The sequence below is a fragment of the Curvibacter lanceolatus ATCC 14669 genome (genome assembly GCF_000381265.1).
GTDB classification, from domain to species: domain Bacteria; phylum Pseudomonadota; class Gammaproteobacteria; order Burkholderiales; family Burkholderiaceae_C; genus Curvibacter; species Curvibacter lanceolatus.
Window position 1 is genome coordinate 56,244 of the sequence record NZ_KB906267.1, and the last position, 57,671, is coordinate 113,914.

A 57,671-nucleotide genomic window follows, 5' to 3' on the forward strand; every position below is an offset into this window, starting at 1 on the left:
GGCGCTGAGCACCCACGACCTGGGCTGGGCCGCAAGCGACCCCACAAGCGCCCTGCGCCGCCTGCAAAGGCTGCGGGAGGCCGGCTTTCACCTGTGCCTGCAAGACGTCGGGCGGGGCTATCCAGGTGTGCTCGAACTGCCCGCGTGGCCGGTGCATGAATGGCTGCTGGCCCCCAGTCTGCTGAGCACAGACCAGGGCGATGGCCCCGCCCAGGCCTTGCTGCAGGCCATTTTGGCGGCCGCGCGGCGCCACGCCATGCCGCTGGTGGCCGAGGGCGAGGTACCCGCCAGCCTGCTCGACGCAGCCCCCCATCTGATCCGGCAAGCCCCCATCCGCCTGCCGGCCCCAGCCACCTGAAACGCTCCTGGCGCCAGGGCGTCATGGCGATTTCAAGCGGGGTTTGAGCAGAGGCCGGCAGCACTCCGGGATAATGTGGTGCCATGAACCCACTGCTCTCCAAACTGCAGCCTTACCCGTTCGAGCGGCTGAGGCAACTTTTTGCCGGCGTCACGCCCAGCCCCTACCACAGCCCGATCAGCCTGGGCATTGGCGAGCCCAAGCATCCCACGCCCGAGTTCATCAAGAGCGCCCTGGTCAACAACCTGGAGGGCCTGGCCGGCTACCCGGCCACCGCCGGTGAGCCCCGCTTGCGCGAAGCCATGGCCGCCTGGGTCAAGCGGCGTTACGACCTCGACCTGAACCCGGCCACCCAGATCCTGCCGGTGAACGGCTCGCGTGAAGCCCTGTTTGCCTTTGCCCAGACCGTGATCGACCCGCGCTGGCCCACGCCGGCGGTGGTATGCCCCAACCCGTTCTATCAGATCTACGAAGGCGCAGCCCTGCTGGCCGGGGCCGACCCCTACTTCGCCCCCAGCGACCCGGCACGCAACTTTGCGGTCGACTGGGACAGCGTGCCGGCTGACACCTGGGCCCGCACCCAGCTGCTGTTCGTGTGCTCGCCCGGCAACCCCACCGGCGCGGTGATGCCTCTGAGCGAATGGCAGAAGCTGTTCGAGCTCAGCGACCGCCATGGCTTCATCATTGCCTCGGACGAGTGCTACAGCGAGATCTACTTCCGCGACGAGCCCCCGCTGGGCGGCCTGGAAGCCGCCAAGAAGCTGGGCCGCGACGATTTCCGCAACCTGGTGGCCTTCACCAGCCTGTCCAAGCGCAGCAACGTGCCTGGTCTGCGCAGCGGCTTTGTGGCCGGCGATGCGGCCATCCTCAAGCAGTTTCTGCTCTACCGCACCTACCACGGCAGCGCCATGAGCCCGGTGGTCCAGGCCGCCAGCATCGCCGCCTGGAACGACGAGACCCATGTGGTTGAGAACCGGGTGCTGTACCGCAAGAAGTTCGCCCAGGTCACCCCCATCCTGGCCGGCGTGCTGGATGTGGCGCTGCCCGACGCCGGTTTTTACCTCTGGGCCCGGGTGCCCGAGGCGCTGGGTCTGAGCGACACCAGTTTCGCGCGCGAACTGCTGGCTCAATACAATGTGACGGTGCTGCCCGGCAGCTACCTGGCACGTGAGGTGGGCGGGGTCAACCCGGGTGCCCAGCGCATCCGCATGGCCCTGGTGGCCGATGCGGCCGAATGCGTCGAAGCGGCCCTGCGCATCGTCAACTTCGTCCAGTCACGCAGCCGCTGAACCGTGCACCCCTGGGCTGCCACTCCACCCCGCACTTCGAAAGCCAGTCCATGAGCGCCAACATGAGCATGATGGAACGCATCCTGCGGTTGATGGGTGAAAAGGGTGCATCCGACGTCTACCTGTCGGCCAATGCACCCGCCCTGATCCGCATCAACGGCACCTGCGTGCCCATCAACAACCAGCTGCTGCCCTTTGATGCGCCGCGCAGCCTGCTGGCCGAGATCCTCCCGGCCAGCAACATGGAAGAACTGCAGGAGACCGGTGAGCTGAACGTGGGTTATGCGCTCAAGGGCATCGGGCGCTTCCGCATCAGCGCCATGCACCAACGGGGCAGCGTGGCCGCCGTGATCCGCTACATCAGCCACGAGATCCCCAAACTCGCCACGCTGAACCTGCCCGACATCCTGACCGAGCTGATCATGGAAAAGCGCGGGCTGCTGCTGGTGGTGGGTGCCACGGGCTCGGGCAAAAGCACCACGCTGGCCTCGATGCTGGACAACCGCAACGAGCACAGCACCGGCCACATCCTGACCATCGAAGAGCCGATCGAGTTTCTGTTCAAGAACAAGAAATCGATCATCAACCAGCGCGAGGTGGGCACCGATACCCAGTCGCTCCAGATCGCCCTCAAGAACGCGCTGCGCCAGGCCCCTGACGTGATCCTGATCGGCGAAATCCGCGACCGTGAAACCATGTCGGCGGCACTGGCCTATTCGCAATCGGGTCACCTGGTGCTGGCCACCATGCACGCCAACAACAGCTACCAGGCCCTGAACCGCATCCTGAGCTTCTACCCCGTCGAGGTGCGTCAGACCCTGCTGGTCGACCTCAGTTCGGCGCTCAAGGCCATCATGTCGCAACGCCTGCTGCGCAGCAACCACGGGGGCCGCATCCCGGCCTGCGAAGTGCTGCGCAACACCAAGCTGATTGCCGACCTGATCGAAAAAGGCGACTTCAACGGCATCCAGGAAGCCATGGAGAAATCCATGGCCGAAGGCTCGCAGACCTTCGAGGAAGACATTGCCCGTCTGATCCATGCGGGCCTGATCGACCGCAAGGAAGGCATGGCCCATGCCGATTCGCCCACCAACCTGATGTGGCGCCTGCAAAACGACTTCGACCAGTCCGGCAAGGCCGCGGCCGAGGCCGCCAAGTCCCGGGCCGAGCCCGAGGACGAACCCTCATTCACAGAAATCGTCCTCGACGTGAAGCACTGATGTCCCGTACCCTGCACCTCACCGAACAACTGATCTCGCGCCCCTCCGTCACGCCCGACGATGCCGGCTGCCAGGCCCTGCTGCGCGAACGCCTGGAGGCCCTGGGTTTTGCCTGCGAAACCCTGGTCAGCGGGCCGGAGAACTTCCGCGTCACCAACCTGTGGGCCAAGCGCCCCGGCGCCACGCCCGACGCCCCCACCCTGGTCTTTGCCGGCCACACCGATGTGGTGCCCACCGGCCCGCTGGAGCAGTGGAAGAGCGACCCCTTCACCCCCACCCACCGCGACGGCCGCCTGTACGGCCGTGGGGCCAGCGACATGAAGACCTCGATCGCGGCCTTTGTGGTGGCCACCGAAGAGTTTCTGGCGGCCCAGCCCCAACCGAACCTGGCCCTGGCCTTGCTGATCACCAGCGACGAGGAAGGCCCCTCGGTCGACGGCACCGTGGTGGTCTGCCGCACGCTCAAGGAACGCGGCGAGAAGCTCGACTTCTGCATCGTGGGCGAACCCACTTCGGTGCAGCGCACCGGCGACATGATCAAAAACGGCCGCCGCGGCACCATGAGCGGCAAGCTCATCGTGAAGGGCGTGCAAGGCCACATCGCCTACCCGCAACTGGCGCGCAACCCCATCCACCAGGCCATGCCGGCCCTGGCCGAACTGGCCGCCATCGAATGGGACCGGGGCAATGCCTACTTTCCGCCCACCAGCTGGCAGGTCAGCAACATCCATGGCGGCACCGGCGCCACCAACGTGATCCCCGGCCAGGTGGTGATCGATTTCAACTTCCGTTTCTCCTCCGAATCCACCGCCGAAGCGCTGCAGCAGCGCCTGATCAGCGTGCTGGAGCGCCATGAACTGGAGTACGAACTGCAATGGACGCTCGGCGGCCACCCCTTCCTGACCACGCCGGGCAGCCTGGTGACGGCCATCCAGGGCGCCATCCGTGACGAGGTGGGCATCGAGACCGAGCTCTCCACCACCGGCGGCACCAGCGACGGGCGCTTCATTGCCCAGATCTGCCCCCAGGTGATCGAATTCGGCCCTCCCAACGCCACCATCCACAAGATCGACGAGCACATCGCCGTGGCCGACATCGAACCCGTGAAGAACATCTACCGCCGCACCCTTGAGAACCTGAACGCCAGCCTGATCCACGGGGCCGCCGCATGAGCATCGCCAACCCGCCCCAAGCCCAGAACACCGTGCTGGGCCTGATCGAGCAGGCCCGGCAACAGCTGGAAACCGCCGGCGTGGCCTTTGGCCACGGCACCACCAACGCCTTTGACGAAGCCGCCTGGCTGGTTCTGTGGCAACTGGGCCGGCCCCTGGACAGCCCCCTGGGCGGCGAGCCCGAGGGCGAACCCTCGGTGGCCGATCAAGTGGTGCTGCCTGAAGACGCCGCCCGCGTGCAGGCGCTGATCGAACGCCGCATCAGCAGCCGCCAGCCCGCGGCCTACCTGACCCGCGAGGCCTGGCTGCAAGGCGTGCCCTTTTATGTGGACGAGCGTGCCATCGTGCCGCGCAGCTTCATTGCCGAGCTGATCGCCGACGGCAGCATCGACCCCTGGCTGGATGCCAACACCCACCGGGTGCTCGACCTGTGCACCGGCAACGGCAGCCTGGCCGTGCTGGCCGCCATGGCCTGGCCCGAGATCGTGGTGGAAGGCGCCGACCTGTCGGCCGATGCGCTGGCCGTGGCCCGCATCAACGTGGACCGCCACGGCCTGCAGGACCGCATCACGCTCAAGACCAGCGACGGTTTGAGCGCCCTGCCCGGCCCGTATGACCTGATCCTGTGCAACCCGCCCTACGTCAACGCCCAGAGCATGTCCGAGCTGCCCGCCGAGTACCAGGCCGAGCCCGAAATGGCCCTGGCCGGCGGCAGCGACGGCATGGATTTCATCCGCCAGTTGCTGCGCGATGCCCCGGATCGGCTCAGCGAGCAAGGCGTGCTGGTGCTGGAGATCGGCAACGAGCGGGCCTACTTCGAGGCGGCCTTTCCGGACCTGCCCGTGTTCTGGCTCGAAACCAGCGCCGGCGATGACCAGGTGCTGCTGGTCACCCGCGAAGCCTTGAGCCCGGCGGACTGAGCCTGCAGGGGCCGCCCCGGCCTGGGCGGCCTAAGGGCAAAGCCGTAGCCCGTTGTCACACGGATGTGTCAAACTTTGTCACATCTGACAACAACCAGAAACGAGCAGCCCGCCTCACACGCCTGCCACCCAAGGTGCCCCAGAGGCCTAGGCTGCTGCGCCCTTGCATGGGCAAGGGCCTGGGTCTGAGGGTCATCGGGGGGGCGCGACAGGGTGGAGCCTGCCCGGCTCAAGCTCTTCGAAGGACCGGCCATGTTCCACAGCATCCGCCAGAAGTTGATCGCCACCAGCGTGCTCATTGTGAGCGCCGCCATCGTGCTGGTCAGCGCCGTCAGTTATTACTTTGCCCGCGGTTTCATCCTCGATGACCTGAATGAGCAACTGACGCGGATCAGCCAGTCCGAGGCGCGGCAACTGGGCCAGTGGGCCCTGGCGCAAAAGCAGATCGTCGAGGCCCTGGCACCTGCCGTGGACAGCGCCGACCCCAACCCGGCCTTGCAGCAGGCCCTGGTATCGGGCAAGCAAGACCTGGCCTACATCGGCAGCGCCGACAAGAAGATGGTGTCGGTGCCCAGCCGCAACCGCCCGGCCGACTACGACCCCACCTCCCGCGCCTGGTACAAGCTCGCTGCCCAGAGCGGCAAGGCCATCCTCACGCCACCCTACATCGCGGCCTCCAGCCAGAAACTGGTCGTGACCTTTGCCTTCCCGGTCAAGACCGGCGGCCAAACGCGGGCCGTGACCGGGGCTGACGTGACCGTCGAAGACGTGGTCAAGGGCCTGGGCCAGATCCACCCCACCCCCAGCGGCTTTGCCTTTCTGCTCGACAAGGAGGGCCGCATCCTGGCCCACCCCGACAAGCAGTTGATCCTCAAGCCCATGGGCGCGCTGTCCAAGGACATCACCCCCGATCTGCTGGGCCAGGCCAGCCAGGGCGAGCACGAGCCCGAGGTGGCCGGCATCGGTGGCGAGGCCTACCTGCTCAAGGCCGCCCCGGTGCCCGAGACCGACTGGGTGCTGGTGACCGCAGCCCAGCGCCGTGAAGCCCTGAGCCGGCTCGACCGCCTGCTGCTCAGCGTGGCGGGCGCCCTGGTGGTGGTCGGGGTGCTGGCCGGTCTGATGGCCATGGGCACCGTGCACGCCCTGCTGGGCGGCCTGACCCGCGTGCGCAACGCCATGCGCCAGATCGGCTCGGGCACGGGCGACCTGACGCAGCGCCTGCCCATCAAGGGGCGCGACGAGATCGACGAGATCGCCACCGCTTTCAATGACTTCGTGGGCAAGATCGAGGCGGTGATGCGCGACGTCAGCCACACCAGCGAATCCATCGCCACGGCCTCCAGCGAGATCGCCCTGGGCTCGCAGGACCTGAGCAGCCGCACCGAACAGACCGCCAGCAACCTCGAAGAAGCCTCGGCCTCGATGGAGCAGCTGACGCAACTGGTCAACCACAGCGCCCAGAACGCGGCCCATGGCCGCGATCTGGCCACCCGCTCGGTCGACATGGCCGACCGCGGCGGCCTGGTGATGGGCCAGGTGGTGGAGACCATGAGCGACATCTCGAACAGCTCACGCCGCATCTCGGACATCACCTCGGTGATCGACGGAATCGCCTTCCAGACCAACATCCTGGCCCTGAACGCGGCCGTCGAGGCCGCACGGGCCGGCGAGCAAGGGCGCGGCTTTGCCGTGGTGGCTTCCGAGGTGCGCTCGCTGGCCAGCCGCTCGGCCGAGGCCGCCAAGGAGATCAAGACCCTGATCGGGGCCAGCGTGGAGCGGGTGGAAGACGGCGGCCGCCTGGTCGGCGAGGCCGGACAGGCCATGACCGAGATCGTGCAGAGCGTGAAACAGGTCACCACCATCGTGCAGGAGATCAGCACCGGCACCACCGACCAGAGCCGCGGCATCGGCGAGATCAATGCCGCCGTGGCCCACCTCGACCAGATGACCCAACAGAACGCGGCCCTGGTCGAACAATCGGCCGCCGCGGCCGAAAGCCTGAAGGAACAGGCCGCCCACCTGGCCGCCGTGGTGGCCACCTTCAAGATCAGCCGCTGACCCCGCGGCTGCCGGGTGGGGCCCGGGCATGCGAAAATCGCCGGCTTTGCCTTCCAACACCGGCACCGGCCGGGACTTGCCATGATCACGCTCAAGAACATCGTCTTGCGACGCAGCGCCAAAGTGCTGCTCGACAAGGTTTCCGTCACCCTCAACCCGGGGGAGAAGGTAGGCCTGGTCGGTCGCAACGGGGCCGGCAAGTCCACCCTGTTTGCCTTGCTGAACGGCAGCCTGCATGAAGACGGCGGCGATTTCTACATCCCCGCCCAATGGCGCATGGCCCAGGTGGCCCAGAACATGCCCGAGACCGATGAAAGCGCGACCGATTTCGTGCTCAATGGCGATACCCGTCTGGCCGAATTGCGCACGCAGTTGCGGGCGCTGGAAGACGCCGATGCCTCTTACGACGACCACGACCACGGCATGGCCATGGCCCAGCTCTACACCGACCTGGCCGACGCGGGTGACCACGACGCCGTGCCGCGCGCCCAGTCGCTGATCCTGGGCCTGGGTTTTCAGAGCCACGAACTGGACCGGCCGGTGAACAGCTTCTCGGGCGGCTGGCGCATGCGCCTGCAGTTGGCCCGGGCACTGATGTGCCCGTCCGACCTGCTGCTGCTGGACGAACCCACCAACCACTTGGACTTGGACGCCCTGGTCTGGCTGGAGGCCTGGCTCAAGCGTTACGCGGGCACCATGATCGTGATCAGCCACGACCGCGAGTTCCTGGACGCCGTGACCAATGTCACCCTGCACATCGACAACGCCCAATTGGTGCGCTACGGCGGCAACTACAGCGCCTTCGAAACCCTGCAGGCCCAGCAGATGGAGCTGCAGGCTGCGGCCTTCTCCAAGCAGCAGGACAAGATTGCCCACCTGCAGAAGTTCATTGACCGCTTCAAAGCCAAGGCCAGCAAGGCCAAGCAGGCGCAAAGCCGGGTCAAGGCCCTGGAGCGCATGGAGAAGATCGCACCCATCCTGGCCAATGCCGAGTTCACTTTCGAGTTCAAGGAACCGACCAACCTGCCCAACCCCATGCTGGCCATCAGCGATGCGGCCTTCGGCTACCAGACCGACGAGGGCAACAAGTACATCCTCAGCGGCGTCAACCGCTCGGTGCTGGCCGGTCAACGCATCGGCATCCTGGGCGCCAACGGCCAGGGCAAATCAACCCTGGTCAAGACCATTGCCCGCGAGATGAAGCCCCTGGGCGGTACCGTGACCGAAGGCAAGGGCCTGTCCATCGGCTACTTTGCCCAGCAGGAACTGGACGTGCTGCGCAGCGGCGAGAACCCGCTGGAGCACATGATCCGCCTGGCCAAGGAGCTGGGTCCGAACGCCCGCGAATCCTCGCGCGAGCAAGACCTGCGCAACTACCTGGGCACCTTCAACTTCAGCGGCGACATGGTCAAGCAGGCCGTAGGCACCATGAGCGGCGGCGAAAAAGCCCGCCTGGTGCTGGCCATGATCGTGTGGCAGCGCCCCAACCTGCTGCTGCTGGACGAACCCACCAACCACCTGGACCTGGCCACCCGCGAGGCCCTGGCCATGGCCCTCAACGAATTTGAAGGCACCGTGATGCTGGTCAGCCACGACCGTGCCCTGCTGCGCTCGGTGTGCGACGAGTTCTGGCTGGTGGGCCGTGGCGTGGTCGGCCCCTTCGATGGCGACCTGGACGACTACCAGCGCTACCTGCTCGACGAATCCAAGCGCCTGCGCGAAGTGGCCAAGGAAACGCAACGCACCCTCGAAGCCGAAGCCCAGGCCAGCCAAGCCGCTGCCGCCGAGGCGGCGCGCGCCGCCGAAGCTGCAGCCAAAGCAGCAGCGCCGGCGCCTGCCATCGCCTCACGCGACCAGCGCAAGCTCGACGCCCAGGCGCGCCAGGCGCTGGCCGAAAAGACCCGCCCCCTCAAGAAAGAGCTGGAGCAGGTGGACCAGCGCATGGCTCAGCTTGGCCAGGACAAGACCGCCCTGGAAGAACGCCTGAGCACCCCCCTGCCCCCGGCCGAGATCGCCGAAAGCGGCAAGAAGCTGAAAGCCATCGGCGATGAGCTGGAACGGCTTGAAGAGCGCTGGCTGGCGCTGAACGAACAAATCGAAACCCTGACGCAGGCGGCCTGAGGCGCAGGTCAGGCTTCGGTCGTCGCACAATGGCGCCAGTGACCTGCCTGGAGCCCCCATGCCCGACAAAACCCTGGCCCTGACCCATGGCCAAGCCGATCTGCAGCGCGCCGTGCTGAACAGCCGGCGCCTGCTGAACAAGCGCGCGCTGTGGGCTGCAGCGGCCGCCGCCCTGCCCGTGCCGGGCCTGGATTTCGCGGTGGATGCCGCCTTGCTGTCGCGCCTGATTCCCCAGATCAGCCATGAATTCGGTCTGTCGGGCGTGCAGCTGGACCGCCTGTCACCGGACCGGCGAGAACAGGTCCAAAAAGCGGTTGCGGTGGTGGGCTCGTTGCTGATCGGGCGCTTTCTCAGTGCCGAGCTGATGCTGACACTGGCCGCCAAGGCCGGTCTGCGCCTGACCGCAGGCCAGGCCGCCCGTTATGTGCCCATTGCCGGCCAGGCCTTGTCGGCCGCCATGGGCTATGCGGCCGTGCGGGCCCTGGGTGAGCAGCACATTCGCGAATGTGTGCTGGTGCGTCAGGCGCTGCCACCCGCGCCTGAATGAGGCGCTAAGGGATCCCCGGCGCCGAGGGATCAGGGGCGGTACAGGGCGCAGAGCTTGTGACCGTCCGGGTCCCGCACATAGGCCAGGTACATCGAACCCAACTTGCCTTCGCGCAGACCCGGTGGGTCTTCGATCGAGATGCCGCCATGGGCCACGGCGGTGTCATGGAACTGCTTGAGTTGTTCGGGCGAGTTGCACTTGAAGCCCAGGGTGAAGCCGTTGGATGCGGTGGCGGGCTGGCCATCGATGGGCTCACTGAGGCCGAAGGTGCTGCCGTCGTGGCGGTAGAACAGGCGGGTCTGGCCGGTGGCGTTCACATTGCGCATCGGCTCGCCGGCGCCCAACACGCCGAGCACCGCGTCATAGAAACGCTTGGACCGTTCGATGTCGTTGCTGCCGAGCATCACGTGGTTCAACATGGGGATTTCCTTTTGGTTTTCACGGGGGTGAGGGATGCTAGCGCAGGAATGCGCCCTGGCCGGGCCCGCTGGAGTCGCCTGTGCGGCAGCTGAGTGCCAGCCCGGGGTTCACCAGCACTCAGTCCAGCGCCGCGTGCACCAGCGTGCGGGTGTAGTCGCTTTGCGGCTGCTCCAGCACCTGGGCCACGGGGCCGGATTCGACCACCTGGCCGTCCTTCATCACCAGCACCTCGTGCGCCATGGCACGGATGACGGCGATGTCGTGGGTGATCAACAGGTAGCTCAGGCCACGCTCGCGCTGCAGCTGCTGCAGCAATTGCAGCACCTGCTTCTGGATGCTCACATCGAGCGCGCTGGTGGGTTCGTCCAGCACCAGCAGGCGCGGGCCCACGATGAGAGCCCGGGCGATGGCCAGGCGCTGGCGCTGCCCGCCCGAAAATTCATGCGGGTAGCGGGCCAGCAAGCCGGGGAACTGCGCCTCGCCCAGGCCCACATCGGCCAGGGCCTGGGCCACGCGGGCACGGCGCTGGGTCTCGCTCAAGCCGGGCTCGTGCACCAGCAGGCCTTCGCCCACGATCTCCTCCACCGTGAGACGGGGCGACAGCGATGAAAACGGGTCTTGAAACACCACCTGCACCTGGCGCCGCAAGGCCCGGTGGGCCGGCGTGTTGCGCGTGCCCAGGCCTTGCCAGCCCTGCTCGCCCGCGGCGCCAAAGCGCAGCGTGCCCTGGCTGGGCAGCAGGCCCAACACGGCCTGGGCCAGGGTGGACTTGCCCGAACCCGACTCGCCCACCACGCCCAGGGTGCGGCCCTGGGGCAGGCTGAAGCGGGCCCCCTGCACGGCCACGAACTCACCGCGCCCCCACCAGCCGCGCCAACCCGGCAGGGCCACCGGGTAGACCACGCGCAGGGCCTCGGCCTGCAACTCGGTGGGGGGAGCCGGCTCGGCAGGGTTGGCCTCCACCACATCGCGGCGGGGCAGGCTGTCGAGCAGCTTGCGGGTGTAGGCGTGCTGGGGCTGGGCAAACACCTCGTTGACGGCGCCCTGCTCCACCAGCACGCCGTTTTCCATCACCGCCACCCGGTCGGCAAAGCGGCGCACCATCTGCAGGTCGTGGGTGATCAGCAGCACGGCCATGCCGGTGCGGCGCTGCAAATCGGCCAGCAGATCCAGGATCTGCGCACGCAGCGTCACATCCAACGCGGTGGTGGGCTCGTCGGCCAGCAGCAGGCGCGGCTCTGTGGCCAGCGCCATGGCGATCATGGCGCGCTGGCGTTGGCCGCCCGACAACTGGTGCGGGTAGCTGCGGGCACGTCGCTCCGGCTCGGGGATGCCAGTGTCGGCCAGGGCCTTCACCGCCAGAGGCCAGGCCTGCTGGCGGTTCAGGCCCTTCTTGAGTTGCAGCACCTCCACGATCTGCTCGCCCACCGTGAACAGCGGGTTGAGGGCGGTCATGGGCTCCTGGAAGATCATGGCGATGTCGTCGCCCCGCAGGCCTTGCAGCTCGCGCTCGGGCAGGCTCAGCAAGTCGCGCATCGGCGCGCCAGGGGCGGTGTCGCGCAGCAGCACACAACCCTGGCAGCGGGCGTGTGCGGCCAGGCGCAACAGGCTCAGCGCGGTGACCGACTTGCCCGAGCCCGACTCGCCCACCAGGGCCAGTTTCTCGCCCGCAGCCAGGTTGAAGCTGATGCCATGCACCACCTCCTTGCCGTCAAAGGCGATGCGCAGGTCCTGCACCTGCAACAGCGGTGCGTCGGTGGTCGGGGTGTTCATGCCTGGGCCTCCGCCTGACGCGGGTCGAGGGCATCACGCAGCGCGTCGCCCATGAAAGTGAGCAGCAGCAGGGTGATCACCAGCACGCCGAAGGTCGACAGCGAGATCCACCAGGCGTCGATGTTGCTTTTGCCCTGGCTCAGCAACTCCCCCAGCGAGGGCGTGCCGGGCGGCACCCCCAGGCCCAGAAAATCGAGCGAGGTGAGCGCCAGGATGGCCGCACTCATTCGAAAGGGCAAAAAGGTGACCACCGGGGTCAGGCTGTTGGGCAGGATGTGGCGCCAGATGATCTGGGTGTTCGACACCCCCAGGGCACGGGCGGCCTTCACGTAGTCGAGCTGGCGGTTGCGCAGAAATTCGGCCCGCACATAGTCCGACAGGCCCATCCAGCCGAACAGGCTGAGCAGCACCAGCAGCAGGGCCACACTGGGCGCGAACACCGCGCTGAAGATGATCAGCAGGTACAGCTCGGGCATGGAGCCCCAGATTTCGATGAAACGCTGGAAGGCCAGGTCGGTGCGCCCGCCAAAATAGCCTTGCACCGCCCCGGTCAGCACCCCCAGCAGCACCCCCGACACCGTGAGCGCCAGGGCAAACAGCACGCTGACGCGAAAGCCGTAAATCAGCTGGGCCAGCAGGTCACGCCCCCGGTCATCGGTACCCAGCCAGTTGTCGCGGCTGGGGCCGGAGGGGTTGGGCTCTTTGGCGAAGTAGTTCAGGGTTTTGGGGCCGTAGGGGTTGGGGGCAAACACCGCCCAGTTGCCGGGCTGGGCCAGTTGCTGGCGGATGAAGGGGTCGAGGTAGTCGGTGGGGGTTTCGAAGTCGCCGCCAAACACTTTCTCGGGGTAGTCGTTCCACATCGGGAAGTAGGTCTGGCCGGCATAGCGCACCACGAGCGGGCGGTCGTTGGAGATCAGCTCGGCGCCCAGGCTCATCAGCACCAGGGCTGCAAACAGCAGCAGGCTCCAGTAGCCCAGGCGGTTGCGCTTGAAGCGCAGCCAGGCGCGGCGCGAGGGGCTGAGGCTGGCGGGCACAGACACGGTGGGTGATTCAATCGAATTTGACACGGGGGTCCACCCAGACATAGGACAGATCAGAAATCAGCTTGGTCACCAGGCCGATCAGCGTGAACAGGTACAGCGTGCCCAGCACCACTGGGTAGTCGCGCCGGATCACGCTCTCATAGCTCAGCAGGCCCAGGCCGTCGAGCGAGAACAGGGTCTCGATCAGCAGCGAGCCGGTGAAGAAGGCGCCCACAAAGGCCGCCGGAAAGCCGGTGATGATGGGGATCAGCGCGTTGCGGAACACGTGCTTCCACAGCACCTGGCGCTCGCTCAGGCCCTTGGCGCGGGCAGTGACCACGTACTGCTTGCGGATCTCTTCGAGAAAGGCGTTCTTGGTCAGCATGGCCGTCACGGCAAAACTGCCCAGCACCATGGCCGTCACCGGCAGCGCGATGTGCCACAGGTAGTCGGTGATGCGCGCCGGCCAGGCCAGATCGGCCCAATTGCTGGAGGTCAGCCCGCGCAGCGGGAACCACTGCAACTGCCCGCCAAAGATCACCAGCAGCGCCACTCCCAGCACAAAGCCCGGAATCGCATAGCCCACCAGGATCAGCAAGGTGGTCACCAGGTCGAAGCGCGAGCCCGCACGCACCGCCTTGGCCACCCCCAGGGGCACGGCCACGCCGTAGCTGATGAAGAAGGTCCACAGGCCCAGGCTGGCCGACACGGGCAGCTTGTCGAGGATCAGTTGCCACACGTCCTTGTTCTGGAAAAAGCTCTTGCCCAGGTCGAAGCGGGCAAACTGGCCCAGCATCTGCACAAAGCGTTCGGCCGGCGGCTTGTCAAAGCCATACAAGGCCTTGATCTGCTCCAGCCGCTTCGGGTCCACACCCTGGCTGCCACGGTAGCTGCCACCGCCCTCGGCCCCGCGTTGGGCCCCGGCCTTGGCCTCGGCCAGGTACTGCTCGACCGGGCCCCCGGGCACGAACTGGATCACGGCGAAGGTCAGCAGCAACACCCCGAACAGGGTGGGCACCATCAGCAGCAGGCGTTTGACGATGTAGGCAAGCATGGGTGGGCTGGTGGGTGAGCGGGTGGTGACGGGGTTCAGGGCTTCTGGCCCGACGCTGGGCGGGCCCACCAGGTGTCGATCACCCACTCTTCCCCTGGGGCGTAGGGCGGCATGGTGGCCGGGCCCTGCAGGCGCCAGGCATCAAACACCAGGCGATGGGTGACGGCGGTGTACTGCGGAATCAGGTAGTGGCCGTGCATGATCACGCGGTCCAGGGCGCGGCAGGCCGAGTGCAACTCGGCCTCGCTCTTGGCGGCGGTCATGCGGGCGATCAGGGCATCGACCGCCGGGCTCTTGACGCCGGCCATGTTGCCCGAATCCTCGGTGTCGGCGGCCTTGCTGCCGAACAGGTCGGCGTACTCCTGCCCCGGGGTGTGGGTGCCGGGCACGGCCAGCGTGATCAGGTCGAAATCGAACTTCTGGATGCGCTGCAGGTACAGCGCAAAGTCGACCGAGCGGAAGTTGAGCTTGACGCCCAGCTTCTCCAGATTGCGCCCCCAGGAGGCAAACGTGGCCATCTTGCCTTCGCTGCTGTCCAGGTACTCCAGCACCAGGGGCTCGCCCTGGGCGTTGCGCAGCGCGCCGTCGCGGTAGCGCCAGCCCGCCTCGGCCAGCAGGGCCTGGGCCCGGCGCAGGTTGCCGCGCAGCGACTGGTCGCCATCGGTGCGCGGCGGCTGCGCCATGGGGCCGAACACGGTGACCGGCAACTGCGCGCGCCAGGGCTCCAGCAAGGCCAGCTCGTCGGGGCCGGGGCTGCCGGTGGCCGCGCAGGCCGTGTTGCCGAACAGGCCCGTCACGCGCTGGTAGCTGCCATAGAAGAGCTGACGGTTCATCCATTCGAAATCAAGCGCCATCCCCAAGGCCTGCCGCACCCGGATGTCGTCCAGCGGCTTGCGCCGGGTGTTGAGGAAAAAGCTCTGGAAACCCGAAGGCAGCTGGTGCTTGAACTCGCGCTTGACCAGCTCGCCCGAATCGAAGCGCTTGCCATTGACGCGGCGCGCCCAGTCGCCAGCCGAATAAAAGCGCATCAGGTCGAACTCACCGGCCTTCAAGGCCTCAAGCTTGGCGGTGTTGTCCTTGTAGATCTTGACGGTGATGCGGTCGAAGTTGTCGCTGCCGCGCTTGACGTTGAGGTTGCGCGCCCAGTACTGCGGGTCGCGCACATAGCTGATGTCCTTGCCGAAGCGCACCGGGCCGATGCGGTAGGGGCCGCTGCCGATGGGGATGTCGGTCACCACCTCGCTGAAGCGTTTGCCCGCCCCCCACTGGTGGCTGAACACCGGCAGCCCCCCCACGGTCAGGGGCAGTTCGCGGTTGGGCTTTTTGAAACGGTAGCGCACGGTGCGCTCGTCCAGCACGTCCAGGCCCGCCACGTCTTCGAGTGTGGTCTTGTAGGCGGGCGAGGTGTCCGGGCCCATCAGCATGTCGTAGCTGTATTTCACGTCGCGGGCCAGCACCGGGTCGCCGTTGTGAAAGCGGGCCTCGGGGCGCAACTGGAAGGTGGCACTCAGCCCGTCGGCCGCCACGCTCACATCGCCCGCCAGCAGGCCATAGCCCGAGCCCACCTCGTCCATCGCGCCGGTGAGCAGGCTGTCGAACATCAGCGCGCTCAAGTAGGCCGGGGCCGAGCCCTTGAGGGTGAAGGGGTTGTACTTGTCGAAGGTGGAGGCACGGCTGTTGCTGACCAGGCGCAGTTCGCCGCCTTTGGGCGCCTGCGGGTTGACGTATTCGAAATGCGCAAAGCCGGCCGGGTACTTGGGTTGGCCCCACAGGGCGTAGGCCTGGCCGGCCCCGGCCGGGAAAGCACTCAACGCCGAAGCGGCAAGCAGGAAGCAAAAGCTCAAAGCACGCATGAGACAATTCTGCCCTAGTCCGGGTGCTGCTTCAGGTAACCGGGCCTCTGCCGGCGCCACCGCCGCCAGGGGCCTGCCCAAGCGCCCCGGCCCCTGAACCCCGCCCGGCACCGCTGCCCGGGCCCCGATCTGGAGAACAAAAATGGGATTTCTCACCGGCAAGAAACTGCTGATCACCGGCGTTCTGTCCAACCGCTCGATCGCCTATGGCATTGCCAAGGCCTGCCACGCTCAGGGCGCTGAACTGGCGTTCAGCTATGTGGGCGAGCGCTTCAAGGACCGCATCACCGAATTTGCCGCCGATTTCGGCTCCAAGCTGGTGTTTGACTGCGACGTGGCCGACGACGCCCAGATCGACAAGCTGTTCACCGACCTGTCTGCCCACTGGCCCCAATTCGACGGCTTTGTGCACGCCATCGGCTTTGCCCCGCGTGAGGCGATTGCCGGCGACTTTCTCGATGGCCTGAGCCGCGAAGCCTTCCGCATCGCGCACGACATCAGCGCCTACAGCTTCCCGGCCATGGCCAAGGCCGCCCTGCCCTACCTGAACGACAAGTCGTCGGTGCTGACCCTGAGCTACCTGGGCGCCCTGCGCACGGTGCCCAACTACAACACCATGGGCCTGGCCAAGGCCAGCCTGGAAGCCTCGGTGCGCTACCTGGCCGAGTCGCTGGGCAGCCAGAACCGCGGCCTGCGCGCCAACGGCATCTCGGCCGGCCCGATCAAGACCCTGGCTGCCAGCGGCATCAAGGGCTTTGGCAAGATCCTGTCGGTGGTGGCCGAGAACTCGCCGATCCGCCGCAACGTGACCATCGACGACGTGGGCAATGTGGCCGCCTTCCTGCTGAGCGACCTGGCGGCTGGCGTGAGCGCCGAAATCACCTATGTGGACGGTGGCTTCAGCCAGGTGGTCGGCGGCATTGCCGAACCCGCCGTGGCCGGCTGAGCGCCAAAATTCAAGGCGGCCCCAGCGCCGCTCTGCCGCGCCCGGGCAGAAGCCCACCGCGCCCGTGCCCTGCCGGCACCGGTGCGGTGCCGATCGACACGGATCCCTTCGCACCGGACGCTGCCACGCCCTCTGCCTCTTTCCTCCCCCCAGCCCTCGGCCCTGCCGCTGTCTCACGCCATCCGGCCCGACGCCAGACCCTGTTGGCACTCGCCGCGCTGGGCTCCATGGCCCCGCAGGCCCGGGCCCTGAGCCCTCAGCCCACCCCAGGCCCCCTCATGAAGGCGGGCCGCTACCAGGCAGGCCAGCCGGTGGAGGGCTTTCTGGTCAGCGAAAAACTCGACGGTGTGCGAGCGCGCTGGGACGGCCAACAACTCTGGACCCGCAGCGGCCGCCGCATCCATGCACCTGCCGAATTCACCGTCGGCTGGCCCTCCCTGGCCCTGGATGGCGAGCTGTGGGCCGGCCGGGGCCAGTTTCTGCGTGCCGTGGCCGCCGTGCGCGAGGGCGCGGGCAGCGAGGCCTGGGCCGGTCTGCGCCTGATGGTGTTCGACACCCCCGACCCGGTGCGGCCCTTTGGCGGCCCGGACGGTCGCCTGGCCTTGTTGCAGGCGGCGCTGGCTGCGCCGCGCCCGCCGGCACCGACGGGGCCGACGGGGCTCCAGGCCCTCCCCCAGCACCCGGTGAGTTCGACCGCCGACCTGCAATCCTGGCTGGACGAGGTGGTGGCCGCCGGCGGTGAGGGCTTGATGCTGCACCGCTCCAGCAACCTGTACCGTTCGGGCCGCTCCAACGACCTGCTGAAGTACAAGCCCTTTCTGGACGCCGAAGCCCGCGTGGTGCAGATCCTGCCCGGCAAAGGCCAGTGGCAGGGCCTGGCCGGCGCCTTGCTGGTGCAGACCACCGACGGCCATCGCCTGCGCCTGGGCAGCGGCCTGTCGGAGGCCCAGCGGCATGAGCCGCCGCCTGTGGGCAGCTGGGTCAGTTTTCGCTACCAGGGCCTGCACCCGGGCGGCATGCCGCGCTTTGCCAGCTTTGTTCGGGTGATCCCCGACATCGACCTTTGACGTTCTGAGCGCCCCACGAAAAATGCCCCGCCTCCTGACGGAGGGCGGGGCATTTCTCATGTGCGGCAAGCCGGCCGCTCAGCCGGCCAGTCTCACCAATCTCACGCGTCCTCTTTGACGCAGTCGGCAAAGTAGCGCACGTGGCCGCTGGCGTCTTCTTCCTCGACCAGGCCGTGGATGTCGGTCTCGAAGCCGGGGCATTGGGCGTTGAACTCGCGCGAGAACTTGAGGTAGTCGACGATCTTCTTGTTGAACACTTCGCCCGGGATCAGCAGCGGGATGCCCGGCGGGTAAGGCGTGACCAGGCTGGTGGTGATGCGGCCTTCGAGGTGGTCGATCTCCACGCGCTCGGTCTTGCGCTGGGCGATGTAGGCAAAAGCGTCCGAGGGCTTCATGGCCGGGGTCAGGTCGCTGAGGTACATCTCGGTGGTCAGGCGGGCGATGTCGTACTTGGCGTACAGCTCGTGCACGTGCTGACACAGATCGCGCAGGCCCATGCGCTCGTAGCGGCGGTTCTTCTGGCAGAACTCGGGCAGGATGCGCCACATCGGCTGGTTCTTCTCGTAGTCGTCCTTGAACTGCTGCAGCGCGGTCAGCAGCGAGTTCCAGCGGCCCTTGGTGATGCCGATGGTGAACATGATGAAGAAGCTGTACAGGCCGGTCTTCTCGACGATCACGCCATGCTCGGCCAGGAACTTGGTCACGATGCTGGCCGGGATGCCGGTCTTGGCGAACTTGCCGTTCAGATCCAGGCCGGGCGTGACGATGGTCGACTTGATGGGGTCGAGCATGTTGAAGCCGTCGGCCAGCTTGCCGAAGCCATGCCACTTGGTGGACTTGGCGTCGGCCTTGATGATCCAGTCGGTGGCGCGGCCGATGCCGTCGTCCACCAGCTTGTCGGGGCCCCAGACCTTGAACCACCAGTCTTTGCCGTACTCGTCATCGACCTTGCGCATGGCGCGGCGGAAGTCGAGCGCTTCGGCAATGCTTTCTTCCACCAGTGCGGTGCCGCCGGGCGGCTCCATCATGGCGGCGGCCACGTCGCAGCTGGCGATGATGCTGTACTGAGGGCTGGTGCTGGTGTGCATCAGGTAGGCCTCATTGAACAGGTGGCGATCCAGCTTGGTGTTCTGCGAGTCCTGCACCAACACGTGGCTGGCCTGGCTGATGCCGGCCAGCAGCTTGTGAATCGACTGGGTGGCGTAGACCACGCTTTCCTTCGGACGCGCGCGCTTCTTGCCCATGGCGTGGTAGGGGCCGTAGAAGGGGTGGAAGGCCGCGTGGGGCAACCAGGCCTCGTCAAAGTGCATGTTCTCGACGTAGCCGTCGAGCATGCCCTTGATGGTCTCGGTGTTGTACAGCACGCCGTCGTAGGTCGACTGGGTGATGGTCAGGATGCGCGGCTTGACCTTCTTGGCGTCCACGCCCTTGAGCAAGGGGTTGGCCTTGATCTTGGCCTGGATCGACTCTTTGGTGAACTCGCTTTGCGGGATCGGGCCGATGATGCCGAAGTGGTTGCGCGTCGGCTTCAGGAACACGGGGATGGCCCCGGTCATGATGATCGAGTGCAGGATGGATTTGTGGCAGTTGCGGTCCACCACCACCACATCGCCGGGCGCCACGGTGTGGTGCCACACCATCTTGTTGCTGGTGCTGGTGCCGTTGGTCACAAAGAAGCAGTGGTCAGCATTGAAGATGCGGGCCGCATTGCGCTCGCTCTCGCCGATGGCGCCGTTGTGGTCCAGCAACTGGCCCAGTTCTTCCACGGCATTGCACACGTCGGCGCGCAGCATGTTCTCGCCGAAGAACTGGTGGAACATCTGGCCCACCGGGCTCTTCAGGAAAGCCACGCCACCCGAGTGGCCCGGGCAGTGCCAGGAGTAGGAGCCGTCTTCGGCGTAGTCGAGCAAGGCCTTGAAGAACGGGGGCTGCACGCCCTCCAGGTAGCTCTTGGCCTCGCGGATGATGTGGCGCGCCACGAATTCGGGGGTGTCCTCGAACATGTGGATGAAGCCATGCAGCTCGCGCAGGATGTCGTTGGGCAGGTGGCGCGAGGTCTTGGTTTCGCCGTAGATGTAGATCGGCACATCGAGGTTCTTGCGACGCACCTCGTCGATGAAGCTGCGCAGATTGACCACCGCCGGGTCCAGGTCGGGGCCTGGCGTGAACTCTTCGTCGTCGATCGACAAGATGAAGGCACTGGCCCGGCTCTGCTGCTGGGCGAACTGGCTCAGATCGCCGTAGCTGGTCACCCCCAGCACCTCGAATCCCTCGGACTCGATCGCCTGCGCCAGGGCGCGGATGCCCAGGCCCGAGGTGTTTTCAGAGCGGAAGTCCTCATCGATGATGACAATGGGGAAGCGAAATTTCATGCAGACCTCCGGGAGCGGGGATGGGGGCTAAAAAGGGTGTGGATCACGGAAACAGGCGCGAAGTGTAAGGAATATTGAGGTCGCCCTTTTGACACCCCCTGTTTTTCACCCAGAATGTGGTGCCAGCAAGACAACATCATGGCTGGCCTGGGAGAAGAAATCATGACCCCGATCACCCTGTGGTGGATTCTGGCCGGTGCCGCCGTCGTGGCCGAACTGCTGACCGGCACGCTCTACCTGTTGCTGCTGGCTGCCGGCCTGGCCACCGGGGCCCTGGCAGCCCTGATGGGCGTGAGCACCACCGGCCAGCTGCTGCTGGCCTCGGCCGTGGCGGGCGCGCTGATGGGGGCCTGGCACCTGTGGCGCCGCCAGCACCCCAAGGACCGCCCCGCCAGCCAGAACCCCGACGTGAACCTGGACGTGGGCCAGACCGTGCAGGTGGAACACTGGCAGGCCGATGGCAGCGCCACCACCCATTACCGGGGCGCACAATGGGCCGTGCAGTTGCAGGCCGGGCAAAGCGCCCGCCCCGGGCCGCAGCGCATCGTCGAGGTGCTGGGCAGCCGCCTGATCGTCGCCCCCGTCTGAAGTGCAACGCCGCCGCACTGAACCACCATTGCCCTCCACCATCGCCCTCCACCACCCCAGGGAACCCCATGGAATTCGCCCTCGTCATCGCGGTCATCGTGGCCATCTTCATTGCCCGCTCGATCAAGATCGTGCCCCAGCAACATGCCTGGGTGGTTGAACGCCTGGGGCGCTACCACAGCACCCTCACGCCCGGACCCAAGCTGCTGATCCCCTTCGTGGACAACGTGGCCTACCGCCACAGCCTGAAAGAGATCCCGCTCGATGTGCCCAGCCAGATCTGCATCACCCGCGACAACACCCAACTGCAGGTGGACGGCATCCTGTACTTCCAGGTCACCGACCCGATGCGGGCCAGCTATGGCTCGTCCAACTACATCATGGCGGTCACGCAACTGGCCCAGACCTCGCTGCGCAGCGTGATCGGCAAGCTGGAGCTGGACAAGACCTTCGAGGAGCGCAACATCATCAACGCCCAGGTGGTGGCCGCCATCGACGAGGCGGCCCTGAACTGGGGCGTGAAGGTGCTGCGCTACGAGATCAAGGACCTGACCCCGCCCAAGGAGATCCTGCATGCCATGCAGGCCCAGATCACGGCCGAACGCGAAAAGCGGGCCCTGATTGCGGCCTCGGAAGGCCGCCGGCAAGAGCAGATCAACATCGCCACCGGCGAGCGCGAGGCCTTCATTGCCCGCTCTGAGGGCGAGAAGCAGGCCGCCATCAACAAGGCCCAGGGCGAGGCGGCCTCCATCACGGCGGTGGCCGACGCCACGGCCCAGGCCATCGAACGCATCGCCACCGCGATCCGCCAGCCCGGGGGCGAACAGGCCGTGCAGCTGAAGGTGGCCGAGCGCGCCGTGGATGCCTACAGCCGCGTGGCCACCGACGCCACCACCACCCTGATCGTGCCCAGCCACATGGGCGAGCTGGCCAGCCTGATTGGCTCGGCCATGGCCCTGGTCAAACAGAACAAGGGCTGAGCCCCTCCAGATTGGGCTGGCAGCGTGTGGATGGCTGCGGCGGGTTTTCCCCGCCGGCACTGAACAAACCTGTGGACAAGCCGTGCCCTTTGGCTTGAAAGCACACGCAAGTGATTGATTTGATTGAACTTGGCTTGCACTGCCTGTTTTCAAGGCAGTGGTGTGACAGCCGCACGTTGTGGAGGGCCCGCGGCCTTGAACGAGAGCCAGAACAGCACGATGGCCACGGCTGAAAAGGTCCAGTAATCGGTCGGGGCCCACCACCACCAGTGCTTTTGCCAGGGCACGTTCTGCGGATCGAAACGGGCCAGGCCGAAATCGGGGTTGAGCACGAACCACAGAAAATCTTCCATCACCCAGAACTGCATGATGCAGGCCAGTGCCCGGGCCTGCAGGCGCCACGACCAGGTCTGCAAGAAGGCCAGCGGAAAGTGGAACATCAGCACCATGAAGGAAAAGATCCAGGCGTGGTAGCCCGTCATGGCCCGCCCGCCCCAGAAGATGTCGAGCAGCCAGTGCTGTTCGATGCGCCAGGTGGGCAAGGCCGCTGCCCAGCCCGCGCCGCCTTCGATCTGGATCTCGACCTGGGCAAAGAAGAAGGCCAGCACGGCCACCCAGGCCACGGTGAGCAGGGGGCGCTCGGCGCTGGGGCCTGTCGGCACGGCCGGGGCCCTCATGCCAGCACCCTGGCCAGCACCCGCTGCGCGGCATCGGGCCGGCCCAGCGCGCGGCTGCGTTCGCGCATGGCCGCCAACAACGCCGGCTGATCGAGCAGGCGCCGCACCCGGTACTCCAAGGTCACCCCATCAAAGGCCTTGAGGGCCACCCCCTGCTCCAGCAGGTAGTCGGCGTTGCGCTCCTCCTGGCCCGGAATGGGCGAGTTGACGATCATCGGCAGCCCCATGGCCATGCATTCAGAGGTGGTCAGCCCCCCGGGTTTGGTGATCACCAGATCGGCACAGGCCATCAAACGCTCCACGAAACCCGTGAACCCTTGCGGAAACAGCCGCCCCGGGTGCTCCAGGGCCAAGGCCTGCAGGCTGGCCAGGGCCTGTTGGTTGCGACCGGCCAGCGCCAGCAACTGAAAGCGTTGCTCCAGGCGCATCAGGCGCTGGGCAATCGTCTCCAGGCTGCCCACCCCGGCCCCGCCGCCCATCAGCAGCAAGGTGGGCTGGGCCGGGTCCAGGCCGTACTCGGCCGCACAGACCGAGCGGCTCAAGGCCTGACCGAAGGCCGGCATGATGGGGATGCCCGTGACCTCGATGTTGCGCGCCTCAATGCCTTGGGCCTGCATGCGAAATGCCACCTCGTCGTTGGCGGCAAAGTAGCCCGCCATGCCCTGGTGCACCCACAGGCGGTGCAGATCGAAGTCGGTCACCTGCACCCACACCGGGCAGGAGAGCTCGCCCAGGTGGATCTGGCGCGCCAGCATCTCGGCGGGCAGAAAGTGGGTGCAGATGATGGCGTCGGGCTGCAGGGCCCGGATCTGGCGGCGCAAGGCCCGCGCGTTCATGCGCTCCAGGGCGCGGCGCAGGCGCTCCAGCGAGCTGTCGGCCTTGGCCTCATGGGTGTGGTTGTACAAATAGCCCCAGAGCGTGGGCGCCTTGTCGACCAGCTTGACGTAGAAATCGGTGTAGACCTTGCGAAAGCCGGCCGTCACGAAGTCCATCGCATCCAGGTGCACCACCTCGGCCACCTCGGGGTGCTGCAGGGCACAGGCCCGGATCGCCTCGGCGGCCCGCACATGGCCCATGCCGGCTGACACACTCATGATCAACAGTTTCTTGGCAGGCATGGGAGTTCAGGATCGACAAACCCTGAAGCCTATTGCCAGTACATGACAGGCACATTTCGCCCGGCTGACCGGCTTCAGCCCCTGGAATACCCCAGCGCAGGCCCGGCCCCCTCCAGCCGGAATACGGCCACCAAATCGGCCAGATGTTCGGCCTGGCGCTGGAGGGCTTCGGTCGCCGCTGCCGCCTGCTCGACCAGGGCGGCGTTCTGCTGCGTCACCGAATCCATCTGGGCGATCGCCTGGTTGATCTGCTCGATGCCCAGGGTCTGCTCCTGGCTGGCTGAGGCGATGTGGGCCACGATGTCGGCCACCTGGCGCACCCCGGACTCGACCTGGGCCATGGTGCTGCCAGCCCCCTCCACCAGTTGATGGCCCTGGTCCACGTTCTCGACCGAGGCCGAGATCAGGCCCTTGATCTCCTTGGCGGCCTGGGCGCTGCGCTGGGCCAAGACACGCACCTCGCCGGCCACCACCGCAAAACCTCGCCCCTGCTCGCCCGCACGGGCCGCCTCGACCGCGGCATTGAGCGCCAGGATGTTGGTCTGGAACGCAATGCCGTCGATCACACCGATGATGTCCACGATGCGCCCCGACGAGGCATGGATCTGGCCCATGGTCTGCACCACCTGCCCCACCGCCTGCCCGCCCGCCGTGGCGCGCTCTGACGTGGCCTGCACCAACTGCTTGGCCTGGCGGGCGTTGTCGGCGTTCTGCCGCACGGTGCTGGTAATTTCCTCCATCGAAGCGGCCGTCTGCTCCAGGGCACTGGCCTGCGACTCGGTCCGTCCCGACAGGTCCAGGTTGCCCTGGGCGATTTCGCTGGAGGCATGCAGCATCGCGTGGGTGCCCTGACGCACCTGGTTCACGATGTCGCGCAGGCGTTCGTTCATGGTGCCCAGCGCGTTGAGCAACTGCCCGACCTCATCGTTGCGGTCGCTGCTGATCTGCCTGCGCAGGTCCCCCGCGGCCACCAGATGGGCCACCTCGACCGCCTGAGACAAGGGCTGGGTGATGCTGCGTGTGATCAGAACGGCCAAGGCCCCGGCCAACACCACCGCCAGCGCCCCCAGCACCAACATCTGATTGCGGCCACTGCGGTTGTTGTCCTCAATCAGGACCGCGGTCTGGTCGATGGCCCGGCGCTGTTGATCCAGCAAGGTTTGCAGACTGCCCAGGTAGTTCGCGCCAGCCGGCTGGAAATCCTGTCGAAACAGACGCTCGACCTCCTCGTCCTGCCCTGCCGTCTTGCTCGCGGTGATGGCATCCCGGGCCTTGACATAGGCGATGCGGTGGACCAGCAACTGTTTGAAGACGGCCTGCTCGTCAGCGGTTTCCAGCAGACCTTCGAGGTCTTTCTGCTGCTGCGACGACACCTTGGACGCGGCCTGGTTCTCCTCGGCAAAAAAGGTGGCCAGGGCGGGATCGGCACTTTTCACCACGGCGGTGGTTCTGCGCACACTGGTGTGGATGGTGCGGTACCAGTCCGACACCAGGCGCTCCTTGGCCAGGGGGCGCTCCATCATCTGGTGCGTCTGTGAGGCGATGTCCTGCAGGCGCCACACCCCCACGATGAGCATGACCACCATCATGAGAATGAGTGCCGCGAAAGCCAGAGCCAAACGGGCTCCAATGCGTAGCCTCTGAAACACGCTCATTTCGGTTCCTTCACAGATGGATCACCAATCGCTGGCCCGGACGCACAATCGGTCACATAAGTGACACTTTGGCCAGTATAGGGTTAACAAATGACGTCCGAAAGTCGCAAAAAGCGCATGTGAGCCCCCAATGCCCGCGCATGGCGAGGCATTTCAAGGCCCTGGCCCCGCGACGGGATAGGGCGCCGCCCCCTCGGAACCGACCCGCCACTGCCCAATGACCGCTTCGACATCGTCAATGCCCTGGATGGCCTGTTCGATCGCCCTGCCCTGCGCCTCAGAGCCCACACAGCCCAGCACGAACACCCAACGGTGCTGACCGAGAACCCAGAGGCTGGTGCCCGCAAAACGCTCGTCCTGCTGCGCGAACAAGCGCACCCTGGGGATGATCTCGGCGTCGTACAGATAGGCGTTGGGCAGGCGGCAACGGCCCGAACGGTAGCAACTGGTGCCGCGCTCTGCGCGCCAGTGGGCGGACTCGCGGGCCTGAGCCGGGGTCTCCAAGGGAATGGCCGGCACGGGGCAGCCTGCGATCCCCTCGCTGATCTGTAAAAGAGGGTCGTCGGCGTGCCGGGTCTGCTGCGCGCCCACAGGCCTAACCCCAACCCCAAGCATGGCGGCCAGGCACAGCAAGCCGCCAAGGCGTCGCCCCTCTGCGTTGAACGCGGCCCGGCGCAAAGCCAACCCCACCCGCGCCATCAGAGTCCCACCCATGTCTTCCCCTTGTCGGCCGACACGCTTGGCCTGGCCCTTGGAGCGCCCGCCAGAAGGCTAGCGGGCGTGCCGCCGCTGCGAAGGCCCCTCTTCGGGCTTGGCGCATCAAATTTGAACGCCCTGCGCGGCATCAGCCCCATTTGTGTTCGCCAATATTGAACAATGACGCAATAACATCTACTTACAATCAGAAAGCCCATCTTTGCACCGCAGACACCTGTCTGCCCATCAGGAGCCTCGCATGATCCGTCGCCCATCTCTCAATACCCTGTCCGCCAGCCTGCTGGCCCTCGCTGCCTTCGCGGCACACGCCTCCGATGCCGCCCCCCACTGGGGCTACGCGGGTCATCACGGCGCCGCACACTGGGCGGAGATGGACCCGGCATTTGAAACCTGTGCCAAGGGTTCGCGCCAGAGCCCCATCGACATCAGCAGCACGGTCAAGGAAGCCTTGCCGGCGCTCGAATTCCAGTACGGCAGCGCGGCACCGACCCTGGTGAACAACGGTCACACAGTGCAAGTGAATGTACCCGCCGGCAGCAAACTGAGCGTGGGCGACAAGAGCTATGAACTGCTGCAATTCCATTTCCACACCCCCAGCGAAGAAACCTTGAAGGGACGCCACACCGCGATGGTGGCTCACTTCGTGCACAAAAGCACCGCAGGTGAGTTGGGCGTGGTCGGTGTGCTGATCCAACCCGGCGTGCCCAACAAGGCTTTCGAGCCGGTGTTTGCCCACCTGCCGCGCCCGGGCGAGAAGATCACCGTCGAAGCGCTGGAAATCAAGCTGGCGGACATGCTGCCCACCAACCTGGGCTACTACGCCTTTGAAGGCTCGCTGACCACACCGCCTTGCTCTGAAGGGGTCAACTGGATGGTGCTCAAACAACCCATTACCTTGGCACCGGCTCAGATCAAGGCCTTCCGCCGTCTGTTCCCGGCCAATGCCCGGCCCGTGCAGCCCCTGCAGGGTCGGGTGGTGCGCGAAAGCCTCTGAACCACGGTCCCCACTCACGAGGTGACAGCATGGGGGGCAGAACCCTCCCGGCCTGACACCTCGCATGGCGCCATGAACTGAGCGCAATCCGGTACAAGACGCCGGGCCCCCTGGCACCTATTCTTGCCTCGGGCCCGCCGCACGTTGCGGGGGCCAGACCGGACCCCAAGACACCCGATGCCTACATCAGACCTGCACCAGCTTGCGGCCGCGCTGCCGCAACCTTGGCGCTCCCACATCGTCGCGCGGCTGGGCCACAGCCAGCTCAAAGTGCTGCGCATGGACGGCCAGCCCGCCGAAGACGAGACCCACCCCTACGACGAAGCCTTTGTGGTGTTGGCAGGCGAACTCCGGTTGGTGGTTGCAGGGCAAGCCCTGCGTGTGCAAGCCGGCGAGCTCTACACGGTGGCCGCCGGCATTCCCCATGCGGTGGCCGCGGGCAGTTGGGGCACCCTGCTCATCATCGACCCAGCGGCTTGAACCCACCGGACTGGGGCATCGGGACGGCAGTGGCCCTCACAGCGTCAGGACTAGGCCTGCACCAGTGCCTCGACCAGCGCGGCGGTTTCTGCCACGCAGGCCTGGGCGATCGGCTCGGGCCAGGCACTTTGCAGCACCAGCACCCTGCGCGAGGCCGGGTGGATGTGGATCTGTTGGCCAAAAATACCCAGTGCCGCAAACAGCCCGGCACCGCGCTGACCGGGCGCGGGGGGCGGATCGCCAAAGGTCCACCATTGGTAGCCATAGCCCCGGGGGGCATAGCGGGGGATCTGCCCGGGTCGCAGGTGGGGGTGGCTGATCACGTCGGTCGAGTCGGCCACCCAATCCGGTGGCAGGACGTTGTGCCCGTCGATCACGCCCTGGTTCAGCATGAACTGCCCAAAGCGCCCGACGTCGCGCAATGTGGCATTCAGACCGCTGCCGGCGAACTCCAGCCCCTCCGGCGCATCGAGTTGCCACAGCGCGTCGCACTCCATGCCCAGCGGGCCCCACAGCTTGTCCGATAGATAGTCGCTGAGCGGGCGCCCCACGGCGGCGGCCAGAATCTCGCCCACCAGGTAGGTTTCACCGGTGCTGTAGTTGAAGCGCGTGCCCGGCTCGGCCACCCGCGGCAGAGCGGCCATGAACTCCAGCACCCGCCCCTTCTGGCCGGCCGCCTGGGCGGCCAGCATGCGCCGGCGCTCGGATTGGGGGTCGAGGTAATCCTCGTTCCAGCCCACGCCGGAGCTCATCTGCAGCACCTGGCGGATGTTGACCTGCTCGTAGGCCGAGCCCGAGAGCTTGGGCACATGGTCGGTCACGGGCTGGTCCAGGCTCTGGATCAGGCCCTCGTGCAGGGCCATGCCCAGCAACACCGAAGAGATCGACTTGGCCACAGAAAACGACGGCCATCGGCTTTGGGCGTCGCGGCCCGCCGCATAGCGTTCCAGCCGCACCTGCCCATCCTGCAGCAGCAAGAGACCGGTGCAGCGGTTGCGCTGCATGAACGCGTCGATGCCCCGGGTCTGCCCTTCATGGCGGTACTGGAGCGACAGGGCAGGCCCCTGCGGCAACGGCCGCACCTCGGGGCCACGGCGGACGCGGCGCGTGGGGTAGACGCGCTCCATCTGCCGGTAGCTGGTGAGCTGGACGTCTTCGGGCCAGGTCATCATGTCTTCAAAACGGCCTATTGGCGGCGGCACACCAGGCTCGTCAGGGCTCAGGAACCCGCAATGATCGGAAGCAGTGCGCATGGGTAGGTCAGGCAGCAGATGAAGAAGGCCAGATCATCCATCGCCGCATTTGATGATTCAAGCGCAAAATAATCATTCAATTTTTGCAATTTACTCATACAAAGACCTTCAAGCATGGAAAGCCGCAAGTTGCAGCACTTTCTGGCGGTGTGCGAGCAGGGATCGATGCAGCGGGCGGCCGAGCATTGCCACCTGACCCAGTCGGCCCTGAGCCGCAGCCTGGCCGCGCTGGCCCAGGAATTGGGCGTGCCCTTGTTCGATGGCGGCAAACGCCGGCTTCAACCCAGCCGCTTCGGCCTGGCCTTGCTGGCCAAAGCCCAACGCCTGCTGGATGAGGAGCGTGAACTCAAGCGCGAACTGGCCCTGATGAACGCCGGGCTGGCTGGCGACTGCGCCATCGGCTTCAGCCCGACCCCGGCCGAGCTGGGCATGGCCCACTGCCTGGCCTGGCTGGCCGACCAGGCACCGCAGGTGCGCGCCCGCATGGCCGTCGGCAGAACCGACGCCTTGCTCGAAGACCTGCGCCGGCATGTGTTGGACCTGGCGGTGGTGGACGCCAGCGCCATCCGCGACACCGATGGCCTCAGCATGGAGTTGCTGCCCCCACTGGAGGGGGGCTTCGTGTGCCGCGCCCAGCATCCGCTGAGCGCCCTGCCCCGGCCCAGCCTGGCTGACCTGCGCCCTTATGCCGTGGCCTGCTCTCCTTTGAGCGAGGCGTTTGAACGCGAGATCAGCCAATCCCTCGGCAAATTGCAGCCCAGCAGCCATTGGCCGAGCTTGCAGGCCGACAACTACCAGGCGCTCAAAAGCGCCACCCTGGCCTCCGACATGGTGCTGCTGGTGGCCCATGCGGTGGTGCGGGCCGAGCTGGACGACGGGCGCCTGATCGCCCTGCCCCGCCACGCTCTGCCCACCCCCGTTGGCCGCTATGCCTTGGTGCGCACCACGCACCGGGTTCAACTGCCGGTGATGGCCTCTTTGTGTGACGTGCTGCGCCAGCGGCTGGCCCAGGCTTGAACCGAGGGCACTGGCCAGGCGCCGACACCCGCCTCAGGCGCAGCAACTCAAGCAACCATTAGATAGGCACGCCCAGAATTAACTTGATGACCGTTCTGTCGGTATTGGCGACAGCAGAGCCATAGGAACGCCCCACCCCCAGGTCGAAATCCCACCCACCCAGGTTGAAGTCGGCCACCACAAAGTTGCTGGTGGTGTGGGGCGATGCCACTGCCGCATTGCGATGCAAGAGGCCCAGGGTGTCGTAGCGTTCAAGACCCAGGCGCAGGTCACCTTGATCCTCGCCTGTCACCTGGTAGCTGAGTTTGTAGTCCAGCTCGGTCGACGAGGACTGCTGCGGATGGCTTCTGAAAGACCCATTGAGGTTGAAATTGACCCCTGCCAGCCAGGGCCCCTGGCGGTAGGTTTCAATGAACTTCAGCTGGGTGGAACTTTCATCGGGATCAAAGCGCTGGGCCAGGTGACCCACTTCCCAGTTGACGGCGAAATACCAAGGCGAATCGGCGGAAGGCGCACGGGGCCGCCACTTGAGCCGAACCTTGGCCCCATCGGTGACGGGGTGCCCATGTGAGATGTCCGGGGCCCCCGAACTCAGAACATACAGGCCGGCCTCCCAGTGGTTGTTGATGCCGTAACTCAGTTCAGGGGTGAGTCGCCACTGGCGAAAGGTGGGCGAGCCGGGCTGGGCCGAGGGCACCAGGTTGGTGTGCAGATCCAGGCCGAACTGGCCCGGCTCGGCAAATTCATCGAGGTAGACCTGGATCTCCTCAGGGGCCGCTTGACACAGCCCGGTGCTCACTGCAGCCGCTGTGACCAACATCCATTTCGCCAGGGGAAGCAGTTGTAGCCTCATTCGGTAAGGTGCTCCATCGAAAAGAGAACAGAAAAGATCGAACGATCCTCAAGCCGGCCATCTGCCCGCCGGGAACCAGCATGCATCAAGCGGCAAATCCCAGGGATGTGCTGGGGTTCAAAGAAGGTCGGCTTGACGGTGAACAGCACACAGGTGTGCTCCTCAAAACAGGGCTGCGGCGAGATGGCGTCGCTCCGGCGCAACGGCCACCAGCCGATCTCAACGGCCGATCTTCAAAGCCAGCTCGTGCCCAAATTTGCGGCACGGCGTCTCTACCAGGCGACAGGACAGCTCCGCCACCACGAAACTCATGGTCAAGACTGCGACCCGGGCCCAGGGACTGGTCCACCCCAAGTTGTCGAATGTGGTCAGTATCAAGAAATGAAACAGATAGAGTGAGTAGCTGATTCGACCGATCCAGCGCATCGGCGGCGACTCCAGGAATTGGCGCACCATGTTCGGCCCCGTCTGAAAGACAACCAGTTCACAGAGCACCATAAAGAGGCCCAGGCCTTGCAGGCTGTACCTGAGGGTCTCACGAAAGGCCTCCGAACGGATCACAAAAGTCGCCAGCACCAGGGCCCCTCCCAGGTAAAACAACGGCATCTTTCTCAATCGCTCCAGGGCCCCCCCTTTGGAACCAGCCAGCACCGCCAAGAGACAGCCCCAGGCGATGGAATCAATTCTCGTATCCGTCGACAGGTAGGTTCGGTAGTGATCCACATTCAACTCGAAAACCAAATAGCCCCGCCATGCGAGCGTCAGAACGATGACCACCAGCAGCACGTTCAAAAGCCTCCGGCCCGCCAACATCATCAACGCCGGATACACCATGTAGAAATGCTCCTCCACGGCCAGAGACCAGGTGATCACCAAGGGGGAGTTGGCGGCAGGCAGCGGATGAAACTCATGGTAGTTGGCGAAATACAGCAAAACCGCCAGCACGTCCGATCGGGGGATGGCCGAGCCCATCCAAAGCGCCAGGCCACAGGCTGTCAACAGCAGGAGAAGAAGCGCGGGATAAAGTCGAAACATCCGACGCACATAGAACTGCGCCATCGCCACGCCGTTGTGGGGCTCCGCCAGCATCATGCGGGTGATGATGAATCCTGAAATGAAAAAGAACAGGGTGACACCAAATCCACCCGGTACCCAAGGCGTGACAACGTGGCTGACCAGGACGATCAGGATGGCGACAGCACGAAGACCATCAAGAATTGGGATGTATTTCATTGCTTGATGGACGGCACAGGCATCCCACTTCATAAAATTGTTCTCGAATTGCAATTGTCGCAAATCATGGCGTTCAACCCGGGCGCAAGACCGCAAAAGTGCGACCTGATAGGCCACGGGGCATTGCATCGGAGCGCACGATGTCCGCGCTCAACCCCACCCGCCGCAGCCTCAGGCGCAGATGCGCAAGAACGCATTCATGAAGTGCTTGGCGACAGAAATATCCCCTCTGTCGCCCAACCGGCCTCTGCTCTAGGGCGAAGCAACACCCGATGCGAGCCCTTGCTCGGCGTCGAAATATTTGAACCCTGCCCAGCGCCACGGCAAACCCCTCCGTTTTTCCTGCTATAGTTGAGGGCTTCCGGAGAGGTGGATGAGCGGTTTAAGTCGCACGCCTGGAAAGCGTGTGTGGGTTAATCCCCACCGCGGGTTCGAATCCCGCCCTCTCCGCCAAATGCAAACCCAAGTGACTCACGTCACTTGGGTTTTTTTGTGGGCAAACATCCAACGTGCAGCTCAGCACACGGCGCCCTCATCAAGCCAACAGGGGCACAGGCGCAGATGCCTGACCGGCCGGTACCACGACCCGGCCCTCATCAACTCGCGCACTCTTGGAGCTGCATTGCCTCCCGCCCTTGCGTGGGCCCGCGCGTCTCGAGTTGGGGCAGGCCACTGGCCAGGCGGACCAGCCAGCCGGGCACCTCCTCGGCAGGCATGGCCTTGGCAAACAGGTAGCCCTGCAGCTTGTGCAGCCCGATCTCACGCACCACGTCCAGCTCTTGCGGGGTTTCTATGCCTTCGGCCGTGACCTCCAGGTCGAAATCACGGGCAATCGCCAACACATGGCTCAGCAGGCGCTGCCGCCGAGAATCCACCAGCAGGTTTCGCACAAACAACCGATCGCACTTGATGCCCCGGATGGGCAAATCGGCCAACATGGCCAGCGACGAATAGCCAGCACCGAAATCATCCATCACCACCGCGATGCCCACCCCGGCCAGCGCCCGCATGGCATCCAGCATGGGGGCGCCGCTGGCGATGATGGCGTGCTCGGTCAACTCCAGGGTGAGCTGCACGGGCTTCACTTCATGGGCATCCAGGGTCTGCGCAAGCCAGTGGTTGAAGCCGGGCTCCATCAGCGTGGTCGGAGACAGGTTCACTGACACCCTCAGGCCCAGCAGACCAGCACGGGCCCACCGTTCCATCTGCCCGATTGCCTGCTCGAGAATCAGGCGATCCACCAGCGTCGTCTTGCCCTGCAACTCGCACACCAGCAAAAAGACCTCGGGGTTGAGGCGCCCGAGCACTGGGTGCTGCAGACGCAGCAAAGCCTCAAAAGCTGGTGGCGGCCCCTTTTCCAATTGCACGATGGGTTGGAAATGCAAGACCAGCTGCTGCGCCATGAGCAACTCCGGCAAGTGATCGGCAATCAAGGCCATCTGCACATCGTGCTGCGGGTTGGCCTCGGGCGTAGCCACCCGCATCATCGACAGGCCTTGCCGCAGGCGCAACTGCAGCCCCTGATCCAGACGCAGATTGCCCATGTGCTCCAGCGCCACCACCAAGGCAAACAAGGCCACCACTCCGATCGCGCCAGCCTGGCCGCCCCCTGCCGCCGCCAGCATGGTCGGAGGAAAGGTGTTGATCAACAGGCAATGCAAGACCACGATGATCAAGCCCCCCATCAACACATCGGGCCAGCGCTGCATGACATGGCTGCGGATCAGCAAGCGCCGTTTGGCGACGCGGTGCCGAATGGACAAGCCCACGGTCAGGCACACCGCCACGCCGATGGAGGCCAGCAGCGGACCGGTCTCAACCTGCTGCAGGCTGGCGCCATAGCTCATGGCCAGTACGAAGTGCCCCGACAACATGCCCAGCGCCATGAAGGTGCCCGCCACCGCCGTGCGCCTGCGGCTCACGCCGGAACTGAGCTCCGGCAACGTCAGCCGGGCGCTGGCGATCATCAACAGCAAGGCCAGCAGACCGTCATGCAGACTCGGCGACAAGCCATCCAGGTGCGGGTACATGAAGAAGCCCCCAATGTCCAACGCCCAAACGATGCAGCCGATGATCAACGCCGCATGCGACGCACTCAGGCGCCGATTGCCTGGATCGACCGACCAAGCCGTGTGCTCGACCAGACGATTGCACACATGCACCACCAGTGTCGCGAACACGGCAAAAAACAGCACGGGCAGCAGCGAGGGGTAGTCCGCCACCCGGGGCAGCATCACCCCCGCCACCCCGTGCAAATAATCATTGACGATCATAAATTCTTCACCCCCATCGCGCTTCTCAATGGTCACCAGAGACGCCAATTAGAAGCTTCAGCGGACAAAGAAATGATTCGAGTCAATTATTTGACACTTTGTAACATTTAATGTTGCATTTTTGAAACAACCCGATCAAAACCGATGCGGCACGACAAGGGCACAGACAGCAGCGATTGAGCGCATGCGGTCTAACTCCGCAGGAGCCTGCACAGGAGTCACCCGCAGCCTGGGCCCAGGACTTCACCCGATCATCAGACCCGCACGGCAACAAGGCTTGCCTCGGCAGACGATAATCAAGGGCTGCGCGCCACCCGCCCCGCGATGCGTGCAGCTCGACCCCTACGATCTGGAACGACCCCAAGGACCCCTTCATGCCAGCTTACCGCTCCAAGACCTCCACCTCCGGCCGCAACATGGCGGGCGCTCGCTCTCTGTGGCGCGCCACCGGCATGAAGGACGACGATTTCAGCAAGCCCATCATTGCGATCGCCAACTCGTTCACCCAGTTCGTTCCGGGGCACGTGCACCTGAAGGACATGGGCCAGTTGGTGGCGCGCGAGATCGAGGCCGCCGGTGGCGTGGCCAAAGAGTTCAACACCATTGCCGTGGACGACGGCATTGCCATGGGCCATGACGGCATGCTGTATTCGCTGCCCAGCCGCGACATCATTGCCGACTCGGTGGAGTACATGGTCAACGCCCACACGGCCGATGCGCTGGTGTGCATCTCCAACTGCGACAAGATCACGCCCGGCATGCTGATGGCCGCCATGCGCCTGAACATCCCGGTGGTCTTTGTGTCGGGCGGCCCGATGGAAGCCGGCAAGGTGCGTCTGGCCAACCCGGTCACCCAGACCATCGAATTCAAGAAGCTCGATCTGATCGACGCCATGGTGATGGCCGCCGACAGCAATGTCAGCGATGCCGACGTGGCCGAGGTCGAGCGCTCGGCCTGCCCCACCTGCGGTTCGTGCTCGGGCATGTTCACCGCCAACTCGATGAACTGCCTGACCGAGGCCCTGGGCCTGAGCTTGCCGGGCAACGGCACCGTGGTGGCGACGCATGCCGACCGCGAGCAACTGTTCAAGCGTGCCGGCCACCTGATCGTGGACCTGGCCAAGCGCTATTACGAAGGCGACGACGAGACCGTACTGCCCCGCTCGGTGGGCACCAAGGCCTTTGAAAACGCCATGACGCTGGACATCGCCATGGGTGGCTCGACCAACACCATCCTGCACCTGCTGGCCATCGCGCAAGAGGCCGGCATCGACTTCACCATGACCGACATCGATCGCCTGTCGCGCGTGGTGCCCCAGTTGTGCAAGGTGGCGCCCAACACCAACAAGTACCACATTGAAGACGTGCACCGCGCCGGCGGCATCATGGCCATCCTGGGCGAACTGGCCCGTGCCGGCAAGCTGCACACCGACGTGCCCACCGTGCACAGCAAGACCTTGGGCGACGCCCTGGCCCATTGGGACATCGTCACCACCACCGACGAGGCCGTGCGTACTTTCTACATGGCAGGCCCGGCCGGCATCCCGACCCAGGTGGCCTTCAGCCAGGCCACCCGCTGGCCCAGCCTGGACACCGACCGAGCCGAAGGCTGCATCCGCTCTTACGACAACGCCTTCTCCAAGGAAGGCGGCCTGGCCGTGCTGCGCGGCAACATCGCCATCGACGGCTGCGTGGTCAAGACCGCCGGTGTCGACGACAGCCTGCTGGTCTTCGAAGGCCCGGCCCATGTGGTCGAAAGCCAGGACGAAGCGGTCGAACACATCCTCAACGACGAGGTCAAGGCCGGTGACGTGGTGATCGTGCGCTACGAAGGCCCCAAGGGTGGCCCGGGCATGCAAGAGATGCTTTACCCCACCAGCTACATCAAGTCCAAGGGCCTGGGCAAAGCCTGCGCCCTGCTGACCGACGGCCGCTTCTCGGGCGGCACCTCGGGTCTGTCGATCGGCCACTGCTCGCCCGAAGCGGCGGCTGGCGGCACCATCGGCCTGGTGCGCCATGGCGACCGCATCCGCATCGACATCCCCAACCGCACGATCAACGTGCTGGTGAGCGACGAAGAGCTGGCTGTGCGCCGTGCCGAGCAGGATGCCAAGGGCTGGAAGCCCGTCAAGCCGCGCCCCCGCAAGGTGTCGGCCGCGCTCAAGGCCTACGCCCTGCTGGCCACCTCGGCCGACAAGGGCGCGGTGCGCGATCTGTCGCTGCTCGGCGACTGAACGACAAGGCCCTGAACGCAAAAAAGCCCCGAAAAGGGGCTTTTTTCATGGAGGCCCCCGCAGGGGCCTTGGGGATCTCAGACTTGATCTGAGCTGTGGCGCTCAGGCCAGATCGAAGCGGTCAGCGTTCATGACCTTGGTCCAGGCCGCCACGAAGTCCTTCACGAACTTCTCGCGGCCGTCGTCCTGGGCGTAGACCTCGGCGTAAGCGCGCAGCACCGAGTTCGAACCAAACACCAGGTCCACCCGGGTTGCAGTCCAGCGCACAGCACCCGACTGGCGATCGCGGATCTCGTACAGGTTCTTGCCCGCCGGCTTCCAGGTGTAGGCCATGTCGGTCAGGTTGACGAAGAAGTCGTTGCTCAGGGTACCCACCCGGTCGGTGAACACGCCATGGGTGCTGCCGCCGTGGTTGGTGCCCAGCACACGCAGCCCGCCGATCAGCGACGTCATTTCCGGAGCCGTCAAGCGCATCAGTTGGGCGCGATCCAGCAGCAGTTCTTCGGCGCTGACGGTGTAGTCCTTCTTGAGCCAGTTGCGGAAGCCATCGGCCACCGGTTCCAGCACCTCGAACGATTCCGCATCGGTCTGTTCGGCCGTGGCGTCACCCCGACCCGGCGCAAACGGCACGGTGATGTCGAAGCCGGCGGCCTTGGCGCCCGCCTCCACACCCACGTTGCCGGCCAGCACGATCACGTCGGCCACGCTGACGCCGAACTTCGCGGCGATGGGCTCGAGCACCGACAGCACACGCGCCAGGCGAGCCGGCTCATTGCCTTCCCAGTCCTTTTGCGGGGCCAGGCGGATGCGGGCTCCGTTGGCGCCACCGCGCTTGTCCGAGCCACGGAAGGTGCGGGCGCTGTCCCAGGCGGTGCTGACCAGATCGGCCGTGCTCAGGCCGGCGGCGGCGATGGCAGCCTTGACGGCGGCCACGTCGTAGTCACGACGACCAGCGGACACGGGGTCTTGCCAGATCAGGTCTTCCTGCGGCACATCGGGGCCGATGTAGCGGGCCTTGGGGCCCAGATCGCGGTGGGTCAGCTTGAACCAGGCCCGGGCGAACACTTCCGAGAAATACGCCGGGTCCTTGTAGAAACGCTCGGAGATCGCGCGGTAGGCCGGGTCCATCTTCATGGCCATGTCGGCGTCGGTCATCATCACGCGGGTGTGCCCGTCAGAACCTTCCACATCCGTCGGACGGTGTTCATCCTTCAGGTTGATAGGCTCCCACTGCCAAGCCCCGGCCGGGCTCTTCTTGAGTTCCCATTCGTGATTCAAGAGCATTTCAAAGTAGCCGTTGTCCCAGCGGGTCGGGTGGGTGGTCCACGCACCCTCGATGCCACTGGTCACGGTGTCCCGCCCGATGCCGCGGCCACTGTGGTTGATCCAGCCCAGGCCCTGCTCTTCCAGGCTGGCCCCTTCGGGTGACGGGCCGAGTTTGCCGGCGTCCCCGTTGCCGTGGGTTTTACCCACCGTGTGTCCGCCAGCCGTCAAGGCCACGGTCTCTTCGTCGTCCATGGCCATGCGGGCGAACGTCACACGCACGTCGTGGGCCGTCTTCAGCGGATCGGGCTTGCCATCCACGCCTTCCGGGTTCACGTAGATCAGGCCCATCATGACCGCGGCCAAGGGGTTTTCCAGATCGCGCTCGCCCGAATAGCGGCTGTTGGGGCCGCCGCTCGGGGCCAGCCATTCCTTTTCGGAACCCCAGTAGATGTCCTTCTCAGGGGCCCAGATGTCTTCGCGACCGAAGGCGAAGCCAAAGGTCTTCAGGCCCATCGATTCATAGGCCATGTTGCCGGCCAGGATCATCAGATCGGCCCAGCTCAGGCGGTTGCCGTACTTGCGCTTGATTGGCCACAGCAGGCGGCGGGCCTTGTCCAGGTTGCCGTTGTCAGGCCAGGAGTTCAGGGGGGCAAAGCGCTGGTTGCCGGTGCCTGCGCCACCGCGGCCGTCGGCGATGCGGTAGGTGCCGGCCGAGTGCCAGGCCATGCGGATCATCAGGCCGCCATAATGGCCCCAGTCAGCCGGCCACCAGGGCTGGCTGTCGGTCATCAAGACCTTCAGATCGCGCTTGAGGGCTTCGACATCCAGTTTGCTCACTTCCTCGCGGTAGTTGAAGCCCTCGCCCAGGGGCTGAGTCTTGCTGTCGTGCTGATGCAGGATGTCCAAATTCAGGGCCTTCGGCCACCAGTCGACATTGGTCTTGCTGACCGAGGTCATTCCACCGTGCATGACCGGGCATTTGCCGGCGGTGTTCGCGTTGCTGCTTTCCATTACGAGCTCCTTTGAAAAAGATGACGATCCGGATCGACCTTGATTCGATGCGATAACCCAGGAATTCCACTCAGTGGAGGGGCGAGCTGCGTCTCATTGATCACTATCCAGCGGTCTCCATTCTGAATCAAACGGGGCGAGAAATCACAAAAATATCATTAAACAATCATTATCATCACAATAGAAAAATACGAACGACTTTCCTTTTTGATAGTTTTGTTCACCTTTTGTCCATGAATGGCGACCGCTCAGGGTCTATCGTGCCCCGCGAAAGCCCGGGCGAGTGACGCTTTGCCAAGCGCGGGCTCAGCTATCCGACGAAAGGACGCGCGCCCATCGCCGGTCCGGCCCGCGAAAGGGGCCGGCAGGCCAGGAAATGCGAGGTCGCAGGCGCGTTCTCAGGCTTTTTTGTAGCAGTCCATGGAGGCGACCAGCGGTATGTCCCGGGTGGGCAAACTGATGTGATAGCCCTGGGCGTAGTTGATGCCCATCTCACGCAAGGCCTGCAGGATCTCGTCGCTCTCGACGAACTCGGCCACGGTCAGGATGCCGATGTCCTGGCACAGGCGAGACAGGTTGTGCACCAGGGCGTAGTCGATCTTCGAGTTGAGGATGTTGCGCACAAATGCGCCGTCGATCTTCACGTACTCGAACTTCAACTCACGCAGGTAGTGGAATGAGTTGTAACCGCTGCCGAAATCATCCAGCGCAAAGGCAAAGCCGCGGCTGCGCAACTGCGTGAGAAAGGTGCGCATGTTGGTCATGTCGCCAATCGCGTCGCGCTCCAGGATCTCGAACACGATGCACTGTGGCGGGATGCCCAGCGTGTTGCACAGGTCTTCGGCATAGGCCAGCACACCACGCCCCTGGATCTCCTGGGCCGACAGGTTCAGGAACACCTTGATGTCGGGCGCACCGCCGGCCATGCGCTGGCGCTGCGCCTCCAGGGCCTTGCGGATCACGATGCGGTCCAACTCCCGGCCCATGCCGTATTTCTCGATGGTTTCGATGAACTGCCCGGCCACCACGATGTCGCCATTGGGTTCGACCATGCGGGCCAGGGTCTCGCAGGCAAACAGCTCGCCGCTGTGGCAGTCCACGATGCTGTGGAAGTACGGCACGATGCGCTCCTGGTGCAGCGCCACCCGCAGCCGCTCGGCGTAGTCGCGGGTCTGCCGACCGGCCTGGGTCTTGCCCTTGAGCGAGTCCAGCGTGCAGGCGCCGTCCTTGCCCATCTCCTTGGCCCGGTACATGGCCTGGTCGGCCCCGGCCAGGATGTCGGCCTCGTTGCCGGCGTCGCCCGGGTACACCGCGATGCCGATCGACACCGTGAGGTGAAAGTGCTTGCCATCCGGCGCGGTGAAGCTGCGCTCGCGCAGCGCCTGCCCGAGCAGATGGGCCACCGTGCTGGCCCCGCTGCGGCCGGTTTCCATCAGCAGCACTGTGAACTCGTCGCCGCCGATGCGCGCCGCGATATCGCCCTTGCGGATCTGGGTGCGCAGGATCTCGGCCACCCCGCGCAGCGCCTCGTCGCCCACCTGGTGGCCATACGAGTCGTTGATGTCCTTGAAGTCGTCCAGATCCAGCATGAGCAGCGAGAACTCGTGCCCGTGGCGCTCGGAGCGACCGAACTCGTACTCCAGCACGTTGCCGAACTGGCGCCGGTTGTACAGGCCCGTCAAGGGGTCGTGCATGGCGTAGTACTCCAGCTCGGACAGGGTGCGCGACAGCAGCTTGCTGGAGCCCACCACCATCACCATCACCGACAGGATGGAGCGCACCACGCTCTCCTCTTGCGGGGTGAGCTCGTTGCTGCCCACATAGGCCACGCCCAGCAAGCCGGCCAGGCGCGGCGTGTGCTCGGGCACCGCCACGGTGATCATGCGGATGTCATCCACCGCGGCGTCGTTCTCGGGCACGGCGATCTCGAACTCGTCGATCTCCAGCAGCGTGTCGGCCGGCAGATTCAGCCCGGCCAGCATCTGGCGCGACATCATCTCGCGCGCACTCTTCTTCATGTCCTCCGGGTACTGGCCCAGGTAGTACAGGTACAGCGACAGGCCGTGCTCTTCGGCAAAAGCGATATAGAAGAAATTGAACGGAAAAATGGCGTGAAAGTCGGCCAGGATTTCCTGCACAAAGGCCTTCCACTGGGCTACATGCTCATGCGAGAGGATGATGCGCTCCAGCACCCGGCTTTGGCGCTCGAAGAGGTCTTTCTCGATCAGCGTCGAGGCCAGTTCGGTCACCGTCTGGTTGAACTCCAGCAAGGTGGTCTTGGCGTGCTCGGCGTTGCGGCTCCACTGGCGCTGGCGCTCGCCCAGCAGCAGGGCCATGGTCTGCTCCAGGCTGCGGTAGGTGTCGATCACATGGCGCAGGCGCAGCGCCAGGTTGTGCGGCATGGCCTCGGCCGACAAGGCCTCCAATTCGGCCATGACCTCGCTCTGCACCTGCCGCACCAGCGACCCCAGGTTGCTGGCAAAGGCCCGGCTTCGCGTCTGGCTCTCCAGCAGGGAGGCCATCCGGTCCATCACCCGCAGGCGCAGGCACTCCAGGTGGTTGGTGAAGGCGGGGGCGCTCATCGGGCGAAACGCCCACCGCTTTGCAGCAGGTCGATGCCGCATTGCAAGTCGCCCAGCCAGGCCAGGAACTGCCCCACCGCGGCCCCGCGGTACACCGGCCCGTGCTGGGGCGCGATCATCTCGATGTCCAGGTGGGCAATCGTCTCCAGCCAGCAGCGGATGGCCCGGTTCGAGCCCATGTAGCGGCGATGAAAGCCCTCGATGTAGGGCAGGTGCCCGGCCAGATCATCCACAAAGGGCGTGTCCTGCTCCTGCGGCAACATGGCCGCGCCGATGTCACCCGAAAACAGCACCTTGGCCAGCGGGTCGTACACATTGATCTGCCCCTCGGAGTGCAGAAAGTGCGCCGGCACCACCTCAAGACCAAAGCCCTCGGCCACCTCGCACCGCATGCCCTCGTCGGGCACCCCCACAAAATGGGACATGTCCTTGAGCCCGTAATGCGGCAGAAAGCGCATCCAGATGCTCGACACGTAAACCGGCGCGTCCAACAACTCCAGCCAGGTCGACAGACCGCCCACGATGTCCGGGTCCTGGTGCGACAAAAACACACCCTTGATGTCGGCCGGCTGCACATAACGCAACATTTCAGCCAGCACCCGGGGCATCACGCCAAAACCACCGGGGTCCAGCAGCACCCCCTGCCCCTCATGAATCACCAAGTATTGATTGGACCTGATCCCATCTTCTTCGCCCGGTTCACTCTCATTCAACAAAATGAATTGATGTTGGTCTGATTCATGGAGCTTGATATTGCGCATAACCTTCCGAGAGCTTCAATGGGCTGAGCCGATGATCGGCGAAAGCGAAAATCATTTCGCAGTAGCCAAGCAATCCTTTTGCGTTACGTCAAAGAATCGGGATTGGATTTTTGCTCCAGGGAAAACCCGGTATTCCGCGTGGTCCCCGCGACACAAATCATGGTAATTGAAGGCCTGGAAAATGAACTTCTGCGCGCATTTTCTTCATCTGTGATTTTCAACCGTACCCCATGAGCCCGACGTGATCTCTTCCGCCTTGCAAAAATCCCTGGCCTTGCTGACCAGCCGCCGCTTCGGCACCTTCTGGGTGGCCAGCCTGCTGGCCAACATCGGCACCTGGGCGCAACAGGTCACCCAACCCTGGCTCATGCTCAGCCTGGGCGCCTCGCCCCTGATGCTGGGGCTCGATGCCTTCGCCCTCAGCGCGCCGGCCCTGCTGCTGACCCTGGTGGGCGGCGAATTGGCCGATCGGGCCGACCGGCGACGCACCATCGCCTTGTTCCAGTCGATCCAGATGCTGTGCCCCTTGCTGCTGGTCGCAGGGGTGCTGGGTGGCTGGATCCAGGCCTGGGAGGTGGTGCTGCTGTCCTTGGTGGTGGGCGTGACCGATGCCTTGTCCATGCCGTCGTTCCAATCGATTGTTCCCTCCATCGTCCAGCACGAGCAGATCCCGGCAGGCATCGCCCTCAACGCCAGCCAATTCAACCTGTCACGCATCCTCGGGCCTGCCGTCGCCGGTGCGCTCATGGCCAGCATTGGCATGGCAGGCGCCTTCGCCGTCAGCGCGGCCTCCTACCTGCCCTTCATCGGCGTGGCTCTGTGGGTGCTGCCACGGCGCTTGCAGCCGACCCTGCCTGCAGCGCCCCCCAGCGGCCAGGCCCAGGGCAGCCGCCAGAACCTGTGGCTGGGGGTGCGCGAGGTGCTGGCGCAGGCGCGGCTGCGCTCTGCCTTGCTCACAGTGTTCCTCAATGCCTTGCTGTGCGCCCCGCTGATCACCTTTTGCCCGGTGCTGGTCAAACAGGCCTTTCAGGGAGATGCCGCCCAGTTCAGCCTGAGCGCCGGCGCGCTCGGGCTGGGCGGGCTGCTCGGTGCTGCGGCCTTGCTGGGTTTCGATGCCCAGCGCGACCGGCGGCCATGGTGCACCGGCTTTGCCCTGGCCTATGCCGCCATCGTGGTGCTGGCGGCGCTCAACCCCTGGGCCGAGGCGCTGGCCCCCTTGTTCGTGCTGGCCGGGGTGGCCATGACGGCCAGCAATGCCTCGGCCAACACCTTGCTGCAATCCAGCGCGCCCGATCACCTGCGAGGCAAGACCGTCAGCCTGTTCATGCTGGCCATGCGCGGCGGCCTGTCCCTGGGCAGCCTGCTCACCGGCTTCAGCGTGCACCTGATGGGCGTGCGCAGCGCACTGGCCCTCAATGGGGTGCTGGCTTTGGTGAGCCTGTCGGCCTTGGGGCTGATCTGGCGCCGGGCAGGCCAGCCGCCTCATGGGTAAGCAACCTGCAAAGACACGGTATCAAGCCTGCCAAAAAAGTTCATTTTTGGCGACAAACGCCGATACACAAGGCATGCAAGTCACCTCCAGCACCACCAGCAGCGCCGTCACAAGCACCTCCAGCTCGGGCGGTACCGACAATGCCAGCCAGATTGCAGCGCTGCAAAAGCAGTTGCGGCAACTGACCCAGCAGCTCAAGGACGTCGCCAATTCAGAGGGTGACGCCAAGACCAAGCAAAAGCGTGCGGCCTTGCTGCAGACCCAGATTCAGGTGGTTCAGGCCCAGATATCGGCCTTGCAACAACAACAGCAACAAGAAAAAATCGACAAGGCGGCGAAGGCGCAGCAAACCCAACCCGCGGCGGCCACCAGCCCAAGCCAGCAGGCCCGGAAAAAAGACAAGGATGAGCAAAACACCCTGGGCCAACAGATTGACGTCTACGTCTGAAATAACAAGGCTTGCAAAGCACGGCCACTCGCCAGCCACCGAATAAAACGTGATTTTCCGGCGCTCCCGCATCCAAGCCCCGTCGAATCCTTGAGATTCGGGCTGGATAATCCAGGCGCTTCGTGTATCTTCCTGTGTCAGACCGACGATTGAATATCCCTGGTCTACCGGCGATGCCCATTTACGACGCGACCCTCACCCAGAATCCAGGTGCCCAGACCCCTGAGGCCCGGGCTTTGCCCACGATTTTGCTGGTGGACGACACCAAGGAGAACCTGTCCGTCATCGGCCAGATGCTGCGCCCGCTCTACCAGGTGCGGGTCGCCAATTCAGGGCGGCGCGCCTTGCTGGCCCTGCAAAACCCTCCCCGCCCCGACCTGATCCTGCTCGACGTCATGATGCCCGACATGAACGGCTACCAGGTGCTGGAGCAACTGCGGGCCGACCCGCTGTGGCGCGACATCCCGGTGATCTTTGTCACCGCCCTGAACGCCGATGACGACGAAGAGCACGGCCTGGCCCTGGGCGCGGTCGATTACGTGACCAAGCCGGTCAAGCCGGCCCTGCTGCTGGCCCGGGTGCATGCCCAGCTCGAACTCAAACAGGCGCGCGACCGGCTGACCCACCAGAACGCCTTTCTCGACGCCGAGGTGCGGCGCCGCATGGCCGAGAACGAACTGATCAAAAACCTCAGCCTGTTCGCCCTGGCCACGCTGGCCGAAAAGCGTGACAACGAAACCGGCAACCACCTGCGACGCACCCAGGCCTACATCGAGGTGCTGATGAACCAGCTGCTGGATCACCCCCGTTTCGCCCAGGCCCTGGCCACCCCCGACGTGCGTCAGCGCATCGCCAAGGCAGCGCCGCTGCACGACATCGGCAAGGTGGGCATTCCGGATGCCATCCTGCTCAAGCCCGGTCGGCTCACGCCCGACGAATTCGAGATCATGAAGACCCATGCGGCCATCGGGGCCCAGGCCCTCGAAGAAGCCATCGAACGCGCCCGCGAGCTGCAGGCCACGCCGGCTGCAGGTCGCGATGCGCCGGGTTCCCCGGACAGCCGCCCCTCGCTCGATTTCCTCGAAACCGCCCAGCAGATCGCCGCCAGCCACCATGAAAAATGGGACGGCAGCGGCTACCCCCTCGGGCTGTGCGGCGAGGCGATCCCTCTGCCGGCCCGCCTGATGGCCCTGGCCGATGTGTTCGACGCCCTGATCTCACGGCGCCCGTACAAATCCCCCTTGTCCATGGACACCACGCGGCAGATCATCACCGAGGGCCGTGGCAACCATTTCGACCCCGACATCGTCGATGCCTTCCTGGCCCGTTTTGATGAATTCAGGACCATTGCCGAACACTATGCCGATCAAGCCTGAATCCGCCGCGCTCAAGCCCCATGGGCAGCAACGCGCCGGCTGCACAGCCCTGTTGACTCTGGTCTTGCTTGGCTGCACCGCAGCCCGTGCGGCAGACATGGCCCCCCCACCGGCCCCCCCGCCCTTCCAGGAGGTGATGGCCAGGCCCGAGCTGCTGGGCCAGCTGCGCGCTGGCGGCTACGTGCTCTACATGCGCCACGGCACCACCGACAACAGCCGGGCCGACGCCGTCACCGGCCTGCGCCTGGACGACTGCAGCACCCAGCGCGTGCTCAATGACGAAGGCCGCCGCCAGGCGGTCACCCTGGGCAACACCCTGCGCCAGGCCCGCATCCCGGTGGCCGAGATCTTCCACAGCCCGCTGTGCCGCACCACCGAGACCGTGAAGCTGGCCTACCCCGACTTCAAGGGCCCGGTGCACGCCGACCCGGACCTGATGTACACCGCCAACCTGACCAGCGAGCAGAAAAAGCCGGTGCTGCAAGCCACCCGGCGCCTGGTCAGCACGCCGCCGGCGCCGGGCAGCAACCGGCTGATCGTGGCCCACGCCCCCAACATGGCCGATTTGATGGGCTATTTCGTCAAGCCCGAGGGCACGGTGGTCGTGCTGCGCCCGCTGGGTGCCAACGGCTTTGAATACCTGGCCAGCATTCCGCCGGCCCTGTGGCCCCAGTTGCTCAAGGCGGCCCCGGCGCCATGAACTGGCGCAGCAACTCCAAGCAGCTGCAGTTCCTGCTGCTGCTCTTTCTGCCTGTGGCGCTGGCCTTGCTGCTGGGCGGGGTGCTCAACCGGGTGACCGAGCAGCAACTGCAGCAGACCCGCGGCGAGTTCGACCTGGCGCAGGCGCGCGACCTGGCCTCCGCCAGCGAGGCCTCCTCGATCAGCCTGCAGGCCTTGGTGTTGCAGCAGGAGTTGACCGAGGCCCTGGGCCAGGCCCAGTCCGGGCGCATCGATGAGGCGGGCGCCTATCGGCTGCACACCCGCATCGTCGACCAGGTGGCGCAATTCGAGCAGCGTTTGGCCCGCCTGGGTCAGGCCGAGCTGGGCGGCGCGCAGGCCCAGGCCCTGCGCGCCGCCCAGGCCGAATTCGGCAACTTCAAACGATTTGTGCTCATGAGCACCGACCTGGCCTCGATCGACACCCGCCTGGCCGGCCAGCACCTGCTCACGGCCCATGAGCACTACGTGAAACTGGCCCTGCAGCTGCAGGCCATCGACGAGCAACTCACCCAGCAGGCCCAACAGCGCAACGCCGAGGCCAGCACCGCCCTGGAAGTCATCCGCAGCCGCATGCTACTGCTCAGCGCCACGGCCACCGGCTTGGTGCTGGCGCTCTGGCTGGCCGTGGCCTTTCGCCTGGCCCGACGTCTGGGCCGACTCAATGCGGCCCTGAGCTACCTCAGCGAACACGGTGACGAACCGGCAGAAACGCCCCTGTTCACCCACCTGGCGGCCAGTGCCCGGCGACACGGCCTGCTGGGCGACATGGCCCGTGCCGTGCTGGCCTACCGAGATGCCCGTTGGCAACGCCGTTCGGCCCAGGACGCACTCGATGCCGAGCGAACCCAGCTGCACGCGCTGATCCAGGGCATGCCCGACCTGGTCTGGTTGAAGGACCCGGATGGGGCCTACCAGGTGTTCAACCAGCGTTTTTTGCAACAAACCGGGCGCAGCGCCGAGGCCCTGCGGGGGCTGCGCGATCAGGACCTGTTTGCGCCTGAGGAGGCCGCGATGTACCGCAGCGGCGACGAGATCGCCATCGACACCGGCCGCTATGAGCTGCCACCCCATTGGCGACAATTTGCCGACGGCCATCGCGAACTGGTGACCGCCATCAAGACCCCCATCCGGGATGCCCAGGGCCAGCTGCTGGGCGTGCTGGGCGTGGGGCGCGACATCACCGCCTTGCACCAGACCCAGCAGGCCCTGGCCGACCGCGAGCGCCAATACGCCAGCATCGTCAGCCAGGCCCCCATCGGCATCGTGCTGGTCGATCTGGCGACCCTGGGCTTCATCAGCTTCAACGACGCGGCCAGCAAGGCCATGGGCTACGAGCGCGACGAATTCGCCCGCCTCACCATCTACGACCTGCAGGCCCACCTGAACCCCGCCCAGGTGGACGCCATCGTGCAACGCATCGTGGCCGAGAACGGTCTGGAGTTCGAGAACCAGCGCCGCAACAAGCAGGGCCAGGTGCGCGAGTTCTGGATCTCGATGCGCCCATTGCAACTCGACGGCCAAACCTGCCTCACCGGCGTCTGGATGGACGTGACCGAGCGCAAGAACGCCGAGCGTGAACTGCAGCGCCACCGCGAGCTGCTGGAACAGCGGGTGATCGAGCGCACCGCCAGCCTGGAGGAGGCCAGCCGGCGCCTGTCCGAGCAGACCCTGCAACTGCGCTCGGCCAACAGCGAGCTGCGCGGCATCTTCGACCACGCCACCGTGGGCATCGTCATCCTGCAGTCGCGCCGCGTGCTGCGCTGCAACCGCAAGGTCGAAGAGATCTTTGGCTACCCACCGGGGGCGCTGCTCAACCAGAGCACCCGGCTGTGGTACGGCAGCGATGCCGACTTCGAAGCCGCCGGCCAGCTGATCGAGCGCCGACTCGACCAACCCGGGCCCCATGTGCGCGAGCACGAGATGCGCCGGCGCGATGGCAGCCGCTTCTGGGCGCGCCTGACCGACGCCCGCATCGACATCCCCGAGTTCCCCAACGCCATCATCGGCATCATCGAAGACGTGACCGCCGAGCACCGCAACGCAGAAGAACTGCGCCGCGCGCGCGACATGGCCGAGAGTGCCAACCGGGCCAAGAGCAGCTTCCTGGCCAACATGAGCCATGAGATCCGCACCCCCATGAACGCCATCATCGGCCTGGCCCACCTGGTGCGACGCGCCCCCTTGAGCGAACGCCAGAGCCAGCAGCTCGACAAGCTGTCGGACGCCGCCATGCACCTGTTGTCCATCATCAACGACATCCTCGACTTCTCGAAGATCGAGGCCGGCAAGATGACCCTGGACCCGACCGATTTCCAGCTGGAGCGGGTGGTCTCCAATGTGTTTGCACTGGTCACCGAGAAAGCCGAGGCCAAGGGGCTGGAGCTGGTGGCCGAGATCGGCAGCCTGCCGCGCATGCTGCATGGCGACGGCGTGCGCCTGGGTCAGGTGCTGCTCAACTTTGCCAACAATGCCGTCAAGTTCACCGAACACGGCAGCGTGCGCCTGCGTGGCAGCGTGCTGCCCGAGCGGGGCGACGGCCACCTGTGGCTGCGCTTCGAGGTGCGCGACACCGGCATCGGCATCAGCGCCGACCAGCAGGCCCGCCTGTTCAACGCCTTTCAGCAGGCCGACGTGTCCACCACGCGTCTGTATGGCGGGACCGGCCTGGGCCTGGCCATCAGCCGGCGCCTGGCTGATCTGCTGGGCGGCCAGGTGGGTGTCAGCAGCCAGCCGGGCCTGGGCAGCACCTTCTGGCTGGAGGCGCCCTTTCAACCGGCCCACGACAGCCCTGTCAACGCCACCATGCCCTTGCCGGCCCGCAGCCGCGTGCTGGTGCTCGACGACATGGAAGAAGCCCGCGAAGCCCTGGCCGACCTGCTGCAAGGGCTGTCCGCCCGGGTCGATCGGGCCAGCTCGGGCGCCCTGGCGCTGGAGATGGTGGCCCAGGCCGACGCGCTGGGCGATCCCTACCTGATGGTGTTCTCCGACTGGCTCATGCCTGGGTTCAATGGCTCGCAGACCTGCGAACGCATTCAGCAACTGCCACTGCGCCAGCAGCCGGTGTGCATCCTGGTCAGCGGCAGCAGCGGCTGCCCCAGCGAGGTCAAGGACGACGGCATCTTTGCCGCCTTCATCCCCAAGCCGGTGCTGCCCGCCTTGCTGGCCGATACGATTTCGGTCACCCTGGCTCAGGGTCGCAGCTGCCCGGGTACATCGCCGCACCCGGTCCAGGCCTTGCCCCAATTTGCCCAGGGCCACCGGCTGCTGCTGGCGGAAGACAACGCCATGAACCAGGAAGTGGCCCTGGAACTGCTCAAAGACCTGGGCTTTGCCGTGGACCTGGCCTGCGACGGCCAGCAAGCCCTGGATCTGGCGCGGCGCCAGGCTTATGAACTGGTGTTGATGGATGTGCAGATGCCCGTCATGGACGGGCTGGAGGCCACGCGCCAGATCCGCCAGTTGACCGGCTGGGCGAACACCCCCATCCTGGCCATGACGGCCAATGCCTTTGCCGAAGACCGCGCCGTGGCCCTGGCCGCGGGCATGAACGACCACATCCCCAAACCGGTGGACCCGACCCTGCTGGCTCGGACCCTGGCCAAATGGCTGCCCCAGGCCCTGCAGGCACAAGCCGAAGACAAGGCGGGCACGCAGGCCACACGCACCAGCGCGTCAGCAACGCCGGCCAGCGTGGAAGCCCAACTGCGCCAGCGCCTGCACCTGGTCGAAGGCCTGCAACTGGAGGCCGGCCTGCGCTCGATGCGCGGTGACCTGCAGCGCCTGCGCAATTTTCTGCTGCGCTTTGCCGCCGAGCATGGCCAGGACCTGCTGAGGCTGCACGACGAACTGCAACAGGGCAACCACGAAGCCGCACAGCGCAGGCTGCACACGCTCAAAGGGCTGGGGGGCATGCTCGGCCTGGAACGGGTCCAGCGCCTGGCCCAGGCGGCCGAGCAACAGCTCAAGCACCACCCCGCGCCCGCCCCGGCAAGCGAAGCGGCCGACACCCAGGCTGTGCTGCACGCGCTGCAACAGGCGCTGGAGGAGAGCTGCCAATCGATCATCCAGCGCCTGGGCCCGGACGGGCACGCCAGCGCGCCTGCCGCCCCCCCACCAATGCCAGCCGATGCTGATGCGGGTGCGGGCTCGCTGGCCCACCTGGCCGAGCCCTTGGCCCGTTGGCGCCGGCAACTGGCCCGTGATGACCTCGATGCCGCCGACACCTTCGAGGCCCTGCGCCCCGCCCTGCAGCAGGCAGATCCCAGCCTGACACGCCAGTTGGCCCAGGCCATGGATGCCTTCGATCTGGCCGAAGCCCTGGCCCTGCTGGAGCGCCACCCGAGCGCACCAGCACCAGCACCAGCACCAGCACCAGCACCAGCACCAGCACCAGGCTGACGCCCTGGCCCCCGGCCTCAACCCAAGGCCAGCACCCGCTGCACGCGCACCAGCATGTCATCCGGGTCAAAGGGCTTGGTGGCGTAATCGTCCGCCCCCGCCTCCAGCCCGCGCAGACGGTCGGCCTCCTGCCCCTTGGCGGTCAGCATCAGGATGTATGTCGAGGCCAGCGCCGGGTTGGCACGCACCTGCTGGCACACCTCGTAGCCGCTGAGCTCGGGCATCATCACATCCAGCAGCACCAGGCGTGGCCGGTGCGCCTCGATCATCGCCAGCGCCTCGCGCCCATCGCCCGCGCTCAACAAGTGGATGCCCTGGTCCTCCAGGTCGACCAGGCTCTCCTCCAGCAGCATGCGGATATGAGGCTCATCATCCACAATCAGTACAGTGGTTTCCATCGTGTTCCTTGTTCAAGTCGCGGCCCCGTGGCTGGGCCATTCCACCCCCACCCGAAACCAGAAACGGCTGCCCTGACCGCGCACGCTGTCCACGCCCAGTTCGCCCCCCATGCGTTCGACCAGGTACTTGCAGACGGTCAGGCCCAGGCCCACCCCTTCGTGGCGGCGCCCACGCTCGCCATCGCCTTGCTCGAAGCTGGCAAAAATGCGGGCCATGTGCTCCGTTGAGATGCCTTCGCCCTGATCCTGGACGCTGAACTCCAGTTGCGCCGTGCCTGCCCTGCCCCCTTGCAAGGTGGCCGCCACGGTGATCTGCCCCTGGGTGGAAAACTTGACGGCATTGCCCAGAAGGTGGCGCAGCACCTGACGCAAACGGCTCACCTCGCCCAAGGCGCCGGCTTCCAGCCCGTGATCGATCCGGGTCTGCAGCAGCAAGCCCTTGGCCTGCGCCGCTGGCCGCTCGGCAGCGGTGACGGCCTGCAGCAGATCCAGCACGCTGAAGGCACTCAGGCGGCGCGGCCCATCGTCGTCACCGCGCGAAATCTCCAGGATGTCGTTGAGCATGCCGTGCAGGTGGCGGCCAGAATTCTGGATGCTGCGCGCAAACTCCAGGGTCTCATCGTCCCGCAGGCGCAGGGCCAGCAGGTCTGAAAAGCCCAGGATCGCACTCATCGGCGTGCGCAGTTCATGGCCCATGTTGCGCAGGAAAGCGTTCTTGGAGCGGTTGGCACTCTCGGCCCGGTCCAGCGCGCCGCGCAGCTGATCGGTCAGCAGTGCGTTTTCCAGCACCACGGCGCCATGGGCGGCCAGGGTGGCCAGCAGTTTGAGGTGGTTGGCCTGGAACACCACGGGCTGGCGGCAGCCCACCAGCAGCGCGCCCAGCTCGGCGCGCGGGGTGACCATGGGGGCCACCATCAGACTGCCCATGGCCGGTGCCTCTGGAGAGGCGTCGCCCGCGTTGACGATGTCAGCCTGGCGGATGGCACAGGCGCGCTGCGCCACCGCACCGCCCCAGGGCGCCGCAGCGGGCGTGTAAAGCCCTTGCTCGGGGCCCAGGCCCTGCGCCAGCAGGCTGGCGTCGGTGCTCAGCAGCAGTACCTCGAGCGGCAGGGTAGGGATCAGGCGCGCCGCCTCGTGGCGCAGCGCCTGCAGCACCTCGCGGGCGGGCATGTTGTGGTTGATGACTTCATGCACCCGGAACAACAGGTTGATCTCGCGGTACTTGGCCAGTGCCTCGTCCACCAGCAGGCGACGCTCCTCCTCCTGCATCCACAGGCCGGTCAGCACGTCTGCGAGAGATTGCGCATGCCCGGGAGCCGCCAGCCACAAGCGTTCGGGCAGCAGGCATTCCAGTGGCACGCGGGGCCAGTCGGCCTGCGGGGGGGGGCCGCCAGCCGCACCGGCAACCTGCTCGCCCGGCTCGTCCAACACGCACCAGCTGCTCTGCAGCGAGCGGGCCACGCGGTCCATGGCCTGCCCCAGGGACGCGCGGTTCAGGGCCCGGCGGGTCGCACGCGCGGTCATGGGGCAGGCCGGGCCAGCCCAGCGCCGGTCACCACCAGGTACACCCGCTCGCCTTCACGGGCGGTCTGCATGGACGACGCCACGTGCAGGGGGTCTTCGGCCGGCGAGAACACCACCATCATCTCCGGCAGGGCCGCCGCCCGATCGCCGCGCTGCATCTCAGGGTCCAGCACCTCGACCTGGTAGCCCTTGGCACGCAGCATCTGGGTCACGGCCACCACCGGCGCGTCGCGATCATCCACCAGCAGCATGCGCTTGGTGGATTCACGCCGACGCAACAGGCCATCGATCTCGGGCAGCAGCACCTCCATGTTGATCGGTTTGGACAGGTAGCTGTCGGCCCCCACGGCACGGCCGCGGGCCCGGTCGTCCACGATGCTCAGAATGACGATGGGAATCTTGTTGGCCTCGGGGGTGGAGCGCAGCACGGCCGCCACCTCGAAGCCGCTCATGCCGGGCATCATCACGTCGAGCAGGATCAGATCGGGCGGCGACTGCTTCACCTGCTGAATGGCCTGAACACCATCAGCGGCCTCGCGCACCAGATAGCCCACGGCCTCCAGCTCCAGCCGCAGCAAGGCGCGGATGTTGGTCTCGTCGTCCACCACCAGAATGGTTCGCGGGTGTCCGCTCAAAGCTGTCAGGGCCACAGCAGGCGCGGTGTCGGTGCCCACCACGGCACCCTCGGCCACGGCCTGTTCGGGCAGGGGCAGCGCAAAGCAGAAGGTGCTGCCCTGGCCGACCTGGCTCTCCACCCAGATCTCGCCACGGTGGTGTTCGATCACCTGCTTGCAGATGGCCAGGCCCAGGCCGGTGCCGCGCGGCTTGTCGGTCAGCGTGTTGCCCACCTGGCGGAAGCGTTCGAACAGCTGCTGCTGATCGAACTCGCTGATGCCGCAGCCTTGATCGGCCACCGCCACCGTGAGGCGACCGCCCTCCAGCCGCGCCCAGCAATGCACCTCACCCTGTTCGGTGAACTTGGCGGCATTGGACAGCAGGTTGATGATCACCTGCAGCAGGCGGTCTGGATCGCCCCGCAGCAAGGGCAAGGGGTGCTGAACCTCCAGCTTCAGGGGCAGCTCGCGCGGCTGGTAGATGGCGGCGGTGGCGTCCACCGCACGCTGCAGCAAGGCCCCCATGTCCACCGGTTCATCGCGCCACTCGATCTTGCCGGCTTCGATCTTGGTCAGGTCGAGCACATCGTTGATCAGGTTGGTCAGCCGTTCGCCCTCGGACACGATGATGTCGAGCTGCGACTGGATCTTCTCCACCACCGAGATCGTCTTCGTGTCCTGTGGGTTCAGCGCCGGCAGCACGCTGCGCTGGAACTGCTTGCGGATCACCTTGGCAAAGCCCAGCACCGAGGTGAGTGGGGTGCGCAGCTCGTGCGACACGTTGGCGATGAAATCGGTCTTCATGCGCGACACCTCCACCTCATGGGTGATGTCGCGAAAGGTGATGACCAGACCTTGCGAGCCCGCCTGGGGCCCAGCGCTGTCCTTGCCCAGCACCGTGGCCACGACCCGCGCCACCCGGCTGTCCAGCACGGCCACCTCGGCCGTCAGCGACAGCGCCACGCGCTGCCCGTCCAGGGCTTTGGCCACAAAGTCACCCACCTCGTCGCCCAACACCGCACGCACAGGCATGCCCGGCAAGGGTTGGCCACCGCCCGCCTCCTCATCTAGCCGGTACAAGGCCAGCAAGGCCGGGTTGAGCTGGGTGATGCGGCCCTGGCCATCGGTCACCAGCAAGCCATCGCCCATGTTGTCGAGCACGGCCGTCACCTTGCGCAACATGGCTTGCATGGCCTCGGCGCGCTGGCGTGCCATCGCGATGCGGGCCGAGGCCACCAGAAACGCCAAGCCACCCAGCAGCAGCAACAAGGTCAGCAGGCCCACGACCGTGGCCAGGGCGGTCGGGTCGGTGAACCCGGTCGCCTCAGTGCCCGCGCCCGCGCCGGGCAAAAAATACGCCCCCGCCATGGCCGTGTAGTGCATCGCCGAAATGGCCAGCCCCAGCACCCCACCGCCCACCAGCGAGCCCAGAAATGGATGGCGCCCCAGGCGCGTACCGAGCAGGCGCTGGCGCAGCCACAGCGCCCCGATGGCCAGCAACACCGCCGCCACGATCGACAACAGGAACAGCCGGCTGTCATAACGCAACGCCCCGTCCAGACGCATGGCGGCCATGCCCAGGTAGTGCATCAGGCCCACCCCGGCGCCCATCACGGTGCCGGCCAGCAACAAGGTGGCCAGGCCGGCTCGGTCACGCGCAGCGAAATGTAAGGCCACCGCAGCCGCGGCCACCCCGGGCAGCACCGACAGTGCCGTCAACCAGGGCTCGTACTGGATGCCGCAATCGATGCGCAAGGCGGTCATGCCGATGAAGTGCATGGCCCAAGTGCCCAGGCCCAGCATCAGGGCCCCCAAGGCAATCCAGCGCGGGCGGTGGGTCTTGTGGTTGGCCATTTCCAGCGCGCAGCTGGCCGCAAAGACGGCCAGCAGCACCGAAACCAGCACCTGGGTGGGCTGGTAGTGCATGTCGTAAGCCCCCAAGGCCTCGTCGGACGAGTGAATGAAGACCAGGGGCAAGGCAGTGGACAGGTTCATGAGATGCCTTCGGTAGGAAGCAGAACGGGGGCACCGAGTCCCACACGGGAAGACGGCGCGGCAGACGATGCCTGAGGGTCCAGCGGCAACTGCAGCACAAAGCAGGCGCCACCCTGCTCGCGGTTGTGCGCCGTCAGCTGGCCTGCGTGCCGATGCACGATGCCCCAGCTGATGGACAGGCCCAGGCCCATGCCCTGGCCCACCGCCTGGGTGGTGAAGAAGGGGTCGAAAATGCGGCCCAGGTGCTCGGCGGCAATGCCGGGCCCGCTGTCCTCGAAGCGCAGCTCGACGCGCGACTCGTCCAGCCGGCGCGTGGCGATGCGGATGCAGCCACGGCCCTGCATGGCCTGCACCGCATTGGTCAGCAAGTTCATGAACACCTGGTGCATCTGCGGGGCGATGCACTTGACCAGCGGCAGTTCGGGCGCCAGATCCAGCTGCACCTCGCAACCCGGCGGGCGCTGGCCAGCCATCAAACGCAAGGTGGCGTGCAGGCCTTCGTGCAGATCGACCCAGGCCCAATCCTCTCGGCCGAAACGCGAAAAGTTCTTCAGGTCGGCCACGATGCGGCTCACGCGGTCCAGGCCTTCGCGGCTTTCGTCCAGCACCTGCACCAGGTCCTCGCGCAGATAGGGCAGGTCTTTGTCCTGGCACAGGCGCTGGTAATCGGCCACGGCGGCCCCGGCGGGCCCGGCCCCGGCCTGCCGGCACACGGCATCACCGGCCTGCACCACGGCCATCACATCCTCGAAATAGGTCTTGAGCGTGCCCAGGTTGGAGCGCACAAAACTGATGGGGTTGTTGATCTCATGCGCCACACCGGCGGCGAACTGCCCCAGCGAAGCCATTTTTTCGGACTGCAGCAGCTGCAATTGCGCCTGCTCCAGCCGCTGGTTGAGCTCGCGCTGATGCGCCAGGGCCTCGGACAGGCTTTGCGTGCGCTGCTGCACGGCCACTTCCAGGCTGTCGTTGCGCAGTTGCAGCTCGTCGCGGCCCTGCTTGAGCTCCAATTGGGTGCGCACTCTGGCCAGCAGGATCGGCGATCGAAGGGGCTTGGTCAGGTAATCCACCGCACCCAGGGTGAGCCCGACGCGCTCGTCGTTCTCCTCGGTCATGGCGGTCACGAAGATCACCGGAATCTCGCAGGTGGCAGGCTGGGCGCGCAGGCGGCGCAGCACTTCGTAGCCATCCATGTCGGGCATCATGATGTCAAGCAGGATCAGGTCGGGCCTGGGGTCGGCCGCGGCCAGCGCCAAGGCCTGGGCACCGGAATCGGCCTCCAGCAAGTGGTAATCCGGGCTCAGCAGGCCCCGCAACAGGATCAGATTGACGCGCTGATCGTCCACCAGCAAAACCACCGGGGCGGCAGGTCGAGTCGCAGGCTCACAGGGGATCGAGGTCATCAAGGTCTCCGTGGGCTGGCAGCCCAGGGCCAGCAAATGCGCAGGGTCGTTTGAAGCGCCTCACACCCCATTGGCGTGGCATCCTCAAATGATCAGATCAAATGAATACGCTCATCAAAGAACGCATTTCACGGCCCCGTTTATACCTCGGAAATACTTTTTTACCACATTAAAACCGCATAAATAATTTTGAAATATCATTTATGCGGATTCAAAGGCGCCCCCCTGGATCAGGCGCGCTTGGCTCGTCGCGGCCCCGACGCGGGCTTGCTCTTGCCTTTGCCCTTCACCGGGGCGGGCTTCTGGCTGGCCTGATCCAGCCACAGCAAGGTGTCCACATGCGTTACAAAGCGGCGCAGGTAGTCAGGCGACAGGCCCCGCATCAGGTCGAGCGAGCGCAGCAGCAAGGCATGCGAATTGAGCGGGCCGGCGTTCTCAGGCTTGCGCCCCAACGCTTCGGTGACGCGGGTTTCGGCCCGCAGGCGGGACCAGCCTTCGCGAAACCGGGTCACGCTCTTCATCTCAGGCCGGCCCGCCGGGCTGCGCACGGGGGCGGACGCGGCCTCCTCGCCATCGAGCACCGGTGCGGGCGCGCTGGCTTCACGCAGCAGGCGGTTCAACTCGGCCAGCATCGCCGCGGCTGCGGGGTGCGCCGGGGCATGGCCGGCGTCGGGCGCGCTTGCCGCCGTCAGGGACGGGGCCCGGGCCTGCTCGAAACGGTCCAGCGCCTGGCCCAGGCGCAGCTGCAAGCGGGCCTGCAAGGGCCCATAGTGGGCCGCGGCCTGTTGTGCCAGGCGCTCCAGATAGGCCAGCCCGATCGGGTCGGCCTCGGCCGCCCCGGCCTCGCGCAAGCCCTGCAAGCGGGCCAGGGCTTGAGCCAGTTCGTCTGCAGGTGCCGGAGCGGGAACCATGGGCACACTCACGAGCGATTGTGGCGAGCGTCCGCCGTCGGGGCCGACTTGGGCACCGGTGCCATCTCGACGCGCCGGTTCAGCACCCGGCCCGCCTCGCTGGCGTTCGAGGCCACCGGCTGCTCGGCACCGAACGCGGCGGCAAAGGTCAGCGACGAGGGCATGCCCTCCTCCACCAGCGCGCGGGTGACGGTCAGGGCGCGCTGGGCCGACAGCTCCAGGTTGTCGGCAAAGCGGCGGTTGCCTTCCTGGATCGGGCGGTCATCGGTGAAGCCGCTGACCATCAGCATCTCATCGCGCTCGGCCAGGTACACCTTGAGCGGCTGCACCAGGCTCTTGAGCAGGGCCCGGCCTTCGGGGCGCAGCTGGTCCGAGTTGAACGGAAACAGCACGCTGCCGCTGATGCCGATGCGCCCGTTGTTCAGCGTCACCCGGCCCGAGGCCAGGGGGCCAGCCAGGGCTTTTTCGAGCGTCATGCGGCGCTGCTCCTCGACCTGGCGCTTTTGCA

Annotated in this window: 46 protein-coding genes and 1 tRNA gene (2 of these 47 cut by a window edge); 22 read left to right on the top strand and 25 right to left on the bottom strand. The window is 65.8% G+C overall.

The genetic code is table 11. From position 1 onward, the window contains the following. From F624_RS32730 to F624_RS0122400, 8 genes are all read left to right on the top strand, one after another. Positions 1-358, top strand: the 3' end of a protein-coding gene (locus tag F624_RS32730; RefSeq protein WP_019576598.1) for a diguanylate cyclase domain-containing protein. Its footprint begins 1,856 nt before the window's first position; only the last 358 of its 2,214 coding nucleotides appear in the window; its start codon lies beyond the left edge, outside the window; it ends in the stop codon at positions 356-358. Positions 359-441: 83 nt separating this feature from the next. After that, on the top strand, positions 442-1,647 hold the full coding sequence (gene dapC, locus F624_RS0122370; protein ID WP_019576599.1) for a succinyldiaminopimelate transaminase: 1,206 nt from the start codon (positions 442-444) through the stop codon (positions 1,645-1,647). 62 nt (positions 1,648-1,709) lie between these two features. After that, the gene (locus F624_RS0122375) at positions 1,710-2,867 is read left to right on the top strand and encodes a PilT/PilU family type 4a pilus ATPase (protein ID WP_031255869.1); all 1,158 of its coding nucleotides are present in this window, start codon (positions 1,710-1,712) and stop codon (positions 2,865-2,867) included. Beyond that, positions 2,867-4,039, top strand: a complete 1,173-nt coding sequence (dapE, locus tag F624_RS0122380) for a succinyl-diaminopimelate desuccinylase (protein WP_019576601.1) — start codon at positions 2,867-2,869, stop codon at positions 4,037-4,039. Before F624_RS0122375 ends, dapE begins: the two co-directional genes overlap by 1 nt. Continuing rightward, positions 4,036-4,959 carry a 50S ribosomal protein L3 N(5)-glutamine methyltransferase gene (prmB, locus tag F624_RS0122385; protein WP_019576602.1) on the top strand — a complete coding sequence of 308 codons (924 nt, stop codon included), beginning with the start codon at positions 4,036-4,038 and terminating at the stop codon, positions 4,957-4,959. The genes dapE and prmB overlap by 4 nt, the downstream gene beginning before the upstream one ends. Before the next feature lie 252 nt (positions 4,960-5,211). After that, on the top strand, positions 5,212-7,017 hold the full coding sequence (locus tag F624_RS0122390) for a methyl-accepting chemotaxis protein (protein ID WP_019576603.1): 1,806 nt from the start codon (positions 5,212-5,214) through the stop codon (positions 7,015-7,017). A gap of 81 nt (positions 7,018-7,098) precedes the next feature. Then, complete coding sequence (locus F624_RS0122395; protein ID WP_019576604.1) at positions 7,099-9,138, top strand: ABC-F family ATP-binding cassette domain-containing protein; 2,040 nt, start codon at positions 7,099-7,101, stop codon at positions 9,136-9,138. Between the two features lie 58 nt (positions 9,139-9,196). Next, positions 9,197-9,685: a hypothetical protein gene (locus tag F624_RS0122400; protein ID WP_019576605.1), complete on the top strand. Its 489-nt coding sequence runs from the start codon at positions 9,197-9,199 to the stop codon at positions 9,683-9,685. Between the two features lie 29 nt (positions 9,686-9,714). Here F624_RS0122400 and F624_RS0122405 read toward each other — a convergent pair whose 3' ends face one another. From F624_RS0122405 to F624_RS0122425, 5 genes are all read right to left on the bottom strand, one after another. Then, positions 9,715-10,104 carry a VOC family protein gene (locus tag F624_RS0122405; RefSeq protein WP_019576606.1) on the bottom strand — a complete coding sequence of 130 codons (390 nt, stop codon included), beginning with the start codon at positions 10,102-10,104 and terminating at the stop codon, positions 9,715-9,717. A gap of 118 nt (positions 10,105-10,222) precedes the next feature. Continuing rightward, positions 10,223-11,878 (bottom strand): ABC transporter ATP-binding protein, encoded by a 1,656-nt coding sequence (locus F624_RS0122410; protein ID WP_019576607.1) that lies wholly within the window; start codon positions 11,876-11,878, stop codon positions 10,223-10,225. Further along, entirely contained in the window at positions 11,875-12,963 is a 1,089-nt protein-coding gene (locus tag F624_RS0122415; protein WP_211224171.1) for an ABC transporter permease, read from the bottom strand. The genes F624_RS0122410 and F624_RS0122415 overlap by 4 nt, the downstream gene beginning before the upstream one ends. Further along, positions 12,929-13,954, bottom strand: coding sequence for a microcin C ABC transporter permease YejB (locus F624_RS0122420; RefSeq protein ID WP_031255874.1), 1,026 nt, complete (start codon positions 13,952-13,954; stop codon positions 12,929-12,931). The genes F624_RS0122415 and F624_RS0122420 overlap by 35 nt, the downstream gene beginning before the upstream one ends. A 35-nt stretch (positions 13,955-13,989) precedes the next feature. Beyond that, a complete protein-coding gene (locus F624_RS0122425) occupies positions 13,990-15,807 on the bottom strand; it encodes an extracellular solute-binding protein (protein WP_019576610.1) in 1,818 nt (605 codons plus the stop codon). Between the two features lie 142 nt (positions 15,808-15,949). Here F624_RS0122425 and fabI point away from each other — a divergent pair, with 142 nt between their 5' ends. Beyond that, on the top strand, positions 15,950-16,753 hold the full coding sequence (fabI, locus tag F624_RS0122430; protein ID WP_019576611.1) for an enoyl-ACP reductase FabI: 804 nt from the start codon (positions 15,950-15,952) through the stop codon (positions 16,751-16,753). Positions 16,754-16,956: 203 nt separating this feature from the next. Continuing rightward, the gene (locus tag F624_RS0122435; protein WP_019576612.1) at positions 16,957-17,820 is read left to right on the top strand and encodes a DNA ligase; all 864 of its coding nucleotides are present in this window, start codon (positions 16,957-16,959) and stop codon (positions 17,818-17,820) included. Between the two features lie 101 nt (positions 17,821-17,921). On the opposite strand, the gene F624_RS0122440 is transcribed toward F624_RS0122435, so the two are convergent. Continuing rightward, positions 17,922-20,192, bottom strand: a complete 2,271-nt coding sequence (locus F624_RS0122440) for an arginine/lysine/ornithine decarboxylase (protein WP_019576613.1) — start codon at positions 20,190-20,192, stop codon at positions 17,922-17,924. A 162-nt stretch (positions 20,193-20,354) separates the two neighbouring features. Here F624_RS0122440 and F624_RS0122445 point away from each other — a divergent pair, with 162 nt between their 5' ends. After that, on the top strand, positions 20,355-20,780 hold the full coding sequence (locus F624_RS0122445) for an NfeD family protein (protein ID WP_031255879.1): 426 nt from the start codon (positions 20,355-20,357) through the stop codon (positions 20,778-20,780). 68 nt (positions 20,781-20,848) lie between these two features. Further along, positions 20,849-21,760: an SPFH domain-containing protein gene (locus F624_RS0122450; protein WP_019576615.1), complete on the top strand. Its 912-nt coding sequence runs from the start codon at positions 20,849-20,851 to the stop codon at positions 21,758-21,760. A 149-nt stretch (positions 21,761-21,909) separates the two neighbouring features. Here F624_RS0122450 and F624_RS0122455 read toward each other — a convergent pair whose 3' ends face one another. The 4 genes from F624_RS0122455 to F624_RS0122470 form a co-directional block, all read right to left on the bottom strand. Next, on the bottom strand, positions 21,910-22,437 hold the full coding sequence (locus F624_RS0122455) for a hypothetical protein (RefSeq protein ID WP_019576616.1): 528 nt from the start codon (positions 22,435-22,437) through the stop codon (positions 21,910-21,912). Continuing rightward, a complete protein-coding gene (locus tag F624_RS0122460; protein ID WP_019576617.1) occupies positions 22,434-23,555 on the bottom strand; it encodes an MGDG synthase family glycosyltransferase in 1,122 nt (373 codons plus the stop codon). Before F624_RS0122460 ends, F624_RS0122455 begins: the two co-directional genes overlap by 4 nt. Before the next feature lie 74 nt (positions 23,556-23,629). Continuing rightward, on the bottom strand, positions 23,630-25,210 hold the full coding sequence (locus tag F624_RS0122465) for a methyl-accepting chemotaxis protein (protein ID WP_031255881.1): 1,581 nt from the start codon (positions 25,208-25,210) through the stop codon (positions 23,630-23,632). Between the two features lie 153 nt (positions 25,211-25,363). Then, positions 25,364-25,924: a BON domain-containing protein gene (locus F624_RS0122470; protein WP_157443567.1), complete on the bottom strand. Its 561-nt coding sequence runs from the start codon at positions 25,922-25,924 to the stop codon at positions 25,364-25,366. 241 nt (positions 25,925-26,165) lie between these two features. On the opposite strand from F624_RS0122470, the gene F624_RS0122475 reads away from it, so the two are divergent. Together F624_RS0122475 and F624_RS0122480 are read left to right on the top strand one after the other, a co-directional pair. Further along, positions 26,166-26,921 carry a carbonic anhydrase gene (locus F624_RS0122475; RefSeq protein ID WP_019576620.1) on the top strand — a complete coding sequence of 252 codons (756 nt, stop codon included), beginning with the start codon at positions 26,166-26,168 and terminating at the stop codon, positions 26,919-26,921. A gap of 177 nt (positions 26,922-27,098) precedes the next feature. Next, complete coding sequence (locus F624_RS0122480; RefSeq protein WP_019576621.1) at positions 27,099-27,401, top strand: cupin domain-containing protein; 303 nt, start codon at positions 27,099-27,101, stop codon at positions 27,399-27,401. A 50-nt stretch (positions 27,402-27,451) separates the two neighbouring features. Here F624_RS0122480 and F624_RS0122485 read toward each other — a convergent pair whose 3' ends face one another. Both F624_RS0122485 and F624_RS36285 read right to left on the bottom strand, forming a co-directional pair. Next, positions 27,452-28,570, bottom strand: a complete 1,119-nt coding sequence (locus tag F624_RS0122485; protein WP_169426672.1) for a serine hydrolase domain-containing protein — start codon at positions 28,568-28,570, stop codon at positions 27,452-27,454. Between the two features lie 50 nt (positions 28,571-28,620). Continuing rightward, positions 28,621-28,752, bottom strand: coding sequence for a hypothetical protein (locus tag F624_RS36285; RefSeq protein ID WP_273425123.1), 132 nt, complete (start codon positions 28,750-28,752; stop codon positions 28,621-28,623). Positions 28,753-28,768: 16 nt separating this feature from the next. Between F624_RS36285 and F624_RS0122490 the strand changes: the two genes are divergently transcribed. After that, positions 28,769-29,671 (top strand): LysR family transcriptional regulator, encoded by a 903-nt coding sequence (locus F624_RS0122490; RefSeq protein ID WP_019576623.1) that lies wholly within the window; start codon positions 28,769-28,771, stop codon positions 29,669-29,671. A gap of 58 nt (positions 29,672-29,729) precedes the next feature. Here the strand turns inward: F624_RS0122490 and F624_RS0122495 are convergent, their stop codons facing one another. The 3 genes from F624_RS0122495 to F624_RS0122505 all read right to left on the bottom strand — a co-directional run bounded on the left by F624_RS0122495 (position 29,730) and on the right by F624_RS0122505 (position 31,874). After that, positions 29,730-30,491, bottom strand: a complete 762-nt coding sequence (locus F624_RS0122495; protein ID WP_019576624.1) for a hypothetical protein — start codon at positions 30,489-30,491, stop codon at positions 29,730-29,732. Positions 30,492-30,520: 29 nt separating this feature from the next. Further along, positions 30,521-30,673, bottom strand: a complete 153-nt coding sequence (locus F624_RS0122500) for a hypothetical protein (protein ID WP_157443568.1) — start codon at positions 30,671-30,673, stop codon at positions 30,521-30,523. A 70-nt stretch (positions 30,674-30,743) separates the two neighbouring features. Continuing rightward, positions 30,744-31,874, bottom strand: coding sequence for an acyltransferase family protein (locus F624_RS0122505; protein ID WP_169426674.1), 1,131 nt, complete (start codon positions 31,872-31,874; stop codon positions 30,744-30,746). 246 nt (positions 31,875-32,120) lie between these two features. Here F624_RS0122505 and F624_RS0122510 point away from each other — a divergent pair. Continuing rightward, a tRNA-Ser gene (locus F624_RS0122510) sits at positions 32,121-32,210 on the top strand. A gap of 143 nt (positions 32,211-32,353) precedes the next feature. Here F624_RS0122510 and F624_RS0122515 read toward each other — a convergent pair. Beyond that, positions 32,354-34,030, bottom strand: coding sequence for an EAL domain-containing protein (locus F624_RS0122515; protein ID WP_019576627.1), 1,677 nt, complete (start codon positions 34,028-34,030; stop codon positions 32,354-32,356). Between the two features lie 374 nt (positions 34,031-34,404). On the opposite strand from F624_RS0122515, the gene ilvD reads away from it, so the two are divergent. Further along, positions 34,405-36,264 carry a dihydroxy-acid dehydratase gene (ilvD, locus tag F624_RS0122520; protein WP_019576628.1) on the top strand — a complete coding sequence of 620 codons (1,860 nt, stop codon included), beginning with the start codon at positions 34,405-34,407 and terminating at the stop codon, positions 36,262-36,264. Between the two features lie 102 nt (positions 36,265-36,366). On the opposite strand, the gene katG is transcribed toward ilvD, so the two are convergent. From katG to F624_RS0122535, 3 genes are all read right to left on the bottom strand, one after another. Continuing rightward, on the bottom strand, positions 36,367-38,541 hold the full coding sequence (gene katG, locus F624_RS0122525; protein WP_019576629.1) for a catalase/peroxidase HPI: 2,175 nt from the start codon (positions 38,539-38,541) through the stop codon (positions 36,367-36,369). A gap of 398 nt (positions 38,542-38,939) precedes the next feature. Then, complete coding sequence (locus F624_RS0122530; RefSeq protein WP_019576630.1) at positions 38,940-41,123, bottom strand: putative bifunctional diguanylate cyclase/phosphodiesterase; 2,184 nt, start codon at positions 41,121-41,123, stop codon at positions 38,940-38,942. Then, the gene (locus tag F624_RS0122535; RefSeq protein WP_019576631.1) at positions 41,120-41,884 is read right to left on the bottom strand and encodes an oxygen-binding di-iron domain-containing protein; all 765 of its coding nucleotides are present in this window, start codon (positions 41,882-41,884) and stop codon (positions 41,120-41,122) included. Before F624_RS0122535 ends, F624_RS0122530 begins: the two co-directional genes overlap by 4 nt. Positions 41,885-42,125: 241 nt before the next feature. Here F624_RS0122535 and F624_RS0122540 point away from each other — a divergent pair, with 241 nt between their 5' ends. The 5 genes from F624_RS0122540 (at position 42,126) to F624_RS33595 (ending at position 50,318) form a co-directional block, all read left to right on the top strand. Further along, the gene (locus F624_RS0122540) at positions 42,126-43,376 is read left to right on the top strand and encodes an MFS transporter (RefSeq protein ID WP_019576632.1); all 1,251 of its coding nucleotides are present in this window, start codon (positions 42,126-42,128) and stop codon (positions 43,374-43,376) included. Then, positions 43,369-43,824: a FlxA-like family protein gene (locus tag F624_RS0122545; RefSeq protein WP_245573706.1), complete on the top strand. Its 456-nt coding sequence runs from the start codon at positions 43,369-43,371 to the stop codon at positions 43,822-43,824. The genes F624_RS0122540 and F624_RS0122545 overlap by 8 nt, the downstream gene beginning before the upstream one ends. 173 nt (positions 43,825-43,997) lie before the next feature. Then, positions 43,998-45,200, top strand: coding sequence for a response regulator (locus F624_RS0122550; RefSeq protein ID WP_019576634.1), 1,203 nt, complete (start codon positions 43,998-44,000; stop codon positions 45,198-45,200). Then, on the top strand, positions 45,184-45,900 hold the full coding sequence (locus F624_RS0122555; protein ID WP_019576635.1) for a histidine phosphatase family protein: 717 nt from the start codon (positions 45,184-45,186) through the stop codon (positions 45,898-45,900). The genes F624_RS0122550 and F624_RS0122555 overlap by 17 nt, the downstream gene beginning before the upstream one ends. Then, a complete protein-coding gene (locus F624_RS33595) occupies positions 45,897-50,318 on the top strand; it encodes a PAS domain S-box protein (protein WP_051107490.1) in 4,422 nt (1,473 codons plus the stop codon). Before F624_RS0122555 ends, F624_RS33595 begins: the two co-directional genes overlap by 4 nt. Positions 50,319-50,335: 17 nt before the next feature. Here F624_RS33595 and F624_RS0122565 read toward each other — a convergent pair whose 3' ends face one another. From F624_RS0122565 to F624_RS0122590, 6 genes are all read right to left on the bottom strand, one after another. Next, complete coding sequence (locus tag F624_RS0122565) at positions 50,336-50,716, bottom strand: response regulator transcription factor (protein ID WP_019576637.1); 381 nt, start codon at positions 50,714-50,716, stop codon at positions 50,336-50,338. Positions 50,717-50,728: 12 nt separating this feature from the next. Next, positions 50,729-52,240, bottom strand: coding sequence for a GAF domain-containing sensor histidine kinase (locus tag F624_RS0122570; protein ID WP_019576638.1), 1,512 nt, complete (start codon positions 52,238-52,240; stop codon positions 50,729-50,731). Further along, positions 52,237-54,849: an MHYT domain-containing protein gene (locus F624_RS0122575; protein WP_019576639.1), complete on the bottom strand. Its 2,613-nt coding sequence runs from the start codon at positions 54,847-54,849 to the stop codon at positions 52,237-52,239. The genes F624_RS0122570 and F624_RS0122575 overlap by 4 nt, the downstream gene beginning before the upstream one ends. Further along, the gene (locus tag F624_RS0122580) at positions 54,846-56,252 is read right to left on the bottom strand and encodes a hybrid sensor histidine kinase/response regulator (protein WP_157443569.1); all 1,407 of its coding nucleotides are present in this window, start codon (positions 56,250-56,252) and stop codon (positions 54,846-54,848) included. The genes F624_RS0122575 and F624_RS0122580 overlap by 4 nt, the downstream gene beginning before the upstream one ends. 230 nt (positions 56,253-56,482) lie before the next feature. Further along, entirely contained in the window at positions 56,483-57,163 is a 681-nt protein-coding gene (locus F624_RS0122585; RefSeq protein ID WP_019576641.1) for a DUF2894 domain-containing protein, read from the bottom strand. 8 nt (positions 57,164-57,171) lie between these two features. Next, positions 57,172-57,671, bottom strand: partial view of an OmpA family protein gene (locus tag F624_RS0122590; RefSeq protein ID WP_019576642.1) — the 3' portion only. It continues 160 nt past the right edge of the window; the window shows 500 of its 660 coding nt (coding positions 161-660); its start codon lies beyond the right edge, outside the window — the gene reads right to left on this strand; it ends in the stop codon at positions 57,172-57,174.

What these genes read in the sequence shown, in the direction of transcription:
- F624_RS0122475 (WP_019576620.1), top strand. Translation starts at nt 26,166, where the DNA reads ATGATCCGTCGCCCATCTCTCAATACCCTGTCCGCCAGCCTGCTGGCC.
- F624_RS0122375 (WP_031255869.1), top strand. Translation starts at nt 1,710, where the DNA reads ATGAGCATGATGGAACGCATCCTGCGGTTGATGGGTGAAAAGGGTGCA.
- dapE (WP_019576601.1), top strand. Translation starts at nt 2,867, where the DNA reads ATGTCCCGTACCCTGCACCTCACCGAACAACTGATCTCGCGCCCCTCC.
- F624_RS0122495 (WP_019576624.1), bottom strand. Translation starts at nt 30,491, where the DNA reads ATGTTGGTCACAGCGGCTGCAGTGAGCACCGGGCTGTGTCAAGCGGCC.
- F624_RS0122580 (WP_157443569.1), bottom strand. Translation starts at nt 56,252, where the DNA reads ATGACCTCGATCCCCTGTGAGCCTGCGACTCGACCTGCCGCCCCGGTG.
- F624_RS0122480 (WP_019576621.1), top strand. Translation starts at nt 27,099, where the DNA reads ATGCCTACATCAGACCTGCACCAGCTTGCGGCCGCGCTGCCGCAACCT.
- F624_RS0122405 (WP_019576606.1), bottom strand. Translation starts at nt 10,104, where the DNA reads ATGTTGAACCACGTGATGCTCGGCAGCAACGACATCGAACGGTCCAAG.
- F624_RS0122570 (WP_019576638.1), bottom strand. Translation starts at nt 52,240, where the DNA reads ATGACCGCGCGTGCGACCCGCCGGGCCCTGAACCGCGCGTCCCTGGGG.
- F624_RS0122440 (WP_019576613.1), bottom strand. Translation starts at nt 20,192, where the DNA reads ATGAAATTTCGCTTCCCCATTGTCATCATCGATGAGGACTTCCGCTCT.
- F624_RS0122515 (WP_019576627.1), bottom strand. Translation starts at nt 34,030, where the DNA reads ATGATCGTCAATGATTATTTGCACGGGGTGGCGGGGGTGATGCTGCCC.
- F624_RS0122450 (WP_019576615.1), top strand. Translation starts at nt 20,849, where the DNA reads ATGGAATTCGCCCTCGTCATCGCGGTCATCGTGGCCATCTTCATTGCC.
- F624_RS0122555 (WP_019576635.1), top strand. Translation starts at nt 45,184, where the DNA reads ATGCCGATCAAGCCTGAATCCGCCGCGCTCAAGCCCCATGGGCAGCAA.
- F624_RS0122425 (WP_019576610.1), bottom strand. Translation starts at nt 15,807, where the DNA reads ATGCGTGCTTTGAGCTTTTGCTTCCTGCTTGCCGCTTCGGCGTTGAGT.
- F624_RS0122445 (WP_031255879.1), top strand. Translation starts at nt 20,355, where the DNA reads ATGACCCCGATCACCCTGTGGTGGATTCTGGCCGGTGCCGCCGTCGTG.
- F624_RS36285 (WP_273425123.1), bottom strand. Translation starts at nt 28,752, where the DNA reads ATGAGTAAATTGCAAAAATTGAATGATTATTTTGCGCTTGAATCATCA.
- F624_RS0122550 (WP_019576634.1), top strand. Translation starts at nt 43,998, where the DNA reads ATGCCCATTTACGACGCGACCCTCACCCAGAATCCAGGTGCCCAGACC.
- F624_RS0122395 (WP_019576604.1), top strand. Translation starts at nt 7,099, where the DNA reads ATGATCACGCTCAAGAACATCGTCTTGCGACGCAGCGCCAAAGTGCTG.
- F624_RS0122420 (WP_031255874.1), bottom strand. Translation starts at nt 13,954, where the DNA reads ATGCTTGCCTACATCGTCAAACGCCTGCTGCTGATGGTGCCCACCCTG.
- F624_RS0122485 (WP_169426672.1), bottom strand. Translation starts at nt 28,570, where the DNA reads ATGACCTGGCCCGAAGACGTCCAGCTCACCAGCTACCGGCAGATGGAG.
- F624_RS0122460 (WP_019576617.1), bottom strand. Translation starts at nt 23,555, where the DNA reads ATGCCTGCCAAGAAACTGTTGATCATGAGTGTGTCAGCCGGCATGGGC.
- katG (WP_019576629.1), bottom strand. Translation starts at nt 38,541, where the DNA reads ATGGAAAGCAGCAACGCGAACACCGCCGGCAAATGCCCGGTCATGCAC.
- F624_RS0122490 (WP_019576623.1), top strand. Translation starts at nt 28,769, where the DNA reads ATGGAAAGCCGCAAGTTGCAGCACTTTCTGGCGGTGTGCGAGCAGGGA.
- F624_RS0122455 (WP_019576616.1), bottom strand. Translation starts at nt 22,437, where the DNA reads ATGAGGGCCCCGGCCGTGCCGACAGGCCCCAGCGCCGAGCGCCCCCTG.
- fabI (WP_019576611.1), top strand. Translation starts at nt 15,950, where the DNA reads ATGGGATTTCTCACCGGCAAGAAACTGCTGATCACCGGCGTTCTGTCC.
- prmB (WP_019576602.1), top strand. Translation starts at nt 4,036, where the DNA reads ATGAGCATCGCCAACCCGCCCCAAGCCCAGAACACCGTGCTGGGCCTG.
- ilvD (WP_019576628.1), top strand. Translation starts at nt 34,405, where the DNA reads ATGCCAGCTTACCGCTCCAAGACCTCCACCTCCGGCCGCAACATGGCG.
- F624_RS0122465 (WP_031255881.1), bottom strand. Translation starts at nt 25,210, where the DNA reads ATGAGCGTGTTTCAGAGGCTACGCATTGGAGCCCGTTTGGCTCTGGCT.
- F624_RS0122545 (WP_245573706.1), top strand. Translation starts at nt 43,369, where the DNA reads ATGGGTAAGCAACCTGCAAAGACACGGTATCAAGCCTGCCAAAAAAGT.
- F624_RS0122400 (WP_019576605.1), top strand. Translation starts at nt 9,197, where the DNA reads ATGCCCGACAAAACCCTGGCCCTGACCCATGGCCAAGCCGATCTGCAG.
- F624_RS0122415 (WP_211224171.1), bottom strand. Translation starts at nt 12,963, where the DNA reads ATGTCTGGGTGGACCCCCGTGTCAAATTCGATTGAATCACCCACCGTG.
- F624_RS0122535 (WP_019576631.1), bottom strand. Translation starts at nt 41,884, where the DNA reads ATGCGCAATATCAAGCTCCATGAATCAGACCAACATCAATTCATTTTG.
- F624_RS0122470 (WP_157443567.1), bottom strand. Translation starts at nt 25,924, where the DNA reads ATGGGTGGGACTCTGATGGCGCGGGTGGGGTTGGCTTTGCGCCGGGCC.
- F624_RS0122575 (WP_019576639.1), bottom strand. Translation starts at nt 54,849, where the DNA reads ATGAACCTGTCCACTGCCTTGCCCCTGGTCTTCATTCACTCGTCCGAC.
- F624_RS33595 (WP_051107490.1), top strand. Translation starts at nt 45,897, where the DNA reads ATGAACTGGCGCAGCAACTCCAAGCAGCTGCAGTTCCTGCTGCTGCTC.
- F624_RS0122410 (WP_019576607.1), bottom strand. Translation starts at nt 11,878, where the DNA reads ATGAACACCCCGACCACCGACGCACCGCTGTTGCAGGTGCAGGACCTG.
- F624_RS0122585 (WP_019576641.1), bottom strand. Translation starts at nt 57,163, where the DNA reads ATGGTTCCCGCTCCGGCACCTGCAGACGAACTGGCTCAAGCCCTGGCC.
- F624_RS0122390 (WP_019576603.1), top strand. Translation starts at nt 5,212, where the DNA reads ATGTTCCACAGCATCCGCCAGAAGTTGATCGCCACCAGCGTGCTCATT.
- F624_RS0122530 (WP_019576630.1), bottom strand. Translation starts at nt 41,123, where the DNA reads ATGAGCGCCCCCGCCTTCACCAACCACCTGGAGTGCCTGCGCCTGCGG.
- F624_RS0122565 (WP_019576637.1), bottom strand. Translation starts at nt 50,716, where the DNA reads ATGGAAACCACTGTACTGATTGTGGATGATGAGCCTCATATCCGCATG.
- dapC (WP_019576599.1), top strand. Translation starts at nt 442, where the DNA reads ATGAACCCACTGCTCTCCAAACTGCAGCCTTACCCGTTCGAGCGGCTG.